Here is a 57,671-nt window from a genome sequence, read left to right as displayed (position 1 = left end):
TGATCGCCAGCGTGATGACCAACCTGATCGCGATCGCCGCGATCATCGGGGTCGCGTTCGCACTCGGCTTCGACCCGTCGGCGAGCTTCGCCCAGTGGCTCGGCGTCATCGGTCTCGTCGTACTGCTCGGGATCGCGACCGGCTGGCTGACCGTTGCCCTCGGCCTCTTCGCGAAGACTCCGGAGACCGCGGGCCTCGCCTCGGTGCCGCTGGTGATGCTGCCGTTCTTCAGCAGCGCGATCGTGCCGGCCGACAAGATGGGTCCCGGCGTGAAGCAGTTCGCGCAGTACCAGCCGTTCACGCCGATCATCGAGAGCCTGCGCGGCCTGCTGAACGGCGCGCCGGAGACCGGCGACCTGATCGCCGCGTTCGCCTGGTGCCTCGGGATCGCCGTGGTCGGGTACTTCTGGGCGACCTCGACGTTCAAGAAGCGAGCGTGACCTCGACGAGCTCTCGCCAGCTCGCCTGCCGGCCCTCTTCCGTCGCCTCGGTGAACTTCGCGTCACCGAGGCGGCGGCGCGTTTCCTGCTCGACCTTGGCGACATCGGGGTTGGACCGGTCCGGCAGTCCCCGTACGACGGCACTCGCGGCGAGCAGCCGCGCGGCGTGCTCGTCCTGATCGGTGCGCAAGGCCAGATCCGCGATCCCGATGAGCATCTGGGCGATCCCGGGGGCGTGCCCGCTTTCGCTCGCTGCCTGGAACGCCGCGCTGCGGTGCTGCCAGGCCTGGTCGAGATCCGCGGCCAGGTAGCCGAGCATGTCCTGGATCGTCACGCGCAGGTTCGGCCGCTCCGCCTCGTGGCCCAGCAGGGTCGTCGCGAGGTCGAGCTGCCGGCGTGCCTCCTCGGCGTCGCCGCTCCAGCGCGCGAGCTCCGCCTTGCACAACGCCAGCTCGACCAGCGCCTCCGGCCAGGCGACGCGTTCTGCCTGCCGCAGCGATTCCGCCATCGCGGTGGCACTCGCCTCGTGGTCGTCCGCGAGCCAGTACAGCTGCGCCTGCCGCGACCGCATCCGTACGACGTCCTCGGTGGCCCCGACCTCCTCGGCGACCGCGATCGCCTGCTCGTAGTACTCGCAGGCGTCGGCGAACTCACCACGTACGGCGACCCGGTCCGCGAGCTCGGTCAACGCGAACGACATCCCCCAGCGCTCGCCGATCGCCCGGAACTCCTCGACCGCCGTCGCGACCGCGCGATCCGCGTCCGGGTCGCCGTCGCCGAGCATGATCCGCATCTTCCCGGTCTGCAAACGCGCAAGCGCCCGTACCCAGGGATCTTCGTCGGTGAGCAACGGCTCGAAGGCGGACACGAACGAGTCCGGTCCGCGCAGCAGCCCCTCCAGCGCGGTCGACATGGTCACCGCGGGGTGCGGGCTCTTGACCCGCTGGCTGATGTCCGCGGCCTTGCGGATCCAGTCCTCCGCGTTGAACTGGTCGCGGCCACGCCCAGAGGTCATGAAGGTGGCGACGAACGCGTACACCACGGCGCGGCTCTCGTCGGGCACCTCGCCCGGCAGGTCCGGGGCAGCCATCAGGAACTCGCTGCCCTCGACCTTGTGCCCGGCGAACCACCAGTACCACCCGGCGGCCGCGGCCAGCCGCATCGCCCCCACCGCGTCACGGGCTGCCAGTGCGGCCCGCATCGCCGCCGCGATGTTGTCATGTTCGCCTTCCACGATCGCCAGCCATTCGAGCTGCTCGGCGCGCCGCAGGTGCGGGTCGGCGGTCTCGACCAGCTCGGTGAAGTAGGCGAGATGGGTACGGCGGGTCTGGTCGGTCTCGCCCGCCTCCTCGAGACGCTGCTGCGCGTACTCCTTGATCGTGCCGAGCAGCCGGTACCGCGGCGCGCCCTCGTCCTTCGTGACCACCAGCGACTTCTCGGTCAACGCGGTCAGCAGGTCGAGCACCTCCCACGACTCGACCTCCCCACCTACACAGACCTGCTCGGCCGCCTCCAGGCTCGCGCCGCCCGCGAAGACCGACAGCCTGCGCAGGGCAGCCCGCTCGGCGTCGGACAGCAGCTCCCAGCTCCAGTCGACCACTGCGCGCAGCGTGCGGTGGCGGGGGAGCGCCGTACGACTGCCGCCCGTCAAGAGGCGGAAACGGTCGTCGAGACGGTTCGCGAGCTGCTCCAGCGACATCGTGCGCAGCCTGGCGGCGGCCAGCTCGATCGCCAGCGGCATACCGTCCAGGGCACGGCAGATTCGGGCCATCGTCTCGGGGTCCAAGGCGAGGTCCGCGCGGACGGCCCGTGCCCGGTCCTGCAGCAGACGGACGGCCGGCGAAGCGTCGATCTCGCTGTCGTCGGTGGGGAGCGCCAGTGGTGCGACCGGCCACAACGCCTCGCCGGTGATACCGAGCGGTTCCCGGCTGGTCGCCAGGATCCGCAGCCGCGGGCACTCGCCGAGCACCCGGTGAGCGAACGTCGCCGCGGACTCGATCACATGCTCGCAGTTGTCCAGGATCAGCAGCATCGCCCGCTCGCGGACCGCGGCGATCACGCGGTCCGTCGGGTCCGCGTCCGGTACGTCGCCGAGCAGTGCGTCCCGCAGGGCGAGCGCGCCGAGCGTGGCCTGCGCCACATCACCGTCGGCGCCGATCGCCGCGAGCTCGACCATCCAGGCGCCGTCGGGGAGGTCTTTTAGAACAGTCCGCGCAGTCTCGGTCGCGAGCCGGGTCTTACCCGATCCGCCCGGTCCGATCAGCGTGGTCAGGCGGTGCCCGGCGATCAGGTCGCGGACTCCTGCGATGTCGGCGTCCTTGCCGACGTACGTCGTGAGTTCTTCGCGGAGGTTCGTGTTCCGCTTCTCGTCCCGGCGTACCAGTTCGCCGCGGAGGAGGGCGACGTGCAGGGCGGACAGCTCCGGTGAGGGGTCGACGCCGAGCTCGTCGGCGAGGGTTTCGCGGGTGCGCTCGTACACGCGGAGTGCCTCGGTGTCGCGGCCGGAGGCGACCAAGGCGCGCATCAGGGCGGCGACGAGGCGTTCGCGCACCGGGTGGGCGGCGACCAGGTCGGTCAGCTCGGTGACGAGGTCCGCGCCGTGACCGAGGGTGATCTCGGCGTCGTACCGGTCCTCCATCGCGGTCAGGCGGAGCCCGTCGAGCCGGGTCACGGCCGCGTCGAACGCGCCGCTCTCGGTCAGCCCGACGTCCTGCATCGCCGGGCCACGCCACAGCCCGAGCGCCTCACGCAGCAGCCGGACACCTTGCGGGTCATGGTCGGTGCGGGCACGGGTGAGGAGGCGTTCGAACCGTACGGCGTCCACCGCGTCGGGATCGATCTGCAGCCGATACCCGTCCGTGTGCCCCTCGACCGAGCCGTCCGGGAGTACCTTGCGCAGCCGCGACACCAACCGCTGCAAGGCGTTCGCGGCGTCGGTCGGTGGCTGCTCACCCCAGATCCAGTCCACCAACGTGGCCTTGGGAACCACCCGCCCGGCGTCCAGCGCAAGCACAACCAACAGCCCACGCAACCGCGCCCCCGGCACGTCGACAAGCCCCCCATCGCCCGCCCGCACCTCGAACGGCCCCAGCATCCCAATCTGCACCCAGCAGATCTTGCCATGGCAGCAGTGCTCAGCCGGCGACTTCCTCCACGCAGGCGATCACCAGGTCCGGACGGTCGATGTGCATGTAGTGCCCCGAGTCCGGCACCACCTGGTGCCGCCCATCGCATTCGGTAGCCAGCTGCTCCTGCACCGCTATGACCTGGGGAGTGAACTCGGGCGGTCTGCCTTTGGTGGCGGTGAGGAGTACGACGGGGATCTCGGGCCAGACAGCCTGCCTACGGCGGGCGGTCAGGTCGTCGACGTGGTCGAGGATCATCGGGAGCTCGTCGAGGTAGGTGAACAGCTGTGCGTCGGTCTCCAGGTACGACAGACACGCGTCGGTGAGAAGTTGCGTGAGGTGCTGGTCCGCGCCGACGCTACGGGCGACGTCGGCGGCGAGATCGTGCCCGAATGCCAGGACATCTTCGGTCCGGGGGTCATCAGCTGCCGGGCGGGTACGGTCCGCACTGGCCTCTGGAGGGGCGTCGGTCCAGAAGGTTTCGTGCGACGGATCGAGAAGGACCAGCCCGGTGACCAGATCAGGCCGCGTCCAGGTGGCGAACTGTGCGAGCAGCCCACCCCAGCTGTGCCCAACGACCACCGACGGTCCGGTTTCTTCGAGTACGGCGATCAAGTCGTCGACCTGACCGTCTAGGCTGAGCGGAGCAGGATCGCTGGCACCGTAGCTGGCCCGGTCGTACGCGATCACGCGATGCTCCGAGACAAGCCCCTTGAACACCGCCGCGAAGCCGGCGACCGGCGACATCGCCCCCGCCTCGAGCACCACCGGCGTACCGCTTCCGCCCTGGACCCACTGCAACAGCCGGCCGCCCCGATCGAGCGCGCACCGGGAAACACCCCCACCGGTGAGCGCGTCGAACGCGACAACCACACGATCACGCGCCTGCGAGCCGTTCAGCATCTGCCGAGGCTAGCAAGGCAAAAGAGCCCTAGCTCAGAGCCCTCTTCACGAGCGCGACGATCTGCTTCTCGACTGCCGGCGTCAGCTTCGTGATGGCGTACGACGTCGGCCACATGTCGCCGTCGTCGAGGTTGGCGGAGTCCTGGAAACCGAACGTGGAATAGCGGTACTTGAACTTGGCCGCGTCCTGGAAGAAGCAGACGATCTTGCCGTTCTTCGCCCAGCCGGGCATGCCGTACCAGAGCTTCGGGGTCAGGTCCGGCGCGATCTGCGGGATCAGCTCGTTCAGCCGCTCGGCGATCTCGCGGTCGGCGTCCGCCATCGTCGCGATCTTCGCCGCCTGCGCCTCGGCCGGGTCCTCTTTGCTCTTCAGCTCCTTCGCGTGCTCCTTCATCGCGTCCCGCTCAGCGTCGGTGAACCCGTCGTACGACTTCTTCTTCGTGGTGGCCATTGGAGTGTCCCTCTCTGGTTGTCGTCTCCGAACACCCCAAACACTAGAAGCCGCCGAACCCCCGCGCTTCTTGAAAACTGATCAGATCCGTCAGGCGTGCTCGGCGGTGGACTTGATGTTGGCGAGGGTGGTCCGGATCCCTCGCCGTTGTTTGGCGGGCAGCCGGAGGACGGCGTACATCGCCTTCACGGTCCACGCGCCTTTCGCCGGTGGCAAAACCTCCATGTGATGGGTGAGCCGGGTGCCGTCCAGCTCCGGGATGACGGTGTACGACCAGAACACCCGGCCGCCTTCGCCGCGATTGGCCTCTTTCATCGGTGGGAACGAGACCCAGCCGAAAGCGTGGTCCGGATCCCACGTGGTCACCTCGGACGGCGCGTCGAACTTCTGCGGCCCGAACTTCTCGTGCGCGATCCACCGCGCTCCGACGTGCAGCGTGTCATCGAAGTCGATGACCTTGGTGATGCTCTTCGGTCCGGCGTACTCCGGATGCCGCCGGACGTCGGTGACAAGCTCCCAGACGGCGTCCGGCGTGGCGTCGACGTGGACGGTCTCCTCGATCTCTACCAGTGCTTCCATGGTCTCAGCGTTTTCGGTAGGTGGCGGTGTAGGTGGTGTTCACCGCTGGTGCGGTGATCGTGTGGTTCTGTGGGCCTCCGTCCGACCAGGACGTGAAGTTGTACGTGAACTTGTTGAACTGCTGCGGGGACGGAGCGCTGACCGAGTTCGCCGAGCCGACCACGACGGTGACCGAGAAGGGGGTCGAGCGTGGTGCCTCGTTCACGACCATGTTGGTCAGGGTGAGTCCGCCCGGGTTGGTCCGGAACGTCAGTACGACGGTCCGCGGGTCCAGCCGGACCGAAGCCGTCGAGGACAGACCTGCGGAATCGGTCGCGGTCAACGCCAGTTCGAGCCAGCACGGATAAGCGTGGTCCGGTGTTGCGAACGTGCCCGAAGAGCCGCTCAAGGTCTGCAACTCGTGCGCGTGGCAGTCGGACGGCGTGATGCAGTGATGCAGGATCAGCTTCCAGCTCAGCGCGGACGCGGGCAACGACCCGTCCTGTGCGTCGGTCGCGTGGCCGGCGAAGGCGATCTGGTCACCGACCTTCCAGGTCAGGCTCGCTGCGGGCGAGTCGATCACCGCCGTCGGTGCCGTGTTCCCGGCCGTGACCGTGACCGACGTCGTGTCCGTCGCCCCCTGGTTGTCCGTCACCCGCAGGCTCGGGTGATAGGTCCCCGCCGTGCTGTAGGTGCGTGTCGCCGTTGCGCCGGTCGCGTCGCCGAACGTGCCGTCACCGTTGAGGTCCCACGAATAACTGAGCGGACCGCCCTCAGGATCGGAGGACGCGGTGCCGTCGAAGTTCACCGTCAGCGGGACGGCGCCACTGGACGGGGTTGCCGTGAAGGCCGCGGTCGGCGGCTGGTTCGCGGCGGTGAAGGTGATGCGGTGTACGGCGCCACTCTCCATGTCGACGTAGAACAGGTCGCCACCCGGACCGATCTTCAGGTCGACCGGATGGCTGGCGGCGCCACCTGTCGAGTCGACACCGGCGAACGACCGCAGTCGAGCCGGATCAGGTAGTCCGTTCGTACCGGGCAGCATCGCCCAGATCTCGTTCCGCGAGTGGTCGGCGAAGAACAGCGCGCCGTTGTACTCGGACGGATACGACCCACCCTGGTAGAAGGCGATCCCGGTGATCGACGAACCGCCGGTGTGGCAGCCGGTGTAGTTCACCACGCAGGCGCTGTGGTTGTAGGCGTAGTACGGCGCGACGACCGAGCCGGGCGTCGAGTACAGCGACGAGCACGACGACAACCCGGCACCCTGGTACCCGCCCTGGGCCGCCGCTCCCTCGTAGCACGGCCATCCGAAGTTGCTGGCTGTCGTCGGGGACACCACTCGGTTGATCTCTTCCCACGTGTTCCACCCGACGTCGCCGATCCACAGCTCGTCGGTCCCCGGACGTTGCGTCATCCGGAACGGATTACGTGTGCCGTAGGCAACGATCCGCCGGGCGTTCGGATCCGCCGAGGAGAAGAACGGGTTGCCGGGTACGCCGGCGCCCGTGCTGGGATCGAGGCGGAGGATCGCACCGTCCAGCGAGGCCGGACCGCTGGGACGGCGGACGCTCTGACTGCGCAGCGCACCACCTTGCGCGTTCGGCGGCGTCAGAGCGGTGCCGACCGACCCCGGAGGATCTCCGCAGGGGTTGGCCTGGTCGCCGGCGTAGCTCGCGCCGTACTGGCCGTAGTCGACGTTGTTGAAGCTGGCGCCGTCGCCCCCACTGACGTAGAGGTATCCGTCGCGCCCGAAGAGCAGCGTGCCGACCGAGTGGCTGGGGAACTGCTGGCACCAGTCGTTGATCAGTACCTGCTCGGATCCGGTCATGACGTTGCCGCTGATCTGCAGCCGGGACAACCGGGCCGACACTAGACAGCCGTCCGTGGTCGGGCCGGGTGGTGTCGGGCAGGCGTCGTTCCACCGCGGGGCGGTTCCGCCGATGGCCGCGTCGTACGCGTAGAGCACGTAGATGTACGGGTCGGCAGGGAAGTTGGGTGGCAGGGCGAGGCCTAGGAGGCCGCGGTCCCAGTAGTCGTCGACCCGGAGCGACAGGTCGGCGACGGTGACCGGACTGGTGTCCGTGAGGCTCTGGAAGATCTTGATCACGCCGTTCTTCTGACCGACGACGATCCGCCCGTCCGGCGCGAACTGCAGCACCGTCGGGTTCGTCAGTCCACTCAGGACGACCGAGTCACGGAACCCGGTGGGCAGCGTCTCCGCCCGGGCCGCGCCTTGACTGAGTACTGCGGCGACCAGGAGCATCGCGGCCGCCATGCTGATCCGTCCGCGCCCGCGCGCGGTCCTGCCGAGACCCCACATCTCGTCCCCCACTTCCCAGCGCCTCAGACCCCTCCGCGCGCTTCTGTGGTTCAGAATGCGCCGATCCGCGGCAGCCGTCGAGTGGGTAGCTGCCCGCAGTCGGCCGAGCTCAACAGGTAGCCGACACTGGTGGCGTGAACCGATTGGACGACCTTGCTGCCGAAGGCGAGCCGGAGAAGGAGTTCAACCCGGGCATCGCTGCCCGCTTCCCCCGCAAGACCGCCGCCGGCGGCGCACTCATCCGCGACCGCGCCGGCCGGATCCTCTTCCTCGAACCCACCTACAAACCGACCCTCGACATCCCGGGTGGCATCGTCGAGGCCGACGAATCGCCGTACGAGGCGTGCTGCCGCGAGGTGCAGGAGGAGATCGGCCTCGACCTGAAGATCGGCCGCCTACTGGTCGTCGACTGGATCCCCGCCCACGGCCCGTGGGCCGACTCCCTGGCCTTCATCTTCGACGGCGGCATCCTGGACGATCCCGCCCTCACCCTCGACCCCACCGAAGCCCGAGCCCACCACTACCTCACCCTCACCGACGCAACCCCCCGCCTCCGCCCGTCCATGGCCCGCCGCCTGGCCCTCGCCCAACAGGCGTTGACCACCGGAACCCCGACCTACGCCGACTTCGGCCGCCCTGTCTGAGGGAACGGCGGATCTGCAGGCCATCACAATGCAGCCGCTCCCGCCACGGCGAGCGTGACGGGAGCGGTGGAGAGGCGATTGTGATGGGCTGGCGGTCCGGGCCTAACCAGCGGTGGCGAGCATCGTCGGACGATAAAGCGTCAGGCCCGCCTCATCCACGACGGCGACCCGGATCGCCGCGGGCGTGGAGTCCTGGTGCGGTACGGCGAAGACGGCGGTCGCGCGGCGGCCGTCGTACCTGGCGGCGTAGCTCACGAACCGCCATTCCTCGTCGTCCCAGTAGTCGTGGATGTCGGAACGCAGCAACCCGTCGACCGCGCGGTACGCCGGGCTGAGCAGGACTCGTCGCTGTGTCGCGACGAGCGGTGTGTCGTCGGACGCCGTACCTGCGTACGGGTGGCTGAGCCGGATCCGGAACCGCCGCAACGGCAGCAGCCAGTACCGGTCGAGCTCGGCAGACAGCATCGCGAATGCCACCGCCTCGACGACGAGCACGAGCACACCCGCACCCGCCGACCACCACCCGGTCGACGCCGTGGTCGCCAGTCCAGCAGTTGCCAGCAGCAACAAGGCGCGCGCGATCGCCCGGTTGCCAACTGGTTTGGCTGACTTCCCGGCACACCCGCAGGACGCCTCGGGTACGACGACCTTCGAGTAGACGAGGAAGCCGGTGAAGCCTGCGGACAGTGCGACTGCGGCGAATGCCTCGATCGCCCAAGAAGGTGGTAGGAGAAGGGCCAGAGCGATGAGGACTTCGACTACGGCTACGGCTTGGTAGGCGGGCTTTGCGCGTGAATCGCCCACCAGGCGGGGGAGGGCGGTGCGGTCCGCCTGCTGTGGGTCGGCGAACTTGCCGTACGACGACCAGAGCAGGAGCAACCCGATCAAGAGCGGCTGAGCAGCCGCCAAGGTACCCATGTCAGTTCGACGTGTAGATGGTCGCGATGTCGATCTCGTTCGTCCCCGGCCGCCAGGCGCCGATCACCTGGGCGTGCCGGCCGACCTTGAGCATCGACAGGTCCGAGACGGCGGGCGTGCCGTTGTACACGGCCGCCGTGGTCCCGGACTGCACGTGCCCGACGACCTTCTGGCCGTGGTGGTCGAGCTGTACGCCGTTGCGCCCGATCGCCGTGATCGCGACGGTCAGGTTGACGATGTTGACCCAGATCGCCTCGGCGGCCAGGATGCCGTCCGGCAGCAGTACGCCGCGTGCGTACAGGCCGTCGCCGATCCGGGCCTGGTCGATCGTGGTCGGGCGGAGCTTCCAGACACTCGTCACGCCGGTCAGCTGGATCCGGTGCAACCGGCCGTCGGATCCCTGTACCTGCAGGAGATCCTGGTTGCGGCCCATGATCAGACCTTCGGCGAAGTTCGGGTCCGGCTGACCAGGGTCGGCGAACTGCTGGTTGGCGGCGAATGCCGTCTCCGGGGCGAGTGAGCCCATCGCGGTTGTGGCGACCAGTCCGGTCGCACCGAGGGCGGCGCGGCTGAGCAGCGAGCGGCGGTCCATCGTGGAAGTCATCTCGGTCTCCTCTCAGGCCACGTCGATCGACACGGGGGACAAGCCGCTGCTCAGGCTGAGGCCGAGCGCGCTGAACGCGGCCGGCGTGAAGTCGATGACCCGGTTCGAGGCGCAGTTCCCGCCGCAGCAGGAGCGTTCGCCGCAGAACAGGTCGGTCTGCGGGCCGCAGTCGGCGATCGACGTGACGATCCGCTTTCCGGTACACAGGCTGGTCGTGGCGTGCCGGAAGCCGCAGGTACGCCGGGACATCCCGGTGATCCCGCAGCTGTCCGGGCGAGTGATGGCGTAGCAAGCGTCCGAGGTGTTCGGCCACGCATGCTGCATGCTTCCCGAGTTGCACGTCCCGCAGGCGCCGTGCCCGGCGCTTCCACAGGGTCCCCATGCGTTCCCACAACAGAACCATGAGGCTTCGGCGGTAATTCCGGCCATGACACATTCCTCCAGGTCTAGGGGCGGTAAGACCTACAAGAACTCTTTGTACTCCGATCCGGCGGAATCTCCCAGAGGTAATCGAAGAAATGGAAACTTTTTGCCTAGCGCTCGGTGCTGAGTACCTGGCCGCGCAGCAGGAACCACGCGACGACCGCGGTGATCAGCAGGACGGCAGCGCCGACGCCGGCGGCGATGGATACCCCGTGCGCGAAGGAGTCTCGTGCCGCGTCGAGCAACTGCGCGGCAGCCTCCGGCGGAAGTTGTGCAGCGGCCTCGACCGCCCCACCCAACGACTCGTGGGCTGCGGCGGGCGTGCCCGCGGGACCGGTGAAGTCGCGGTAGACGCCGGTGACGATCGACCCGAGCAGCGCAATCCCAAGCGCCGCGCCGAGCTCGTACGCCGTTTCGGACACCGCACTCGCCGCACCCGATTCCTCCTTCGGTACGGCGGCCAGGATGACGTCGGCGGTGACCGTGAACGAGAACCCCGCACCCGCCCCGACCACGAGCAACGCCGCACCGAGCAACGGATACCCGGTGTCCTGGCTGATCGTCGTGAGAGCGGCGAGCGCCAGACCGATCGCGGCGAGGCCACCGGCCACAACAGCGCGCACCGAGAACCGTCGCGCCACCCTCCCGGCGAGCAGACCGGCGACGATCGCACCGATCGCGGCCGGCAACTCCGCGAGCCCGGCCTCGATCGGCCGCCGCCCCTGCACCAGTTGCAGATACTGCGACAGGAAGAAGATCAATCCCGACAGCCCGAGGATCGTGAGCAGATCGGCCAGTACGGCGCTGCTGAACCCGCGACTGCGGAACAATCGCAGGTCCAGCAACGGGATCGGGAGCCGGCGCTGACGACGTACGAAACCGTAGAGGGCGATCGCGCCGACGACGCCCGAGGCCAGCGGGATCCAGTCGAACCCGTGGGCCGCGAACTCCTTGATCGCATAGACGATTCCGATCATCCCGACCATCGACAGCACGACACTGATCAGGTCCCAGGGACCCGGCTGCGGGTTCCGGGACTCCGGGAGCAGGCGAGCGCCGACGACGACCAGCACCGCCATCACCGGCAGGTTGATCAGGAAGACCGAACCCCACCAGAAGTTCTCCAGCAGTACGCCGCCGACGATCGGGCCGATCGCCATTCCCGCCGATGCCGCGGCGCCCCAGATCCCGATCGCGACACTGCGCTCCCGCGGGTCGTGGAACAGGTTGCGGATCAGGGCGAGCGTGGCCGGCATCAGCGTCGCGCCCGCGACCCCGAGCAGTGCTCGCGCCACGATCATCAGCTCGGCCGAGTTCGCGTACGCGTTCAGCACCGAGATCGCGCCGAACGCCGTCGCGCCGATCAGCAGGATGCGCTTGCGGCCGATCCGGTCGCCGAGGCTGCCCATCGACACGAGCAGCCCGGCGAGCACGAACGAGTACGCGTCGCCGATCCACAGCAGTTGGGTGCCCGACGGCTTCAGGTCCTCGGAGAGGAAGGGGGTCGCGAGGCCGAGCACCGTCGCGTCGACCGCCACGAGCAGAACGGCCAGCACGAGTACGCCGAGCGCGAGCCAGCGCCTCGGCCGGGTGATCGCCTGCTGCTTCATTTCTGTGTCCGGAGTGCGCCACCGAGCAGCAACTCGGTGACGTTCGAACTCAAGTCCTTGGGGGCCACCCGCCCTTCGCAGACGGCCCAGGCTGCGGAGACCAGCAGCCCGTAGAGCGCTTCGGTCAGCCATACCGGGCTGAGGTCGATCCGGAACTCGCCCGCTTCCTGACCGCGCCGGAATAGCGCGACCAGACGCGCGTCGAGCCGGGCCCAGCCCGCGTTCTGCTCGTCGCCCTCGAACAACTGGTTCTCGGAGTACAGGAACGCGAGCTGTCGGGCGACCGGCTCGAGCTCCTGCACCAGGCGCCGTACGGCGTCGGCCGCCGGACCGTCGTCGATCACTGCTCGCGCGACGGCGGCCTCGCACTCGGCGATGCCGAGCTCCTCGAGCGCCCGGACCAGCGCGTCCCGCCCGGCGAACTGCCGGTTCAGCGTGGCGCGACTGATCCCCGCGGCCCGGGCCACCTCGTCCATGGTCGCCGAGGACTTCCGCATCAGCAGACTCGCGGCGGCCCGCAGTACTTGCTCCCGATCAACAGCCATGAGACGAGGGTACCTCAAATGAGACATCAGTGTCTCAGAGTGATCTCTAGCATTGGAGTCTGTATGCGGTATACGATCATCGTGAGCGTGGCGGGTGTGACCTGGTGAACGGTGAGATCGATCGGGACCCTATACACTTGCGGCGTTTGTGGAGGGGAGTATCCCGCCACGGCAGCGTCGTCATCACGGGAGGCCTGGACGGCCGAACCGGTGCTGCCGGCCCGCACTGATCCAGCACGAGATCAGCCGGGTGGGAGAGACCTCCGGACCAAGCCAGCTGTACGCCGACGTCCGGAGGTTCGTCATGGTCTCTGTCATGCCCCCTGCGGTCTGGGTGCTGACGATCGCCGGGTTGCTCGCGATCGTCGCGTTCGACCTGATCGTGATCGCGCGCCGCAACCACACCGTGACGATCAAGGACGCGACCCGCTGGGTGTTGTTCTACGTCGGCCTGGCCGGACTCTTCGCGCTCGGGCTGTTCCTGTTCAGTCCCGGACAGTCGGGCAGTGAGTTCGTCGCCGGCTACATCACCGAGTACAGCCTGAGCGTCGACAACCTGTTCGTGTTCGTGATCATCATGGCGCGGTTCGCCGTACCGAGCCTGGCGCAGGACAAGGTGCTGTACATCGGCATCGTGGTCTCGATGCTGCTCCGGGCGGTCTTCGTCCTGGCCGGCGCGGCGGCGATCTCGGCCGCGAGCTGGGTGTTCTACATCTTCGGCGCCTTCCTGGTCTACACCGCGGTCCGGCTGGCGCTCGAGGGCGAGAACGACGAGTCCGACTTCCAGGAGAACGTCGTGATCCGCGGGATGCGCCGGATCCTGCCGCTGCAGCACGACTACGACGGCGCGAAACTGGTCACCAAGACCGACGGCCGCCGGATGCTCACCCCGCTGGTGATCGTGATCTCCGCGATCGGGATGGCGAACGTGATCTTCGCGCTCGACTCGATCCCGGCGATCTTCGGGCTCACCCAGGACGCGTACATCGTGCTGACCGCGAACGCGTTCGCGCTGATGGGCCTGCGGCAGCTGTACTTCCTGATCGGCGGCCTCCTGGAGCGGGTCGTCTACCTGAACGTCGGCCTGTCGGTGATCCTCGCGTTCATCGGCGTGAAGCTGATCATCGAGGCGCTGCACGGGTCGCACATCGACGACATCGGCGCGATCCACCTGCCGCACATCGGCATCCTCACCTCGCTCGGCTTCATCGTCGGCACCCTGTTCGTCACCACGGTCGCCAGCCTGGTCAAGACGTCGCGGGACAACCGCCGCGAAGCGATCCGCATCAGGATCGACGAGTGATCTACGGCCGGTCAGACGGCCTGCTTCTCGGTCGTACTGCGGGCATCCTTGAGCCGCAGGTACAACGCCGGGATCGGTAGCCAGATCAGCGCGGACGCGAGCAGTGCGCCGCGCAACGACGTACGGCCGAGGGCGCCGAGCGGCGGGCCGCCGACGACCTGACCGATCGCGTTCGCCTGCGACACCATCGAGAGCACGGTCGCCCGGGAACGGGAGTCGACATGCCGGTTCAGCCAGCCGGAGTGGATCGGGATCGAGACGGTGTCGGCGATCTGGCGCAACCAGAGCGCCGTGAGCGCGAGCCAGAAGTTCCCGGCGAACGCGAACAGGAACATGCCGAGGACGTCCAGCGCGGCGAGTGTTGCGAGGATGCCGGTCGGGTGCGAGGCCTGCAGGCGCTCGGCGGAGAAGCGGTTCAGCAGCAATGACGCGGCCAGTGAGAGAGCGGTGCCGGCCAGGGCCAGTGCGGTGAACCAGAGTGCCGGGTCCGACGTACCGAACACGGTCGGGAAGCTGAAGGTCAGGAGCCGCACCGACCACAGCCGGTCGAAGGCCTCGCTGGACAGGCCCGCGATCAGGCTGATGACCACCAGCGTCCGTACGACGGGACGCCGCCGGGCGACCGTCAGACCGTGCTTGAACGTGTCTGCCAGCTGCCGGAACGTCTCGCGCTCCTCGCGCGGCGTGCGATGGAAGTTCTGCTCACGCATGAACAGTGCGAGCAACACGCCGAGCAGCATCGTCCCGGCGCCGGAGATCACCATCGGCAGCGGCAGGCTGATCAGTCCGAGACCTCCGGCGGTGACCGTGCCGGCGATCTTCGCAGCCAGCTCGAACTGTTGCGTGCGGACGAACACTCCGCCGACTCGCTCGGTGCCGATTTCGTCGGTGATCCAGGCCCGGTCGGCGCCGGACGTGAACGTGTACCCGACGCCCCACAGCACCTGCGCGGCGAGGATCGCCAGGAACGCGGGCACCAGGCCCTGGAGCAGCAGACCGGCGCCGATCAGCACGAAGCCGATCACGATCGAGAGCCGGCGGCTGTACAGGTCGGCGACGATGCCGGTGGGGATCTCGAAGAGGAAACAGGTGAGCTCGAGCGTGGTCCCGACCAGGACCATCTGCAGGGGGTCGAGTCCGGCGTCGCGGACGTAGTACACGAGGTTGAGCGTGAACGACAGCGCGGCCAGGAAGGACCAGGCGGCGTTGTAGACGTAGTACGTCCGGGTGGGGTCGGCAGAGCGGTAGGAAGACATCTCGGGTGGCTCCTGAAAGCGTGTTCCTGAAATGGGCGTGCGGGCAGGACGAAGCGGCGACCGGCTGGGTCAAACGCTTGCGTTGCGCACGGACGGCGACGGGGGCCGCGGTGGTGCGCTTTCAGGAACGAGTACGCATGGCGACACGGTAGGGGAGACGCGGCGCGTCCGCCTTCGAATTAGCCGACCCCGGCTGGTGATCAGGAGTACTATCTGTAGTGCCTGGCCCGGCCGTTCCCCCGTGATGGTCGGGTCAGGTTTTTCCCTGGCCGACGGCCCTCAGCGACCTCGTCCACGGCGACCTGCCAGGATGCGGGAATGGTCGCATTGGGTGATGTGACGGCAGCATTGGGAATCGAGCCGGCGCGACTGGAGCCGACCCGGCCCGGTGACGAGGAATCGGTTCGTAACGGCAACTGGCATCTGTGGACCAGCGACGGCGAGCATCACATCCTTCGCCGGTACCACTTGCTGAGGACTGCAGAGGACCTTGCCTACGAGACCCAGGTGCTCGATCATCTGACCGCGCGCGGCTGGTGCGTTCCCGCGCGGATCGCCGGCCCGATCCAGTACGACGATCGGCTCTGGGCAGCCACCCGCTTCGTACCTGGAACGCCGCACCAGGACGAGACCGTGGCGCAGCAGACCGAGCGCGGCGAGGTGCTCGCCCGGTTGCACGCGGACCTGAGCGAGCTCGACCTCGGCTCGCGGCCCGGGTTCTTCCAGGCCGCGGACCTGGACGCGATGGGGGAGTTCCAGGGCTGGGACCGCGGCGTCGAGCTGCTTCGCGAGCAGCGGCCTGATCTTGCCGACAGGGCTGCGCGCGCGATGGACGGCGCCAAGGAACTGGTGCGGGAGTACGGCCTGCTGGGACTGCCGCAGACGATCGTGCACGGCGACTCCGCGAGCTGGAATCTGCACTTCGACGACGACGGTCGTCTCGCCGGGGTGATCGACTTCGACCTGTGTCATCTGGACAGCCGGGTCTGGGAGCTCGTGATCGCCAGGGTGCAGCCGGACATGCTGGCCGGCTACCAGCGAGCCGCCGCCGAACCGCTCACCGAGCATGAGCTCGCTGCGATCGAGCCGTTGCGGGTCGTGTTCCGGGTGTTGATGGTGATGGCCGAGCTCTGGAACGGCCGGCAGGAGGGCCGTTTCGACGAGGTGACGATCGCTCGGCAGCTCGCCGCGGCCAGGTCTTGACATTGGCCGTCGACGGCAGGTTGACTGCTATATAGTTAACAGAAGAAATAAATTGCGGATCGGTCCGGTGTCGGTGGCTCAGAGCGACCCCGGGTGTGATCGACGTCTGCCCGGATCCGGTGGCTCGCCACCGGATCATTCGGCGTTCTGCGACCGGTGGTTGCTGGGGGCAACGCCGGAAAACCCTTGTCTGCAAGGGATTTGAGCCCCACGGTCACCATCCGGCATCGACTCGGGTGGCAAGTCTTCCGCAGTGGTGGGGTTGTGTGTCATCCTCCGGGATAGCGAAACCCGAGATCCTATCGGATATCGGTTCCACTCCAGCGCGTGAGGGAAAGGATGCGGAGTGAGCGCAACCTTCGAGGTGAAACCGGCACCGGCGGTACCGGCGCCGCCGGCCGCGGCGACCGCCCGGAAACCACCGCGAACGAGTCGCCGGACCCAGGCCCGGCGCAGTCTGCGGCGGCACTGGCAGCTCTACCTGCTGGTCGTCGTACCGCTCGCGTACTTCGTGATCTTCAAGTACGTCCCGATCGCGAACGCCGTGATCGCGTTCAAGAACTACAGCCCGATCAAGGGCCCGTGGGGCAGTGACTGGGTCGGCTTCCGCAACTTCGAGCTGTTCTTCCAGAACCCGGTGTTCTGGACCCTGGTGAAGAACACCTTCCTGCTGTCGGTCTACACGGTGCTCGCCAGCTTCCCGATCCCGATCATCCTGGCGATCGCGCTGAACGAGATCCGCAACGGCCGGTTCAAGAAGCTCGTGCAGCTGGTCACGTACGCGCCGTACTTCATCTCCACCGTGGTCGTGGTCTCGATGACGATCCTGGTGCTGTCGCCACGACTCGGATTCGTCAACGACGCGATCGGGCTGTTCGGCGTACCGTCCGTGGACTTCCTCGGCAATCCGGACTACTTCCGGCACATCTACGTCTGGTCGGACGTGTGGCAGACCACCGGCTACTCCGCGGTGATCTACCTGGCCGCGCTGTCCGGGATCGATCCGGCGCTGCACGAGTCGGCGCGGATCGACGGCGCCAGCCGGCTGCAGCGGATCCGGCACGTCGACCTGCCGGGGATCATGCCGACCGCGGTGATCATCCTGGTGCTGGGCGTCGGCAACATCATGTCGATCGGGTTCGAGAAGGCGTTCCTGCTGCAGAACCCGTTGAACACCGCGCAGTCCGAGATCATCGCCACCTACGTCTACAAGACCGGTCTGCTGAACGCGGACTTCAGCATGGCGACCGCCATCGGGCTCTTCAACTCGGTGATCAACCTGTTCCTGCTGCTCGGCGTGAACTTCGCCGCCAAGCGCATCACCGGAAACGGACTCTGGTCATGAGCATCACTCTTCAAGGCTTCCGGCGTACGTCGGTCAAACGGTCGGAGCGCACCACGATCGAGGAGACGCGCACCGACAAGATCTTCCTGCTCGGCGTGCGGATCATGCTGTGGATCGCGCTGATCCTGGTCGCCGTACCGCTCATCTACATCGTCGCGAACTCGTTCAGCAGCCCGTCGGCGGTGAGTGCCGGCCGGGTGCTGCTGTGGCCGATCGAGCCGAGCCTGCGGGCGTACAAGGAGGCCTTCAGCGATCCGCTGATCATGAAGGGCTACCTGAACTCGTTCATCTACGCGATCGGCGGGACCCTGATCAGCGTCACGCTGACGATCGCGATCGCGTACCCGTTGTCCCGCCGGACGTTCTTCGGCCGGAACGTGATCATGAGCGTGCTGATCTTCACCATGCTGTTCTCCGGCGGCCTGATCCCGACGTACCTGGTGGTCCAGGACCTCGGGATGCTGAACACCCGGTGGGCGATGGTGATCCCGAGCGCGATCGGTGTCTGGCAGGTGATCATCGCGCGGACGTTCTTCCGCAGCACGATCCCGGACGAGCTGTACGAGGCGGCCACCATCGACGGGGCGAGCGATCTGCGCTTCCTGTGGTCGATCGTGCTGCCGCTGTCCAAGCCGGTGATCGCGGTGATCGCGCTGATGTACGCGATCTTCCAGTGGAACAGCTACTTCGACGCACTGATCTACCTCAAGGACCCCGGCCTGTACCCGCTGCAGATCGTCCTGCGGAACGTTCTGATCCTGAACACGCTCACCGGGTCCACCACCACGACGAGTCTGGCCCAGCAGCTCGAACAGCAACAGCTGGCCAACGTCCTCAAGTACGCGCTCATCGTCATCTCGAGTCTGCCCGTACTGATCATCTACCCGTTCGTCGCCCGCCACTTCACCAAGGGCGTGATGGTCGGCGCGGTCAAGGGCTGAAGGGCCCATTCAGAAAGGAACACCGCAATGCGCTCATCCGTGAGCAAGGTCGTCGCGCTGGCAGCCGCCGGCGCGCTCGCCCTGGCAGCCTGCAGCTCGGACAAGTCGTCCAAGGGTGCGGCGAACGAGACGTCGGCGGACGGCAAGGTCGTCATCGACACGTTCACGCCGTCCGACCAGAGCACCAACATGGACACCAACGCGGTGACCAAGATCATCAGCGACAAGTTCAAGATCCAGTTCCGCTGGCAGACCACGACGTACGACGCCGGGCCGGCCAAGGAGAAGCGGCAGATCTCGCTGGCCAGCGGCGACTACCCGGACCTGTTCTTCCTGATCCCGTGGATCGACGCGTTCACCCAGGCGGAGGTGCTGAAGCTCGGCCAGCAGGGCATCGCCGTACCGCTCGAGGACCTGATCAAGGAGAACGCGCCGAACATCCAGAAGGCGCTGGACTCCAACAAGGAGTACAAGGAGATGTCGACCGCGCCCGACGGTCACATCTACGCGTTGCCGCAGTGGGCGGACTGCTTCCACTGCACGTACCCGGACAAGCTGTGGATCAACAGCACCTGGCTGAAGAAGCTCGGCCTGCAGGTGCCGAAGACCACCGACGACCTGCGCAAGGTGCTCGAGGCGTTCAAGACCAAGGACCCGAACGGCAATGGCAAGGCCGACGAGATCCCGATGACGAGCGACCCGCAGGACAGCAGCCTGATCGCGTACCTGATGAACGCGTTCGCCTACGACCCGGTCGGCGCGAACAACGGCGTCCGGTCGCTGATCACCCTGAATGGCGACAAGGTCGTCACGCCGGTGACCTCGGACCAATGGAAGGAGGGCCTGAAGTACATCCGCGGCCTCTACAAGGACGGTCTGATCGACCAGGCCGCGTTCACCCAGAACGCGCAGGCGCTGCAGGCCCAGGGCAACAACCCGAAGGCCGTCGTACTCGGCTCTGTGCCGGTGCTGTGGCCGGGCATCTTCGTCCAGCTGGACTCGAAGGACGGCCGGGACAAGCAGTACGACGCCGTACCGCCGCTGACCGGCCCTGAGGGCAAGAGCTACACGGGATACAACCACCCGACGTCGACCGGCTACACGTTCATGCTGACCAACAAGGCCAGCAAGGAGGCCCAGGTCGCGGCGATCAAGATGCTCGACTGGATCTACAGCGACGAGGGCCAGATGATCACCAACATGGGCCCGGAGGGTGTCGGCTGGACCAAGCCCGGCCCTGGTGACATCGCGCTCGACGCCAGCACCAAGGCGCTGTACAAACCGAAGCAGGACGCGCCGAAGAACATCAGCTGGGGCGCGCTCGGTCAGTACAACAACACGCTGGCCTACCGGAACGCGCAGGTCGTGCCGAAGGACATCTACACCGGCGCCGGCCTGGAACGACGGCTGTGGGAAGCCACCAAGCTGTACGAGGGCCACGAGGACAAGGCGCAGTGGTTCCCGCAGACCTCGGTCTGGCCGGACCCGAGCCTGAGCGGTGAGCTCGCGACGCTGCAGACCAACCTGAACACCTACGTGAACCAGAACCAGCTGGCCTTCATCACCGGTTCGAAGAACATCGACACCGACTGGGACGCGTACGTGAAGGGGCTCGAGAGCACCGGCATGCCGCGGTACCTGGAGATCAACCAGCAGGCCTACGACAAGTACAAGTCCGGAAGCAAGTAGTTGTCCCATCAACTGTGGTTCCACGCCCCTGCGTCGGACTGGTTCGAGGCGTTGCCGCTGGGCAACGGGCATCTCGGCGCGAAGGTGTACGGCCGGGTCGCCGACGAGCGGATCGCGCTCAACCTCGACGACGTCTGGTCCGGTGACGGTCCGCGCACGCTGACCGTCCCGGACGGGCCGGCGGTGCTGGCCGACGTACGCCGGTTGTTGCTGGAGGACGGTGATCAGCTGGCGGCCACCGAGCGGACCCGGGCGTTGCAGGGTCCGCTGGTGGAGTCGTACCAGCCGCTCGCCGATCTGGTGATCCGGTCGAGCGGTACGGCGACGCAGTACCGGCGCACGCTCGACCTGAGCACCGGCGTCGTGGGCGTGGACTACACAGTGGACGGCACCCGGTTCCGGCGCGAGACCTTCGTGTCCGCGCCGGACCAGGTGCTGGCGTGGACGATCACGGCCGACCAGCCGGGTGCGATCTCGCTGGATCTGAGCCTGGAGAGTCAGCATCCGATCGCGGTGGAAGTTGCTGATGGCACCTATGGTGTGGTCGGGCGGGCGCCGTCGGATCTGACGATCGAGTACCGGGAGAGCCCGGATCCGATCCGGTACGAGGACGGGCGCGGGATCGGGTTCGGTGTCGCGCTGCGCGCCTTCGCCGACGGAGGGCCGGTGACGGCAACGCACGACGGTATCGCGGTGCGTGGGGCGACGCGGGTGACCGTCGTACTGGCGGCAGCGAGTACGTTCGCCGGCTGGCAGGTGCCGCCGGGACGGGATCCCTTGACGGCTTTGAGTGCTGCGTCTGCGATGCTGGATTCGGTTGCCGTGGACAAGCTTCGGGAGCGGCACGTCGAGGACCATGCGTCCTTGTACGACCGGGCGTCGCTGGAGCTCGGCGTTCCTGTCGAGCTGCCGACCGACGAGCGGATCAAGGCGGTCGCTGCCGGGGGCAACGATCCGGATCTGGTCGCGCTGGCGTTCAACCTCGGCCGGTACCTGTTGATCGCGTCCTCCCGCCCTGGGACGCAGGCGGCCAACCTGCAGGGCATCTGGAACCAGGACCGGCGGCCGATGTGGGCCAGTGACTGGACCAACAACATCAACACCCAGATGAACTACTGGCTCGCCGACCTGACCGGGTTGAGCGAGTGCTTCGACCCGTTGACCGACCTGATCGAAGGTCTGGCCTCGTCGGGTGCGGAGACCGCGAGGATCCTGTACGACGCACCCGGCTGGGTCTCGCACCACAACGCGGACATCTGGCGGGCGACCTGGCCCGTCGGCGACGGCGGGGACGATCCGGTGTGGTCGATGTGCGCGACCTGTGGGGTCTGGCTGACGGCGCATCTCATGGAGCACTACCGGTTCTCATTGGATGTGGACTTCCTGCGAGAGCGGGCGTACCCGTTGATCGCGGGTGCCGCCGAGTTCGTACTGGCGATGCTCGTCGACGATGGTGAGCATCTGCAGTTCATTCCGTCGACCGCGCCGGAGCATCATTTCGTGCTGCCGTCCGGTGGGAAGGCATCGGTCGACCTCACGTCGACGTACGACATCTGGCTGATCCGCGAGTTGTTCGCGAACCTGGCCGATGCGGAGGGTGTGCTGGGACTGCAATCCTCGCTCGCCGCGCGGGCGACTGCTGCTCGGGATCGGTTGCCCGGGATCCGGGTGACACCGGACGGACGGCTGCACGAGTGGCCGACCGACTGGCAGCCATCGGAGGCACAGCATCGTCATCAGTCGCACCTCTACGGTCTGTATCCGGGCGCGGAAATCGACCCGGCACGTACGCCGGAATGGGCCGCGGCCGCTCGTGCTTCGTTGGAGTTGCGTACTGCGGGTGCGGTGAACGGCGGCTGGACTGCTGCGTGGCTGGTGGCGCTGTGGGCGCGGCTGTTCGAGCCGTCTCGTGCCGCAGCGGTGATCCACGACTACTTGAGTCGGCTGGTGTCGGACAACCTGCTGCACCGCGACGGCGACATTTTCCAGATCGACGCCAACTTCGGCCTGACCGGCTGCATCCCTGAGCTCCTCCTGCAGAGCCACACCGACGTCATCCGGCTGCTGCCCGCATTGCCGGCGGAGTGGCCCGACGGTTCGTTCCACGGCCTCCGCGCTCGCGGCGGCCTGTCGTTCGACGTCGCCTGGCGAGACGGGATCCTGACCGAGGCTGTCGTACGGGCGTCTGTCGCCGGGACGTATCGCATCGCGTTGCCGGACGGGGAACGGGCCGTCGAGCTGGCCGCCGGCCAACAGCTGGACCTGGTTAGGGGTGCCTAACCAAACTTGTTGTAGTCTCAACGTCCGTGAAGAAACTGATCGGGATCGTTGCGTCGGCAGCCGTACTGGTGCTCGCCGGGTGCGGCGGCGGGGACACCAAGAGTGCGGACGCCGGCGTCGGTGACAAGGAAGTGGCGACCGGCGGACGGTTGTTCAAGACCGCCGACGCGGAGACCGCCAAACTCGGCTCGGACGCCGCGCCGGGAGCGTTCCCGCGGACGGTGAAGCACGCGCTGGGCGAGACCAAGCTCGAGCAGAAGCCGACGCGGGTCGTGGTGCTGGACAGCGGCGAGCTGGACGACGTGCTGGCGCTGGGCATCACCCCGGTCGGGATGGCGACGACGGCGGGACAGAGCGGCGTACCGTCGTACCTCGCCGGCAAGGCGCAGGGGATCAAGACCGTCGGCGGGATCAGCGAGCTGAACCTCGAGGCGATCGCGGCGCTGAAGCCGGACCTGATCCTGGGCAGCAAATTGCGGGCCAAGGACCTTTACGACAAGCTCAGCGCGATCGCGCCGACGGTGTTCAGCATCCGGCCCGGGTTCCCGTGGAAGGAGAACTTCCTGCTGGTCGCGGACTCGGTCGGCGAGGAGGACAAGGCGACCGCGCTGCTGAACGACTACCAGAAGCGCGCCGACGAGGTGAAGTCGAAGGTGGAGGGTACGCGGACGATCTCGCTGGTCCGGTTCCGTCCCGGACAGATCCGGCTGTACGGCAACCTGTCGTTCATCGGCGTCATCCTGAAGGACATCGGCCTGCCGCGGCCGAAGATCCAGGACGTGCAGGACCTTGCCGTCGAAGTCTCCCAGGAGAACATCGGCCAGGCCGCCGGTGACTGGATCTTCTACTCCAGCTACGGCAAGCCCGACAGCACCGACGAGACGAAGGTTGTCAACGGCAACCTCTGGAAGTCACTGCCGGCCGTCAAGGCCGGCAAGTCGGCGCGCGTCGACGACGAGGTGTGGTTCCTCGGCCTCGGCCCGCTCGGCGCGATGGACGTCCTCACCGACCTGGAGAAGCTGCTCGGTCCGAAGGGCTAACAGGTGCTGTGGTGGGCGGGGAGCGCCAACAGCTGACAGGTGCTGCTGTGGGTTGAAGCGCTGACAGGTGCTTGTGCTGGTTGGTAAGTCCGGCTGAGCACCTGTCCGCGGGTGGAGCATGCTGCGGTGAGTGTGAGTGCTGACAGGTGCCGTGGTGTGTGGGGAGCGCGAGCAGCTGCCAGGTGCTGTGACGGCCTGCCACGCGGCGCGATGAACGTTCTGAGCTGCCCGGAGGAGTTGTTCGGGCTCGACGGCTAGTTCGTCACCTGGTAGTGCAGGTGGACGAAACCGCTGGCGAAGCGGCGCTCGGCTGCGAGTTCCAGACGGGCGGTGAGACCGTCCGGGAGGGCTCGCGTGCCGCCGCCGACGACGACCGGGACGAGGAAGAGGTGGATCTCGTCGACCAGGCCGGCCAGGAGTGCCTGGCCGCCGAGGTTCGCGCCGCCGATCGAGATGGCGGTCGGCGAGGATTGTTTGAGCTGGGCCACGCCGTCAGGGGTGAACTCGCGTTCCAGGCGGGTGCGGGCGGTGGTGACCGCCGGCAGGCTGCGCGAGTAGACGATCTTGTCGGCGGCTCGCCAGATCTCGGCGTACTCCCGGCTCACCGGTGCCGGGTCGTCGGCGGTCTCCCAGTACGACATCGTGGCGTACATCCGGCCGCCGTACAGGTAGGTGCCGATCGGACGCTCGAGGTTGTTGACGTAGGCGTGGACCTCCTCGTCCGGGGCGGCCCAGTCGAAGGAGCCGTCGGCGTCGGCGATGTACCCGTCGAGCGAGGCGATGGCTGAGTAGACGAGTGGTGCCATGGAGCTCATCCTTCCGTGACCGGCAGCAGGTTGCGTTCGGCGAAGACCTTCTTGGCGACCGTGATCGCGTTGATCGCGCGCGGGAAGCCGGCGTACCCGGCGGTGTGGATGAAGGTCTCGACGATCTCGGCCGGGGTGAGACCGACGTTGAGCGAGGTCTTGATGTGCACCTCGAGTTCGGGTTCGCATCCGCCGAGCGCGGCCAGGATCCCGAGGGTGACGAGCTGGCGTTGCTGGGGAACCAGCGCCGGCCGGGAGTAGAGGTCGCCGAAGCCGAACGCCACGATGTGATGCGCGAGCGCCGGGGCAATGTCTCCGAGGCTGTCCATCACCGCAGGCGCGCCACCACCGTCGATACCGCTCAGAACCTCCAGCCCACGCTGGTATCGCGCCTGCTCTTCCGCACTGCCGATGTCAGGAGCCGTCATGTGTCGACGGTAACCGGCGATCAGTCCTCGACGCGGCCGCGGTCGGTGACATGGATGTGCGGGGCGCGTTGGGCGATGGCGGTTACCAGGTCGTCGTACGGGAGGGAGCGGGCGAGAATCTCCTGGGTGCCGGGCCACGGGCAGGAAGGGCCCCAGGCCTTGGTGCTGCGGGGGAGTGCGTCCTCGTCGATGAGTATGACGACCAGTCGCGGCTCCCATGTCTCCTCACTCTCCTGGCGTTCGAGCCGGCAGACGCCGCGGACCTCGTCCCACGGGATCGTGCGCGGCTGCTCACCACCGAGGTAGATGCCGGTGTCGTCCACAGTCAGCAGTACGTCGTCGGCGTCCTCTTCGCGACGCTCCTCCAGCGCGGTGATCGCACCGACCAAGAGCAGGATCGGCAGCCCGACCGCGAAGATCAGCGGCGTACCGCCCCAGCCCAGCCACACCGCCTCGAGCGGTTCCCGGATGGACGCGCCACGGATCGCCTGCACCACGACGATCGCGAGCGTCAGCGCCACCATCAGGCCGAACACCGCGGTGCCGAGGGCGAGCGCGGTCCTCGTCGTACCGAGCCCGTGGCGCTTGACGACGAACGGCTCGGTGATCTGCGCTGACGGCATACGGGCATTGTGCGGTGCGGTCAGCCGAAGGCACCAGGGGTGTCATGGATTCCTCGTCATTCCGGTGCCGGGCGATCGTCCCTACGGATGAAATCGCCGTACTTGACGGTGTACCGACTTTGGTCCGGCCCTGGCGTCCGCAACAATCGCTGCATGCCGGACCGCCAGACAGCAGTCACGACTCGCAAACCGCCGCCGCGCACCAGCGCGCGGCGGAGGAAGATGGATGGCATGTGGCGGCGCGGCCGGGTGATCGCAGTGCTGGCGGTCCTGTCGGCGCTGCCGCTGGTGTTCCACCGCCACGTGCCGAACTCGATCGGCAATCTGGGCAGTCTGCTCGACACCTTCCTGCCCTGGGTCGGCCTCGCCGTACCGGTCCTCGGTGTCGCCGCTCTGGTACGGCGGTCCGCGACGGCCGGTGTCGCGCTGCTGGTCCCCGCGCTCGTGTGGGGCCTGATGTTCGGCGACCTGCTCGTCCCGGGCAAGGGCGGCGGGGGAGCGTACGACCTGCGCGTGCTGACGCACAACGTCGACGCCGCCAACCCGGACCCGGAGAAGACCGCGCAGGACCTGATCGCGGCCGACGCCGACGTGATGGCGCTCGAGGAGATCACCTCGTCCGACCTGAAGGTCTACAAGGCCGCGTTCGCCAAGCTGTACCCGTACCAGGTGTCCCGCGACACCGTCGCCCTCTGGTCGAAGTACCCGGTCGTCGAGACGAACTCCGTCGACGTCGGCTTCAAGTGGACGCGGGCGCTCCGCGCGGAGGTCAGCACGCCGGAGGGCAAGGTCGCCGTGTACGTCGCGCACCTGGCCTCGGTCCGCGTCGGCACCAGCGGCTTCACGTCGGACCAGCGCAACGACACGATCAAGGCCCTCGGCCGGCAGATCGCCGACGAGAAGCTCGCGGGCGTGGTCGTGATGGGCGACTTCAACGGTACGGCGAACGATCGCAGTCTCGCCCCGTTGACGGCCGGCCTCCGCTCGGCGCAGGGCGCGGCCGGCACCGGCTTCGGGTTCACCTGGCCGGCGAAGTTCCCGATGGCGCGGATCGACCACATCCTGGTCCGCGGTGTCACGCCGACCAAGGCCTGGGTGATGAGCTCGACCGGCAGCGACCACCGCCCGGTCGTCGCCGAGCTACGGATCTGACGCGATCCCTTTGCGATAGGCGTACCGCACCGCCTCGGCGCGGTGCCGGGCGCCGATCTTCGCGAACGTGTTGTTGATGTGCGTCTTCACGGTCGCCTCGCTGATGAACAGCTTCCCGGCGATCTCCGGGTTGCTCAGGCCCTGCGCGATCAACCGCAGTACCTCGGTCTCCCTGGCGGTCAGCCCGTCGGTCGCCTGGTCTGTTGGTGTGAGCCCGGCGATCAAACGCTTCGAGACCTCGGGGTCGAAGGTGGACTGGCCGGCGGCGGTCGACCGGAGCGCGGCGCCGATCTCGGCGCGGCCGGCATCCTTGGTGAGGTAGCCGCGCGCCCCGGCGCGGAGCGCGTTCGCGATCGAGGCGTCGTCGGCGTACGTGGTCAGCACGAGTACGGCGACGTCCGGGAAGTCGGCCGTGATCCGTGCGGTCGCCTGCGTCCCGTCCAGCACCGGCATCCGCAGATCCATCAGCACCACGTCCACGTTGCCCCGGGCAACCAGGTCGACGGCTTCGACACCGTTCGCGGCGGCGCCGGCCACCTCGACGCCGTCGATCAGCCCGAGCAAGGCGACCAGTCCTTCGCGCACGACCTGCTGGTCGTCCGCCACGACCACTCGGATTGCGTCAGTCAATCTCAGCCACCACCAACCAGTCGTCGCCGTCCGCACCTGCGGTCAAGGTCCCACCCACCAGAGCCAGCCGCTCTCGCATCCCGGCGAGCCCGTACCCCTCACCAGTCGTCACACCCTTGTTCCGAACGGACAGCCGTACGCCGTCGAGCCGCATCTCCACTGTCTGACCAGGTGCATGTTTGGCCGCATTGGTCAGCGCCTCACGAGCAGCACCGAGCAGTGCGACCGTGACAGCGGAGTCCAGCTTCCTCGGACCACCAGTGACAGTGAGCCGTACGGCGGTTCCGTGGTCCTTCTCGTGCTGCTCCGCGAGTGCAGCGAGGGCTTGAGGAAGCTCTGGCACCTCATCTGCTCGCAGTGCAGCTACAGCGTTCCGCGCCTCCGTCAGCCCTTGTACGGCGAGCCGGCGCGAACGACGTACCCGCTCCAACGCACCGGCCGTGTCACCACGCTCATCCAGCAGCGCCTCGGCTACCTCGAGCTGGACGCTCAGTGCACCCAGCGAGTGCGCCAGTACGTCGTGCAGGTCTCTAGCGATCCGCCCGCGCTCCTCCAGCGCGGCTGCGCGGGCCTGCTCGCTCTGCGCCAGCCGGGTCTGCTCCAGCAACTGCTCGGTCTGCCGCGCCTGCACCTCGTACTGGCGCCGGTTCAGCCCGAAGGCGGTCAGTGCAGCGGTCCAGAGCAGCTGGGAGAAGTACCAGGTGTCAGGCTGCTCGAACCACCACGCCGACCCGGCGTACGCCGCCGCGACACCGATGCCGACAGCAACGATCGGCCGGTTGCCGCGGCGTCCGAAGTCGATCACGGCGACGTCGGTGATCGCGACCAGCACCAGGACCAGGGCGTTCGACTGCGGGTAGCCCGCGATGAGCGCGTTGCTGACCGCGACGGTGGCTAGCAGTGCTAGCGAGACGTACGGGCGAGCCGTCATCAGCACCGAGCCGACCACGAAGAGGACGAAGGTCACACCGAGCACGACCCAGACCCACACCGCTGCGGGGCGCGCGGTGGCCAGAACGGCGACTGCGACACCCGTGGTGAGCACTCGGCCGACCCAGCCGCTCTCGCCGTGCGGACGGGGCGGCAGCAGCGCCTTCAGCTTCACTGGTTGGTGTACTCCTCGGCCATCTGGCTCGCCTTGCTCTGGATGATCAGCGACTGGGTCAACAGGTTCGCACCCATCGAGACCATCAGCGCGCCGCCGCCGGCGACCGTGGCGCCGAGCAGGTGGCCGAGTCCCGCGAGCCCGAGCCGGACGACCAGGTAGGCCACCATGATGCCGAGTCCGGGCATCCCGAGCCGGAAGAACACCTTCCCGGCGCGCCGCTCGACCTGGGCGACCCGGCCCGAGCCGACCCCGGCCACGAGTGCGACCGCGGTGCCGACGACGAGCAGTACGACGTCCACGACGCCGAGGCCGGTGTGCCCGTCGTACAGCTGGTAGACCCCGACCCCCATCAGCACGACCGGGCCGCGCCACACGTCGGTGTCGGAGTTCTCCAGCTCGGACCAGGACAGCCGGCGGGCGAGCACCGCCACCACGACGGCGATCACGACGAGTGCGTTGGGCAATGTTCCGAAGCTCATGTCACGGACGGTAGGTCTGCCCGGTCTTACCAGAGGACCGACCAGGGGTGGAGATCCGGGTGGAGACCGGTCGTCCGCCGGGTCGCCACCCGCTTGGTTGAAAGTAGGAGTAACGTTCCTGACCGGTAACAACACGATCTGTCATACGGCGGTCCGGAGGCCCGATGCTTGCCCAACAATCCATCCTCAGACTGGATGCCACGGCGATCGACTACATCATCATCGCCCTGTACTTCGTCTTCGTGCTCGGCATCGGGTACCTGGCCCGACGCGCGGTGTCGAGCAGCCTGGACTTCTTCCTGTCCGGCCGGTCGCTGCCGGCCTGGGTCACCGGCCTGGCGTTCATCTCGGCCAACCTGGGCGCGATCGAGATCATGGGCATGTCGGCGAACGGCGCGCAGTACGGCATGCCGACCGTGCACTACTTCTGGATCGGCGCGATCCCGGCGATGCTGTTCCTCGGCGTCGTGATGATGCCGTTCTACTACGGCTCGAAGGTCCGCAGCGTGCCGGAGTTCATGCTGCGCCGGTTCGGGAAGCCCGCGCACCTGGTGAACGCGATCAGCTTCGCCCTGGCGCAGGTGCTGATCGCGGGCGTGAACCTGTTCCTGCTGGCGACCATCGTGAACGTGCTGCTCGGCTGGCCGATCTGGGTGTCGGTGATCGTCGCCGCCCTGATCGTGCTCAGCTACATCACGCTCGGCGGGCTGTCGGCGGCGATCTACAACGAGGTGCTGCAGTTCTTCGTGATCGTCGCCGCGCTGCTGCCGCTGACCCTGGTCGGCCTGCACAAGGTCGGCGGCTGGCAGGGCCTGGTCGACAAGGTGACCGCGTCGCCGGGTGGCTCGGAGCAGATGTCGGCCTGGCCGGGCAACGCGCTGAGCGGGTTCGGCAACAGCTTCCTGTCGGTGATCGGCATCGTGTTCGGCCTCGGCTTCGTGCTCTCGTTCGGCTACTGGACGACGAACTTCGTCGAGGTGCAGCGGGCGATGGCGTCGAGGAACATGTCGGCGGCCCGCCGGACGCCGATCATCGGGTCGTTCCCGAAGATGTTCGTGCCGTTCATCGTGATCATCCCCGGCATCATCGCCGCGGTCGTCGTGCCGGAGCTCGCCCAGTTCAAGGCCACCGGCAGCGGTGAGGTCGACTACAACGACGCGCTCCTGCTGCTGATGCGCGACCTGCTGCCGAACGGCATGCTCGGCCTGGCGATCACCGGTCTGCTGGCGTCGTTCATGGCCGGTATGGCGGCCAACCTGAGCTCGTTCAACACCGTGATGTCGTACGACATCATCGAGCGCTACCTGATCAAGGACCGGCCGGACGACTTCTACCTGCGGACCGGCCGCTGGGTGACCGTGGCGGGCACACTGATCGCGATCGGCACGGCCGCGATCGCGTCCGGCTACAGCAACCTGATGGACTACCTGCAGCAGCTGTTCTCGTTCTTCAACGCGCCGCTGTTCGCCACGTTCATCCTCGGTATGTTCTGGAAGCGGATGACCGCGGCGGCCGGCTGGATCGGCCTGGTCAGCGGTACGGCGACGGCGATCCTGGTCTTCGTCCTGTCCGAGAACGGCGTCATCAACCTGCCGGGTCAGGGCGCCAGCTTCGTCGGTGCAGGCGCGGCCTTCGTGGTCGACATCCTGATCAGCGTGCTGGTCAGCACGATGACCAGGCCCAAGGAGGAGTCCGAGCTGGTCGGCCTGGTGTACTCGCTGACACCGAAGGAGCAGCGCACCGAGGTCGTGCTCCGCGGTGACCACGGCTGGTACCGCAGGCCGGTCCTGCTGGCCGGCATCTCGCTGGCGATGACCATCGTCCTGAACATCGTCTTCGGCTGAGCTTCGGGGAAGGGAGCACTGTGATGGCAGAGAAGAAGAAGGCCGGCGCCTTCGACATCCGGATCGTGATCGCGACCCTGGTCGGGATCTACGGCGTGGTGCTGACGATCCTCGGCATCGTCGAGAAGCAGGCCGAGATCGACAAGGCCGCCGGGATCAACATCAACCTCTGGGGCGGCCTCGGGATGCTGGTGTTCACCGCCCTGTTCGTGCTGTGGGCCCGGTTGCGGCCGATCGCCGTACCGGTCGACGCGAAACCGGCCGACGAGTAGCGATGTCCGTTTGACGAACATCGGCGTCCGGTCGGGTCCTCCCGTCCGGGCGCCGGCGTTCGTAGTCTCGAAGTACCCGATCAGGAGGAACTTCGAGATGACGATCACCTCAAGCGGCGCGGGCCTCTCGACACTGGCCCAGCAGTACGCCGACGACGGCTTCGTGCTGGTGAAAGGCCTGCTCAGCAAGGAAGAAGCGGCGTACTACCGGCAGCGAAGCCATGACCTGCTGGCGCAGCTGAACCGCCACGACGACCCCACCTGGAAGTCCGCGATGGGCCTCGCCGACGGCGCGACCCGGCTGCAGCACCTGCACGACGCGCAGTTCTACGACGCGGAGTTCGCGAAGCTGCTGGTGGACCCGCGGTTCACCGACGTGGCCGCCGCGGTGATGGGCGTGGACAACGTGCAGCTCCACCACACCAAGCTGTTCGTGAAGCCGCCGGAGAACGGCTCGCCGTTCCCGCTGCACCAGGACTACCCGTTCTTCCCGCACACGTACCACCGGGTCGGGGCGGCGATCTTCCACTTCGACAACGCACCCGTCGAGAAGGGCTGTGTGCGGGTCATCCCGGGCAGTCACAAGGAAGGCCCGCGGGAGCACAACCCGGAGGGCTCGTTCCACCTCACCGAGCCGGCGTTCGAGGTCGCGACGCCGCAGCCGGCCGAGGCGGGCGACGTACTGTTCTTCACCTACTTGACCGTGCACGGGTCCGGTGTGAACACGAGTGACGAGGCGCGGACCACCTGGCTGATCCAGTACCGCGACCCGGCGGACCCGCCGACGGTCAAGACGCACGACCACTCGCTCGGTCAGGGCATGATGCTGCGAGGAGTCGACCCGACCGGCAGGAGCGCTGTTTGAGCCTGGACTCCGTCGCCACGGCGGATCGTTTCGTCGACCTCGCGGGACTGCTGGAGTCCTGCGAGGTCGACGGCTTCCGCGCGGACTTCCTCAGCTGGGGTCACTACCGGCCGGAGTACTGGCGCAACTACTGGCACAGCCACTCGTTCCACGAGGTCTGCCTGGCATACTCCGGCGAGGGCCGCTTCAACTCCGGCTCCGTGCAGTACGACGTGACACCCGGCTCTGTGTTCCTCGCCCGCCCGGGCGACATCCACGAGATCGAGTCCAGCCGCACCGCACCTTTGGGAATCGCGTTCTGGGGCTTCACCTTCCGCCCCGCCGGCGTGCCTGGGGCGGCCGGCGCCTCCGGCCCGTCCGATGCGTCTGGGTGGTGGTCCGGCCTAACCCGATCGGACGGTCCGGTGATGTCGAGCCGGGCCGGCTCTCTCCCGGCACTCATCACCGCACTCGCCGCGGAGGCGGCGGCGCCGGTGGCCGGCTATTCCACTGCGCTCTCCGCGCTGGGCGCGACTCTGGTGATGGAGACGGCTCGTGCCTTCGCCCTGGACGACGACCTGGCCGTAGAACCCGTCCGTCGCGACCGGGGTCCGTTGGTCGTCGAGGCGATGCAGCGCCACCTGCGAGACAACCTGTCCCGCCCCATCACCGTTCGCGACGTCGCAGCCGCCGCTCACCTCTCCGAGCGCCACGCCGAACGCCTCTTCACCCAGCAGACCGGTGCCTCGATCATGTCGACCCTGCGCCGCCTGCGCCTCGAGTTGGCCGCCCAGCTCCTCCTGGACCACACCTTGTCCGTCACCGAGATAGCGAAAGCCTGCGGCTACTCCGACGTACGTCCGTTCTCCACGGCCTTCAAACGCAAGTACGGCCGCACCCCGGGAGACCACCGCCGCGCGGGCGGAACCGAGTTCATGTAACCGGCTGCGGTCACAGAACGTAGTCAAACGACGTCTGGACAGCGCGCTGTGTGATTGCTCCAATGCAGTCAGGTATTCCGCCGTACCCCTGGAGGGGATCCATGAGGAATCGACTCAGCCGCATCATCGGCGTCTGTGCGCTGGCACTGGGACTTGCTGCATCTTCTTTGGTGCCCGCGAGCGCCATCACCGGCGGTCAACCCGACGGCAACGCGCATCCGAACGTCGGTGTGATTCTGTTCTACCAACCGGACGGACGCTTCCGGTGCACGGCCACACTCGTCTCGCCGACTGTCCTGGTCACCGCGGCCCACTGCACGCTGGGCACCCTCGGCAAGACCCTGGTGACGTTCGACTCGGTGATCGCCCAGCAGCCGCCGTCGCCGTTCCCGGTCGCCGCTGACCCGGCGAAGGGCTACACGCAGGCGGAGCTCGAAAAGGCCGGTTACAAGTCCGGTACGGCGTACGCGCATCCGAAGTACTCCGACTTCACCGACCTGGCCAACTGGAACGACGTCGGCGTGATCGTGCTCGACCGCCCGGTCACGAACATCGCTCCGGCCAAGATCGCGCCCACCAACTACCTGAACGCCTACCAGCAGCCGAGGCTGAACAGCACGATCTTCCGCTCCGTCGGCTACGGCACTGAGGTCCGTAAGGCCGACTCGGGTCCGCAGAAGCCGACCCCGATGTCCTACCCGTTGCTGCGTCGCTGGGCCGACGAGCCCGGTCAGAAGCTCACCCCGCAGATCCTGCAGGTGAACGGCAACGAGCACGACAACCGCGGCACCGGCGGCACCTGCTTCGGTGACTCTGGCGGTCCGACGTTCCACGGTGGCTACCAGGTGACCGTGACCAGCTACGGCTACACGCAGAACTGTCGCTACCTCGACGGGCTGCAGCGGATCGACATCAAGGTCGTCCAGGACTGGCTCAAGACGTTCGGCGTACCGATCGGCTGACAACGCCCGGTGCCGCGGCGTCTCGGTACGTCGCGGCACCGGTGCTATTCTGTGCGTATGCGAGTGAGCCTGCTCCTTAGTTAGCCGTACTGGCATCCAGGCGCCGAAGCGCCGGTCAGTACGGCATCCCCTCCTGCGTGAGGGGCTTTTTTATGTCCAGGGGTGCCTTCTGGCACATTTAGGCTCAACAACAGACGAAGTATGGAGTAGGACCGTGAGCGAGCAGGTGGACGACACCCCCATCGACCGGGGTGGCTACGACTTCAACGCCATGCAGGCGAAGTGGCGTCCGGTGTGGGAGAAACTGGACCCGTTCAAGGCCAAGGACGACGGCTCGGCCGAGCGTCGCTACGCGCTCACGATGTTCTCGTACCCCTCCGGCGACCTGCACATGGGCCACGCCGAGGTGTTCGCGCTGCACGACGTTCTGGCGCGCTACTGGTTCCAGCAGGGGTACGACGTGCTGAACCCGATCGGCTGGGACTCGTTCGGTCTGCCGGCGGAGAACGCCGCGATCAAGCGCAACGAGCACCCCGCGACGTACACCTACGGCAACATCGAGACGCAGGCCGAGTCGATCCGGCGCTACGCGCTGAGCTTCGACTGGTCGCGCCGGCTGCACACGTCCGACCCGGAGTACTACCGCTGGACGCAATGGCTGTTCCTGCGGATGTACGAGCGCGGTCTGGCGTACCGCAAGGCCTCGTTCGTCAACTGGTGCCCGAACGACCAGACCGTGCTGGCCAACGAGCAGGTCGTGCAGGGACGGTGCGAGCGTTGTGGCTGGGAGGTCACCAAGCGGGAGCTGACCCAGTGGTACTTCAAGACCACTGACTACGCCCAGCGGCTGCTGGACGACATGGAGCTGCTGCAGTGGCCGGAAGAGATCCTGCTGATGCAGCGCAACTGGATCGGCCGCTCCGAGGGCGCCTTCGCGGACTTCCAGGTGGAGGGCCGCGACGAGCCGATCAAGGTGTTCACGACCCGGCCGGACACGCTGTTCGGCGCCACCTTCATGGTCGTCGCTCCGGACGCGAAGCTGGCTGCCGAGCTGGTCACGCCGGAGCAGCAGACCGCCTTCGACGAGTACCTGACCAAGGTCAAGGCGACCACCGAGATCGAACGGCAGAGCACCGAGCGCGAGAAGACCGGTGTCTTCCTGGGCGCGTACGCGATCAACCCGGTGACCGGCCGGCGGATCCCGATCTGGGCGGCCGACTACGTGCTGGCCGATTACGGCACCGGCGCGATCATGGCGGTCCCCGGCCAGGACACGCGGGACTGGGAGTTCGCGGAGAAGTTCGACCTGCCGATCGTCCGCACCGTGCAGCCTCCTGCCGACTTCGACGGGAAGGCCTTCACCGGTGAGGGCGCCGCGATCAACAGCGCCAACGACGAGATCAGCCTGGACGGTCTGGAGATCGCCGACGCCAAGTCGCGGATCATCGACTGGCTGGAGAGCAAGGGCCTGGGCGAGCGGACGATCAACTACCGCCTGCGCGACTGGCTGCTGAGCCGCCAGCGCTACTGGGGCTGCCCGATCCCGATCATCCACTGCCCGTCCTGCGGTGAGGTCCCGGTTCCCGACGACCAGCTGCCGATGGAGCTGCCCGACCTGCGCGGCGCGGACCTGCAGCCGAAGGGCGTGTCGCCGCTGGCGGCAGCCCGCGAGTGGGTCGAGGTCGACTGTCCGAAGTGCGGTGGCAGGGCCGAGCGCGACACCGACACGATGGACACGTTCGTCGACTCGTCCTGGTACTTCCTGCGCTACCTGTCGCCGGAGTACACCGACGGTCCGTTCGACCAGGCCGCCGCCGAGCGGTGGATGTCGGTGTACCAGTACGTCGGCGGCAAGGAGCACGCCGTACTGCATCTCCTGTACGCGCGGTTCTTCGTCAAGGCGCTGCACGACATGGGCCTGCTGAAGGTCGTGGAGCCGTTCACCCGGCTGCTGAACCAGGGCCAGGTGATCAACCAGGGCAAGTCGATGAGCAAGTCGCTGGGCAACGGCGTGAACCTGGGCGACCAGATCGACGAGTTCGGTGTCGACGCGGTCCGGCTGACGATGGTGTTCGCCGGTCCGCCGGCCGACGACATCGACTGGGCCGACATGTCCCCGGGCGGTTCGCTGAAGTTCCTGCAGCGGGCCTGGCGGCTGGCCGGAGCGGTCGAGGCGCCGGTCGGCTCGGACCCCTCGACCGGTGACGTCGAGCTGCGCAAGCTGACGCACCGGACGGTGGCGGACGCGGCCGAGCTGATCGACTCGCACCGGTTCAACGTCATGGTCGCCCGGGTCATGGAGCTGGTGAACGCGACCCGGAAGGCGATCGACTCCGGTCCCGGTGCGGCGGACCCGGCAGTGCGCGAGGCGGTCGAGGCAGTGGCGATCGTGCTGAGCCTGGTCGCGCCGTACACGGCCGAGGAGATGTGGGAGGAGCTGGGCCACCAGCCGACCGTCGCCAAGGCCGGCTGGCCGAAGGTCGACCCGGCACTGCTGGTGCAGGACTCGGTCACCTGCGTGGTGCAGGTCGCCGGCAAGGTGAAGGACCGGCTGGAGGTCGCGCCGGACATCTCCGACGCCGACCTGGAGCAGCTGGCGCTGGCGTCCGAGGCGATCCAGAAGGCACTGGACGGCCGCGGCACCCGCAAGGTGATCGTGCGGGCGCCCAAGCTGGTCAACATCGTCCCCGCCTGAGTCTGGAGCCTGATGGATTCGGTTCTCCTGGATATTCACACCGGTGCTCGTGAGGTCGTCCTCGACCTCACGAGCCGGTGCGAACAGTTCGTCTCCGGTCGCGGTGACGGCCTGCTGCACGTGTTCGTGCCGCACGCGACCGCCGGTGTCGCGATCCTGGAGACCGGCGCCGGCAGCGACCTCGATCTGCTGGCCGTGCTCGAGGACCTGCTGCCGCGGGACTTCGAGTGGCAGCACCGGCACGGATCGCCCGGACACGGGCGCGACCACGTGCTGCCGGCGCTGATTCCGCCGTACGCGACCGTGCCGGTGCTGAAGGGCCGGCTGACGCTCGGGACCTGGCAATCGATCTGTCTGGTCGACACGAATCGCGACAATCCCGACCGGCGGGTCCGGCTGTCGTTCCTGGCCGGTTAGTGGACTACCTGGTAACAAGTATTTCCGGGATTTTGGTGACTTATCGTGATGTTGCCGATTGCGTTACGTTTGCGAAACACGACTCCGCTTGAATTGTCGCCATGGCTGCCCTTGACACGCTGCGCGACGTCACCACCGAGCTCCTGGTTCGCGCCACCCGTGGCATTTCCGACGGCAGCCTGCTGAATGCCGACTCCGGCCGCGCGGATACCCGCGCCCGGATCGACGACTGGGCCGGCGTCCTTTCTCTGTACGCCGCCGACAATGAATCCCGCCCGGTTCGCGCAACTGCTTGAAACGTGCATTTCTGATTTCGCAGGCTTTCCTGTTCTGTTGCTCCGGTCAACCAATTGTGTGACCCAGGCCGCATCCCGCACGCCGGGAAGCCCCGGCAAGAACACGTCCGTCACGCTATGTTGTGACAGGAACGTGAGGCCTTCAGAGGGGTGACGGGCTGTGTCGGACACGGATGGCCGGGCGGACGGTCGGCGAGGATTCGCCGATCTGCTGCTCGACCTGAGGGTCCAGGCCGGCCTCTCCCAGGAGGAGCTGGCCGACCGGGCCGGGCTGAGTGTCCGGTCGATCCGCGAGATGGAGGCCGGCCGGGTCGCGCGCCCGCGCAAGGACTCCGTCCGCCTGCTCGCCTCCGCGCTCGGTCTGCGGCCCGACGACACCGGTCACTTCCTCGCCGCTGCGGGGCACGGCTCGGTGCGTCCCGTCGTACGGGCGGTGGCGCCGTCGCCGCCGGTCGTCTCGGTCGCGGACGCCGTACCGACAGGTCTGCGCTGGCGTGGCACACGGCCGATCCCGGACGGCCTCGTCGGTCGTGAGCAGGATCTGTTCGAGCTCGAGTCGCTGCTGCGCCAGAACCGGCTCGTTACGCTCGTCGGTCCAGGCGGGGTCGGCAAGACCGAGCTGGCGCTCGCGGCGGCCGACCGGTTCTCCGGCGCCGACACGACCGTCGTGGTCGTCGACCTCACCACCGTCCAGCGCGATGCCGCCGTACCGTCGGCGATCCTGGACGCCTTCGGCACAGCCCCCGGTACGTCGGACCTCGACGACGTACTGTCCGGACGCCGGCCCGGCGACCTAGTCATCGTCGAGGACAACGCCGAGCACGTCCTCGACGGTGTCGCGACGGTCGCCAACCGGATGGTCCGCAGCTTCCCGGGCATCGGTGTGCTGGTCACGTCCCGGATCCCGCTCGGCCTGCCCGACGAGGTGGTCCGTCGGGTGCAGGTGCTCGGCGTACCGGCGAACGACGAGGACTTCGAGGCGATCGCTGCGTCGCCGGCGGTCGAGATGTTCTGCCGCCGCGTCGCGCGGGTGCGGCCTGGCTTCGCACTGGCCCCTTCGAATGCCCCGACGGTGGCGCGGCTGGTCAGGCGACTGGACGGTCTGCCGCTCGCGCTGGAACTCGCGGCCGCGCGGGCCGGGTCGCTGTCGGTGGAGGCGATTCTCGCTGCGCTCGACGACCGGTTCCGGTTGCTGTCCGGGCCGCGACGGTTCGGTGCGCCGCATCAGCGGACGCTGGCCGACACGATCGCGTGGAGCGTCGACGCACTCTCGGACCCGGCGCGGCAGCTGCTGTACCGGGCCTCGGTGCTCGGTTCGCCGTTCACGCTCGAGGCTGTCGCGGGTGTCTGTACGGGCACTCCGATCGACGAGAGCGACGTACCGATGCTGCTCGCCGAGCTGGTGGAGAAGTCGCTGCTGCAGCCGGTGCACGAGTTCGAGCAGTTGTACGGCGCGCGGTACAAGCTGCTGGAGACGATCCGGGAGCACGCGTACGCCGGGCTGTCGTCACAGGGCGACGACCTCACCGAGTTCCGCAACCGGGCGGTCGAGTGGTGTACGAGGTACGTCTCGGGGCTCGAGGGCGCCTGGTCGTCGCCGGACCGCGATCGGCGGTACCGGGCGGCACATGCGAACTCGGCGCTGTTCGAGGTTGCGCTGGAACGGGCGGGCGAACTGGGGGAGTGGGACACCGCGGCGCGGATCGTGCTCGGGTTCCGGATCGCGTGGCAGTACCAGGCGAGTGTCGCCGAGAGCGGGATCCGGTGGGCGACGTTGTGCGCCGAGAACGTGTCCGACAAGGAGACGAGCGGGAGGCTGCTGGCCATTGCAGGCCGGCTGTCCAGTCTGACCGGTGACATCCGTGGTGCCCGTCGGCACTACGAGGAGGCGCGTACGCGGATCCCGGGTGAGACAGAGATGGGCCTGGTCGCCCGCGGCGGCTGGGTGTCGTCCGGATCGCACCTGCTCGATACACAGAGCCTGGCCGAGATCCCGGCGCTGGTAGATGACGCTCGCAAGCACGGCGACGTACAGCGGTCTGCCACTGTGCAGGCGACCTGTGGGCTGGCGCTGCTGCGGTGGGGTCGTTTGGTGGAGGCCAAGGAGCTCCTGCTTGCGTGGGAGGCCGCACTGGTCAATCCGGGCGTCTACCCGGACGAGATCGCGTACATGGCGCTCAGCCGAGTCGACCTCGAGCTGGGGAACCTGTCCGGCGCCCGTCACTGGGCACAGCTCGCCCGTGACAGCCAGGCGTCTGACGACCCGGAGCGCACCAAGGTCGCCGGGTGCCTCGCGATGGTGGAGTACCACGACGGCCGGTACGACGAGGCGCGGGCCCTGCTCGACCAGGCCGACGCCGACATCCGCGGCCATCGCGGGTACTTCGACTACCTGGTGATGCTCTACCGGTCCCGGTTGGCTCGTGCCGCCGGTGAGGCCGAGCAGGCGCGTGTGACGATCCTGGACGCACTGAACCGGCTGCTGCTCGAAGGGCGGGTCGTCTACCTGCTCGAAGTACTGCCGGAAGCCGTGGCGGTGCTGCACGCGCTGGGGCGCTCGGAGGCGGGAGACGCTGTGTGCGGCCAGCTGCTGGCGTGGCAGCAGTCGATGGACCCGCCGATGCTGCCGACCGCGTGGGCGGTCCTGCAGGAGTCCTGCGAGAGCGCCTCGGTCGCGGACGGGTGGCCGGAGCCGGACCCGTCGGCCGCCGTACAGCGGCTGGCCAACGACGTACTCGCAGCGCTTTCTTCACCGCTTCTCTGACGCGGATCTGCTGAAGCTGCCGGGTAACTGCCGGTTGTTCTGCCTCGTCCTGACATGGCTGCCGGACCAAGAATTACAGCCGTAGGGCAGGTTCCACGAAGCAGAGACCGACACCGGGAACGGGCAGCGAAAGGGCGTGAACCATGAAGAGGCCATGGCGAACCGCTCAACTGCCGCACCCGGCGAAGGCGACGCGGAGGGCCTCCGGTGGCTGGTTGGTGGGGGCGCCGACCGGCGGCCGAGAGCTCCGGAGTGCTGTGGAGTGCGGATCTGTCCTGCCTGTACCGGGCGCGGTGCACCGTCAGGGCACTGCTTCCGGGGCGGGGTCCCAGCACAGGGTCAGGCACACGAGACAGGGGACGAGTGTCGCGATCCGGCTGGTGCGGGCAACCGGTGGGTTTGGTCACCCACCGGCGGGCCGGCCGCTGGGACCTCCCGGGACCTCGACGAGCTCGCGGTCAGGCCGGTTCGCACGGAACCGGATACGGGGAGTAGCTCGCCGAGGCCCCACCAACTTCGGCTGACAACCAGGGGGAGTCAGCAGGACGAGCCGGGCTGGTGACGCACAGGGGACGTCAGTAGCCCGGCACAACCAAAGCGAGGTGAAGGTCCCGGGAGGGGTGGCCTTCACCTCGCTGGTGTGTCCAGCACAGCCGACTTGTCGAACGCGTAGCCGACCATCCACGAGGGCTGGAGGCGGCAGTAGACGATGTCGTCGCCCCAGCTCGACGGCGAGCTGCCGTAGTGGTTGGTGAGGTGCGCCTCGATCTCGGCGAAGTCCGGGTGATCCGCGGTCAGGAACTCGACGTTCCCGTGGCTGAACACCCCGATCCGTTCGCCGTCGACGTACGAGATGCTCGCCGCGGGACGCTTCTTCAGGTGCCGCGCCTTCGCCGCCGACGCCGACGTCGTGAACACCCACCGCGCGTGCAGGAAGTGCCCGTCCACGGCGCTGATCCGCGGCTCACCACGCGCGGTCACGGTGGCCAGGTTCAGCGTGCACATCCCGGTCAGAACCTGCACCAGCTCCCCGGCATCCAGCCGCCGCGGCCCCTTGATGATGTTGCGCAGATGCTCCGTAGACCGCTCGTACGCCGCGTCGAGAAGCTCCTGCAACTGTGTGACTTCGGTCGCTGTCTCCTTCATCTTGTCGAGTTTGGCACTGCGCCAGGACGTTAACTGTCCGGTAACCTCGCTGCATGGCAGCCCGCGTGCAGGTCGTCACCGACTCCACGGCCGGTCTGTCCACGCACGAGCTGCTCCGCCACCCGCTGACCGTCGTACCGCTCCAGGTCGTGATCGGCGGGACGTCGTACGACGACGGCGCCACATCGGCGGACGCGGTCGCGGAGGCGCTGAAGACGTTCACGCCGGTCTCGACCAGCCGACCGGCGCCGCAGACCTTTGCCGACACGTACGCCGCGTGCGCCGCGGACGGCGCCGAGGCGATCGTCTCGATCCATCTGTCCGGCGACATGTCCGGCACGTTCGAGGCCGCGATGATCGGCGCCAAGGAGTCCACGATCCCGGTCCATGTGGTCGATTCCCGCTCGCTCGGCATGGGCCTCGGGTTCCCGGTCCTCGCCGCGGCCGCCGCGGCCGCCGCCGGAGAGGACGCCATCGCGGTCGAAGCCGCCGCTCGCGCCCGGATGAAGTCCATCTCGTCGTACTTCTACGTTGACACCCTCGAATACCTCCGCCGCGGCGGCCGCATCGGCGCCGCCCAGGCACTCCTCGGTACGGCGCTTGCGGTCAAGCCACTGCTCACCATCAGCGGCGGCCGGATCGTCCCCCTCGAAAAGGTCCGCACCTCCAGCCGAGCCATCGCCCGCCTCGCCGACATCGCCGTCCAACGCGCCGGCGACACCCCCGTCCAGATCGCCGTCCACCACCTCGCCAACCTGGAAAAAGCCCAAACCCTGGCCGACAACCTAGCCACCCGCCTCCCCCAGGCCGACGAAATAGTCCTCCGAGAAGTAGGCGCCGTAATAGGAGCCCACGTAGGCCCCGGCCTCCTAGCCGTAGTAGTAAGCCCCCACTAACCGCCGCCCCCGGCCGCCCGCCTGCCCCACCCGATGGCCTGGTCCGCGGCCTCGCCACGCCGCCGTCGACCGCCGTCGCCCACGTTCCTCGAGTCGTGGATTTCGGCGTGTCGACGGCCGCCAGACGCAGCCTCGATCCACGACTCGACATTTCCCGTGGCCAACCAAACGCCACGACTCGGCGCGATCCCGGACACGGCAGCGTTTCGCGCGACGGCCGAACCGACCCTTCGAGGCCGCCCCGAGCGCAGTCAGCAGAGCCGGGGTTATCCCCTCGTGTGCAGGGTTCTCCCGTCGTCCATCAGTAGAGAACCCACCACACGAGGGGATAACCCGTCGGCCGCTCGACGGGTGGAGGCCGACCATTGGGGCGACGGTGGGGGCGACGGTGGGGGCGACGGTGGGGCGACGGTGGGACGACGGTGGTGGCGACGGCCGGGGCGATGGTGGGGGGTGGGGACAGGTGCTGGTGACTGGGGACACGCAATAGCAGCTGCCCGACCCACGGCTGCCTGTCGCACGACCCCAGATCGACCGATCACGACCCACACATCGGACAGAAGCGCCGCTACGTCCTGTTCATGGCCCCACCGGGTGTCTCGAGTCCCACGGGCCAACCAACGCTGCCGCGCCCGGCTGGCCGGCCACCGCCCTCAGCCGGCCCGCGATCCTTTGTTCCCGGCGCGAGCCGGAGGTTTCTCCACAGCTTTCAAGTCGCGGTTTCACGGTCGCCCCGGACTCGTACCTTCTTTGGGCGTGAAGGTCTTCCGCCGCACCCCACCCCTCGACCCGGCCGCCCGGGCCCGAGCCCTCGCCCGCCTAACCCCCCGCCCCCCACACCCAACCGCCACCCACCTTCACACCCCGTACGCCGACCACATCCCAGCCGACCAACCCGCCGCCGAGCAAACCCCCGCCGGCAAGCCTGCCGCCGCAACCGAGCGGACCGCCGGCGGTTGGACCCCCGCCGGGAACACTGCCGCCGCAGCCGGGCGGACCGCTGGGGGTTGGATCCCCGCCGACCGAGCCCCCACCGACCGAATCGCCGCCGAGCGAATCCCAACCGCGCAGATCTCCGCCGCGCAGACCTCCATTGTGCAGACCTCCGCCGGGCAGACGGCGGCTCAGTGGACCGCTCGCATCGGCGACCCGGGTGGTGCGCCCGCCACAGCGGATCGCGGCATACACCCCAATAGCAGGCAACCGAGCGACAGGAACCGTCCAGACGAATATCCGGAGGAGCGTGATGAGGTGCGAGGCGGATGGACCCCCGAACAACCCCGACCCGATCGACTACGCGACGCCCGCTGGACCCTCACCCCACGCCACATCGCCGTCCTGGCCTTGGTGCTCGCCCTCGGCCTGACCTGGGCCGCCTGGACCTTCCTCCGAGCCCGCCCCGAACCCCTCCCCGACACCCGCCCAACCACCACAACCACAGGCTCGGCAGTAAGCCAGCCAGCCAACCAACCCGGCCCTGCCGCATCACAAACCCAGCCAGCCGCCAACCAAACCGCCAACCCCAACCAGACACCAGGCGCCAACCAAAGACCAGGCGCCAACCAAACCGCGGGCATCAACCAGACGCCCGGCACCGGAACCTCGTCCGGTCAACCACCCGTCGTGGTCCACGTCGCAGGAAAGGTCCGCCGCCCCGGCCTCATCCGCGCTCCAGCAGGCTCCCGCGTAGCCGACGTACTCACCCTCGCCGGTGGCCCACTCCGCGGCGTAGACCTCACCACCCTCAACCTCGCCCGCCAGGTAACCGACGGCGAACAAATCATCGTCGGCGCCACCACCCAACCCCCACCCCCGAACCAACCATCGCCAACTGCAGGCTCAAGCCCGTCCTCAGCCCCCAACGCCCCCGTCAACCTCAACACCGCCAACCTCGCCCAACTCGACGCCCTCCCCGGAGTAGGCCCCGTCCTAGCCCAACGAATCCTCGACTACCGAACCCAGAACGGCCCCTTCACAACCATCGACCAACTCCAGGAGGTCCCCGGCGTAGGCCCCAAGAAATTCGACTCCCTAAAACCCCATGTCCGCACCTAACCCCGCCAACAACCCACCCGCGACCGACCCGCCCGCGACCGACCCGCCCGCGACCGACCCGCCCGCGACCAACCCGCCCGCGACCAACCCACCCGCGACCAACCCACCCAACCACCCACTCGCGCCAACGCCCGCAGCAACCTCCGCGCCAACGCGCACGCCAACTCACGCATCAACGTCCGGACCAACCCGCACGTCGACCTCCGAGGCCGGCCCCACACCAACCCCTGTACCTGTTCGAACGTCAGCGCCCGCAGAGGCTGATCAGTCAATCGCAGACGCTGACGAACCCGCCTCCGCGGAGGCGGGCGAGGGTGAGCGGCTCGATGCGCGGCTGCTCATCCCGGCAGCTGTGGGTTGGCTGGCCGCGGCCGTGCTGGTCGGTCAGGCGCCAATCGTCGGCGGGATTGTCGCCGGCCTCGCGCTGGCACTCGCCGCGACGCTCGGGCTGATCCTCCGACGGCCGAACCCTGGCTGCAGAACTGCAGCATTCCGGCATACCAGTCGCTGGGTGGCTGGTTGGGTGGCTGTGGGTTCGTTGGTTGTTGTGGGTGGGCTGGCGATAGCAGCCGGCCTGCACGCTGCCGTCCTTCGTGCGGGACCCGTGCAGGAACTCGCGACCGGCTCGGCGACGGTCACCGTCCGGCTCAAGATCGACGGGGATCCGTCGCTCCGGCAGAGCACCACCAGTAGACGGCCGCCGTATGTCGTGGTCAGGGCGACCATCGAGGAGATCCGCAGTCGCGCCGGCTCGGAGAACGCGATCCGGGAACGGGTGCGTACGCCGGTGCTGGTTGTGGGGACTGCGAAATGGGAGCACGTCAGGTACGGCCAGCACGTCGACGCGAACGGGAGGCTCGAGCAAGTAGAAGGTGGTGCCGAGGTGGCCGCGATGCTCTCCACCAGGTCGCCGCCGCGGACTGTAGACGAGCCACCGTGGTGGCTGCGTGCGGCTGAGCGGGTCCGAGCAGGACTGCGAGATGCGGTCGCTGGTGAGCCCGAGGACGTTCGCGGGCTCGTCCCCGCACTCGTCATGGGCGACGTCTCGGGCGTGTCAACCGACCTGAACGCAGACTTCCAAACCACGGGCCTGACGCACCTGTCCGCCGTCTCAGGGACCAACCTGACGCTCCTGCTCGCGTTCCTCCTCCCGCTGGCGCGCCTGATCGGTGTGCGAGCGCGCGGGCTGACCGTGGTCGGGTTGTCGACGGTCGTCGTGTTCATCGTCCTCGCCAGACCACAGCCGAGCGTCCTGCGGGCGGCCGCGATGGGACTGATCGCGTTGGCGGCGATGACCAGCGGGGGCGGGCGGCGCCGCGCCGTACGCAGTCTGTCGGTCGCAGTGATCGTGTTGCTGCTACTGGACACGTCGCTCGCCCGTTCGGCCGGGTTCGCGCTGTCGGTGCTCGCGACAGCGGGCATCATCCTGCTCGGACCTGGTTGGCGGGATGCGTTGGCGAAGTGGATGCCTGACTGGCTGGCCGACGCGATCTCGTGCCCGCTTGCCGCGCAGCTCGCCTGTACACCGATTGTCGCGTGGCTGTCGGGCGAAGTGTCATTGATCGCCGTCGCCGCCAACCTGTTGGCGGGTCCAATGGTCGGCCCGGCCACGATTCTCGGGTTCGTCACGGCCGGGGTCGCCCTGGTGAGCAGTCAATTGGCGCAGGTCGTCGGCTGGGCTGCCGGATGGCCGGCGCGCTGGATCATCCTGGTTGCCCGCGAAGGCGCGGACCTCCCGGGCGCCGCCAACGCGTGGCCGGCGACGGTGGTCGGTGTCGCCGTACTGGCAGTGCTCTGCCTGGCGCTCGTACTGGGTCTGCACCGCATCCTCGCTCGCCCGATTGCGATGATCCTCGCGGTGATCCTGCTCGCGGTCGTCGTACTGCGTCCTGTCGGATCGCTCGGATGGCCGCCCGATGACTGGTTGTTCGTCGTGTGTGATGTCGGACAGGGAGACGGTCTGGTGTTGCGGGCGGGTGATCGTACGGCGGTTGTTGTCGACACGGGGCCGGATCCGGCGGTTATGGATCGGTGTCTGAAGGACCTGGACATCAAGTACATCCCGGTTGTCGTGCTGAGCCACTTCCACGCGGATCATGTCGGCGGGTTGGCCGGCGTACTGAACGATCGGCGGGTGGGCGAGATCGAGGTGACGCCGTACTTCTCGCCGCGGGCCGAGCACGACCGCGTGGTGGCTCTCGCGTCGCGGCACGGGGTCGCGGTGCGCGCGGTCGCGTTCCACGAGCAGCGGGTCGTCGGGCAGGTGAGCTGGACGACGTTGTGGCCTGCCAAGGTGCCGGCACTGCCTCCGCCCGGTACGTCGTCGGCGACGTCCACGGATGAGGGATCGCCGGAGAACAATGCCAGCATCGCGATGATGGTCGAGCTCGACGGCCTCCGGATCCTGCTCACCGGCGATCTGGAGCCTGAGTCGCAGCGTGCCGTTGTGGCGACGGGAGTCGACCTGCGGGCGGATGTGTTGAAGGTTCCGCACCATGGGTCGGCACAGCAGGATCCTGGGTTCATCGCCGCGGCGAACGCGCGGTTGGCGCTCATCTCAGCCGGGCGCGACAACGACTACGGACACCCGGCGCCGAGGACCCTGGACCTCCTGTCCCACAACGCGATCCGAACAGCCACGACCAACGTCAGCGGTCCGCTCGTCGTCACCAACACCAACAACCACCTCGCCTTAACCACCCACCCACGGCTGCAGGAGGGAGTTAGAAGGTGACGGCGGAGGTTGGGGTGGTGTTTTCGGGTTGGTCGCCCAGGGACCAGGCGGCTACTCGGGAGACGATGTGGGCTGGGATCTGGTCCGCTACGCCGGGGACGGCGGGTACGTCGTACGTGGCGTGGGCGTCGTGCGGGAGGACGACTCGGTAGCCGCGGGCGAGTGCGGTCTTTGCGGTCGCGTGTACGCACATCTCCGACATGACGCCGCAGATGGCGAGCGAGCGTACGCCGGCCGACACCAGGATCTCCCCGAGCGGTGTCGAGTCGAAGCCGTCGTCGCGTGGCTTGCGGATCACGTGCTCGCGCGGGCCCGGCTTGAGCGGCAGGTACAGCTCCCAGCCGGGCGTGCCGGGCTCGTCGTCAGCGCCGGGTGGACCATCGTTCTGCAGATGTACGACGACTGCGCCGGCGGCCCGGGCCCGGTCCAGCAGGTCGCATGTCCGATCCAGGAGGTCAGCGGCGCCGGGTACTGCGTCGGGGCCGGAGACGAATGCGGTCTGCAGATCGACAAGAACCAAGGCGTCGACGGGCGAGGCCATCGCGACGGGTGAGGTCATGGCCGCCATCCTCGCCGGTTTGCTGCGGGGCCGCACCGGGATTGTCCGGAGGGCGTGGGATGCTGACGGGGTGGCTGCTCGTAAAGGTTCTGCGCCGAAGCTCGGCGATGTGCTGCTCGTGACCGGGACCGAGTCGTTCCTGGCGGACCGGGCCGTGCGGTCGGCGATCGCGGCGGTGTCGAAGAACGCGGCGGACGCCGGTGACAGCGCGGTCGAGGTGACGGATCTCGAGGCGTCGACGCTGGACGTCGGGGTGTTCGCGGAGCTGACCGGGCCGTCGTTGTTCGCGACCGAGCGGGTGCTGGTGCTGCGCGGGCTGGAGAACCTGCCGAGTGAGATGGCGCCGCATCTGATCGAGTACGCCGGGTCGCCGTCGGACGACGTACTCGCCGTGCTGGTGCACTCCGGTGGGCAGAAGGGGAAGGGCGTCCTCGACAAGTTGCGGAAGGCATCGGTCACCGAGGTCGTCGCGACCGCGCCGAAGGCGTGGGAGCTTCCGCAGTTCGTGGCGGGGGAGATCCGGCTGCACGGTGGGACGGTCGACGAAGGGGCGGCGTCGGCGCTGGTGGACGCGGTCGGTCACGACCTGCGGGCGCTGGCCGGTGCGTGTTCGCAGTTGGTGTCGGACTCTGGCGGTCAGGCTGTGACGACTCAGCTGATCGGGCAGTACTTCGGTGGGCGTGCGGAGGTCACGAGCTTCGCGGTGGCGGATGCGGCGATCGCCGGTCGGACGGAGCCGGCGCTGGAGCAGTTGCGGTGGGCGTTGGACTGCGGTGTGGCGCCGGTGCTGGTGACGAGCGCGATGGCGGGCGGGTTGCGGGGGCTGGCGAAGTACTCGAGTGCGCCGAGTGGGATGCGGGAGGCGGACCTGGCGCGCGAGGTCGGCGTACCGCCGTGGAAGCTCAAGCAGCTCAAGCAGCAGTCGCGCAGCTGGACTCCGGGTGGTCTCGCCACCGCGATCAAGGCAGTCGCGCAGGCGGACGCGGACGTCAAGGGCGCCTCGGGCGACGCCGGCTACGCCTTGGAACGCATGGTCCTCACCATCACCCGAGCCCACGGCCGCCGCTGATCCACCCGCGCACGGCCACTGACAAACCCAGTCCATCGCCACGGCCCCCGCTGACCACCTGCACGGCTGCGGACAAACCTGCCCATCGCTACGGCCGGCGCTGACCAGCTGCCCGCGGCCGCTGACAAACCCGACCCATCGCTAGAGCTGGGGGCTGACCAACCGTCTGATCTGGCCCTGGGGACGCAAAAACGATCGGCCGGTCGCGGGGACTGGCCGATCGTTGGCGGGGTGCGTCCGAGGACGCGGCCCTGGTGTTAGAGGGAAGCGGCCTTCTTGAAGAGGGCCGACTTGCGGTTCGCCGCCTGGTTGGCGTGGATGACGCCCTTGCTGACGGCCTTGTCGAGCAGCCGACCAGCCTTGCGGGCGGTCTCGGTGGCCTTCTCGGCCTCGCCGGCCTCGACGGCCTCGTGGAAGCGGCGAACAGCCGTCTTGAGGGTCGACTTCACCGACTTGTTGCGAAGTCGCGCAGCCTCGTTCTGGCGGTTGCGCTTGATCTGGGACTTGATGTTCGCCACGAAGAAGAGCCTCGATCAGGAGTATGCGGTCATTACGGAAGGTGGTGCGGCGCACGGCTGAGCACCACCCGTGAACACGCGACGAGCCAGATTACCAACAAGCCGTCCACTCCTCCAAACCCGCTCCGGCCGGGCAGGAGGTGAATCAGGCTCGCGCGGTCGTTTCGGCGGCGGTTTTCAGCCGGGTCAGGGTGGTGTGGATGCCGTGGGCGTTGCGTGGGGCGCGGTTGCCGAAGACGGGACGGAAGAGGAGCTTGAGGACCGTCGGGCGATGGTCGGTCCAGGACTCGCAGCCGGTCGCGGTCGGGGTGAACTCGTAGTCCCAGCGCGAGATCGGGACCGGGCCGAAGGTGATGTCGAAGGTGAACCGGCGGCCGGGCTGCGCGGTCACCACCTTCCCGAACGTGAACCAGCGGACGACGCCGGCCCGGTTGTGCCCGACGAACCGGGCACCCGGCGCCGGCCCCGCGCCCGACCCGACGGAGGACCCGCCCGAGGACTGACCCGAAGACCAGGTGACGCGGGTGCACTCCGGGCTCCACTCGCGCATCCGGGGCAGATCACTGACCAACCGATACAGTGCGTCAGCGGGCGAATGCACTGTGATGGACTCGGTCAGATCCGGCATCGGGTTTTCCCTTGCTGTCGGCCGTCATCTCCTGTGCACAGCGTGACACTGTCGGCGGCTGACGGCATACTCAGGGCCCCGTGACGCCCGCGCGCCGGGAACGTCCGCGAGCCGAAGGCTCCACCATCGCTCCGTCCAAGCCCTGGAGGAACTGCGTGACCCGCAAACGCCCGGCGATCCTCGTCGCCACCGCACTGATCGCCGCCTGCGCCGGCGTACCCGTGCTGGTGAACGCCGCGAGTGCGAGCCAGCCGGCCCCGAGCACCTCCGCCGATCCGGAGGTCAAGCGCTCCGAGACCGGTTCGTACATCGTCCAGCTCGACGACTCCCCGGTCGCCGAGTACGCCGGCGACATCGCCGGCCTGCCCGCCACCAAGGTGCTGCCGGGCGGCAAGCTGCTGAAGACCGCGGCGCCGGTCGTCGACTACGTGAAGCACCTCGCCGGTGAGCGCGACGAGGTCCTCGCCAAGGTCCCGGGCGTCAAGAAGCTCTACGACTACAGCTACACGTACGCCGGATTCTCCGCCGAGATGTCGTACGACGACGCGGTCAAGCTGGCCAAGTCGTCGGGGGTGAAGAGCGTCGAGCCGAGCGAGATCCAGCACGCCGACACCGTCGACACCCCGCGTTTCCTCGGGCTGTCCGGCAAGGGCGGCGCCTGGCAGCAGGCGGGCGGTATCGACAAGGCCGGCGACGGCGTGATCATCGGCATGATCGACTCCGGGTACGTCCCGGAGCGGGCGAGCTTCGCGCCGATGAAGACCACGAAGCAGTCCGACGCGATCGTCGCGAAGAAGTGGAAGGGCACCTGCCAGGCCGGCGAGGAGGCGCCCGTCACCTGCAACAACAAGGTGATCGGCGCCCGGTACTTCGACAAGGGCATCGGCACCCGCCCGATCCCGGACGAGTTCAAGTCGCCGCGTGACTACGGCGGCCACGGCACCCACACCGCCAGCACCGCGGCCGGCAACTACGGCGTCGACATGACCGTCATGGGCCGCGACTACGGCAAGGGCTCCGGTATGGCGCCGCACGCCCGCCTCGCGATCTACAAGGCGCTGTGGGCGGTCGACGCGACCGGCGGCGGCAGCGGTACGGACGCCGACATCGTGGCCGCGATCGACGCCGCGGTCTCCGACGGCGTCGACGTCATCAACTACTCGATCTCCGGCAGCGGATCGACGTACGTGAACGCCACCGGTCTCGCGTTCCTGCGGGCGGCCAAGGCGGGCGTGTTCGTCGCGACCAGCGCCGGGAACACCGGTCCGGGCGAGGCGACCGTCGGCAAGACGTACCCCTGGGTCACGTCGGTTGCCAACGGCACCCATGACCGCGACATCCAGACCACCGTGACGTTCGGCGACGGCAAGTCCTACACCGGCGCGGGCATCGGTTCCGGTACGCCGCAGACCCCGGTGGTCCTGGCCAAGGACGCCGGCCTGCCCAACGCCGACCCGGCCAACCTCGCGCTCTGCCAGGCGGGCACGCTCGACCCGGCGAAGGCCACCGGCAAGATCGTGGTCTGTGACCGCGGTGGGAACGCCCGCGTCGACAAGAGCCTGCAGGTGAAGAACGCGGGCGGTGTCGGCATGATCCTGCTCAACATCACCCCGGGCACGCTGGACGCCGACCTGCACTCGGTCCCGACCGTCCACCTCGACGACAAGGCGACGCCCGCGGTCAAGGCGTACGTGAGCGGCACCGCGAACCCGACCGCGATCATCGGCCCCGGTACGCCGGTCCGCGTCAACGCGCCGAAGGTGGCCAGCTCCTCCAGCCGCGGTCCGTCCCCGGCCGGCAACGGCGACCTGCTCAAGCCGGACATCATGGCGCCGGGCACGAACGTGCTGGCCGCGACGACCGCGTTCAGCGCGGCCGGTGGCGAGTACGCCTTCATGAGCGGTACGTCGATGTCCACGCCGCACATCGCCGGGATCGCGGCGGTGCTGAAGAGCAAGCACCCGACCTGGTCCCCGATGGCGATCAAGTCGGCGATGATGACGACCGCCACCGACAAGGACACCAGCGGCAAGCCGATCCAGAACGACTCCGGCTCGCCGGCGAACCCGTTCGGGTACGGTGCCGGCCAGGTGCAGCCGAAGCTCGGCATGGACCCGGGCCTGGTCTACGACTCGACGTACACCGACTGGACGAAGTTCGTCTGCGGCTCGGGGCAGGTGCCGAGCACGCACGAGCTGTGCGCGAACGGCAAGATCGACCTCAGCGACCTGAACTACCCGACGATCGCGATCGGTGACCTGGCCGGCAAGCAGACCGTGACCCGGACCGTCACGAACGTCGGCGACGTCCCGGAGGTCTACTTTCCGAAGGTCGAGGGGCTCAAGGGCCTGAAGGTGACCGTGACGCCGCGGATCCTGGTCACGCTCCCGGGCCGCAGCACGACGTACAAGGTCACGATCGAGAACGACGGCGCCCCGCTCGAGCAGTACTCGTTCGGCCGCCTGGTGTGGAAGTCGGTGAGGCATTCGGTCGCGAGCACGCTGGCGATCAAGCCGCTGACGGTGAAGGCGCCGGTCCAGGTCAACGGCACCGGCACCGCCGGTTCGGTGCAGGTCCCGGTCACGGCCGGGTACGCCGGCACGCTCGAGACCACCGCAGTGGGCCTGAACCCGGCCACGGTCGGCGAGGCCGCGCTGAAGAACCCGGGTGGCGTGTCGTTCCCGACGACCGCGCCGAAGGCCAACGACCACGTCGCGAAGTTCACCGTGAACGTCCCGGCAGGTACGACGTACGCCCGGTTCTCCACGTTCGACGCGGACTATCCGGCCGGCACCGACCTGGACGTGTTCGCGTACAAGGCCGGTACGACGACCCTGCTCGGCAGCAGCACCGGTGGCTCCGCCGAGGAAGAGGTGAACCTGTCGCAGCCCGCAGGCGGTCAGGTGGACGTGTACGTCGACCTGTACGCCGGAGCGAACGAGCAACAGGTCAAACTCGACCACTGGGAGCTGCAGAAGCCCGAAGGCAACCTGACCGTCACTCCGGCCAGCCAGCCGGTGACAGTCGCCGGCCAGGCTTCAGTAACTGCCAACTGGACCGGACTGACCGCAGGTACCCGCTACCTCGGCCAGCTCCACTTCACCGACGGCGCCGACGGCTCCGGCTCCACCGTCCTACGCGTAGACAGCTGACACCGCCGTACGCGTAGACGGCTGACGACGACGAGGGCGGCCCGGAGACATCACCGGGCCGTCCTCGTCGGTCTGTTACGGCTCGTGGATCGTCCAGCCGTCCGCCTTCTTGACCAGCAGCGTGCACTCGCCCGACGTGATGTCGCAGCGGAACAGTTGATTGTGGACGAGGCCGCCGGAGCCGACCGTCTCGGTGAGTGTCAGCAGCTGGGTGCCGTTCTCGAAGACCGGCAGCGGCAGGGTGTCCGTCATCCTGTCCTGCAGCTTGAGCTTGGTGACCTGACCGGTGTTGACGTCGATCGCCTCCGCTCGCACGCTGTGGATCATGGTCCGGCCGTCGGGTGACAGCACCGGGTACAGCTGCTCAGGTCCCTCGTCGCAGTACTCCCGCAGTACCTTGAACCCGTCGTCGCGCAGCGCACCGGCCTTGAGGCACCGCTTCCCGCCGGCCTTGGCCGACACGACGATGGTCCCGGCCGCCGCTGGAATCGCCGCGGCGCCGTCGAAGCCCGGGATGGACACCGGTCGCTGCTGACCGGATGCCGGCTGCCACACGACGAGTCCGGCTTTCCCACGGTCCATCCACAGGCCGTCCTGGTTCCAGCCGAGGAGGGCCGGTTGCCCAGTCGCGGCGGGCAATTGTGTTACCTGCTTCCCGGACCGGATGTCGACGACGATCACCTGGCCGCGGGTGTTGGACAGGTAGTGGTACATCGCCACCTGCTTGCGATCCGGCGACAGGACTTGATAGCCGGACCGGTCTGGGCCGAGCGTCCGGAACGCGCCGTTCGGCAGCAGGATGCCAGGCTGGAACTGACCGGTCTTGGGCATCTTCGAGCCCAACCAGCCGCCGCCGGCTCGCCCGAAGAAGTAGCCGTCGACCCCCGTCGGAATACGCACCTTCTGCTTGCCGTCGTGGAGCGAGTTCTCCTCGTACACGGTGTACGGAACCTGGGGAGCGGCTCCGGAGACAGGTGGCGCCGGGCGTCGCGCCGGGTCGGGTCGGTCGCCTCGGGTCATAAGGGATGCCGCCAGTACGACGACCACGACGATCGCTGCGGCGGCCGCGAGAACCGGCCAATGGCGGCGGCGTTCGGGTGGTTCGAGGCCCGGGCCCTGGGCGCTGTCGGGGAAGGTGGCGGCCTGGGTGTGCAGGTAGTCGCGGAGGCGGGTTTCGGTGTCGGTCATCGGAGTTCCTCGAGGCGTTCGGTCAGGACGGCGAGACCGCGCGACGACGTGGCGCGGGCGGAGGACTCGCTGATCCCGAGAATCTGGGCGATCTCGGCGAAGGGGAGATCGAGGTAGTAGCGCAGGACGAGGACCTCGCGCATCCGCCGTGCCAGTCCCTGGAGCGCCTGCTGTACCTGTGTCCGTTCCTCGCTCAGTACGGCGTCGCTCTCGGCGGAGGCGCTCGGCGCCTGGTGCGGTGGGATGTACAGCCGCGCGACCTTGCGTCGTCGTAGTACGGACCGGCTGCGGTTCACCACCGCCGTACGCAGGTAGGCGAGCGCCGCATCGGGCCCCCGCAACGGCCAGCGCCGGTACAGCTCGGCAAAAGCCTCCTGTACGACGTCCTCCGCCGCCTGCCGGTCGTCGACCATCAGCACCGCCAGCCGGACCAGTCCGGGCCAATGCTGCTGGTAAAGCGCCGACACGGCCGCCTGTGCAGGCGCCGGGCGTTCGATGCTCACCATTTGATTCGTCACACCGCTAGAGACGCGCGGCGCTCAGGAACGCTGCGTCCGCTCCCGCACCCAGTCCAGGTGCACCAGAGCACTCTCGCGCTGCCACGTGCGAATCGTCGGCAGCCCAGGTGGCGCCGGCTGAGCCGCACCCCACCACAACCCGCCACCTATCGCCGCGATGAACCCAGTGATGGCCGGGTCGTTTGGCAAGGCCGGCAGCGTGACGGACCCGCGCATGTCGGCGTGCAGGATCACAGTGTCCGCCCAGCGGGGTGCCAGCGCCGGGTGCGCCCAGTCGATGAACACCACGCGGTCCTCGGTCAGGATGATGTTGTCGGCTCGCAGGTCCCAGTGCGCCAGCGCCTTGCCCTCGGCCAGCTCACGAAGCCCTGTCCGCGCCAGCTCCGCGAACTCCTCCACCCGGCCTTCCATCCACGAAGGTACGGCGAGGCCGTCCTCCAGCACCTTGTCCCACCGGCTCAGGAACTCCCTGCTCCGGAGAGCCGCCACAGGTGCGTCCGGCCACGGTGACGGGTCCAGGGCGTCGGTCAGCTCCTCCAGTGCGCCCAGCACCCGGTCGGCGTCGGCCTGCTCCCACGGGTGCGCGGGTAGTCGCCCCTCGACGTCCTCGAAGAGCATCCCGACCCAGTCGCCGTCGTCGTACACGTCGTACAGGACCGGTGCCATCGGGACGGTGCCGATGCCCTGCATCGCGGTGATCTCCTGGCGGAACAGCTCCGGCGTCTTCGGGTTGAGCGCCGTACCGACGGTCTTGACGAAGGCCCGGCGGCCGGAGGCGGTCACCAGGCGGGCCGCGACACCAGGGGAGAAGCCTCCCTGCTGGGTGACCGCCGACACCACCACGGACCCGAGCGAGCGCTCCACCCAGGCCCGCACCGCGGCGGGCAGCTTCTCGAAGGGCAACCGGACCCCAGCAGCATGCGCCATGCGACCACACGGTAGGCGGCCCAGAGGCCGTCCGCCCGTGATTTTCGAATCTGCTGGACCGCCATGGGATGATTGACCGGATATACCCTTCGAGACCAGAACTGGATCCCCTCCGTGCCCGTTGGCCCCACGAAAGTGCCGCAGCCGGGTCGCACCGACCCGTCGCTGATCCGGAACTTCTGCATCATCGCCCATATCGACCACGGCAAGTCGACGCTGGCCGATCGGATGCTGCAGATCACCGGGGTGGTCGACGACCGCTCGATGCGGGCCCAGTACCTGGACCGGATGGACATCGAGCGCGAGCGCGGCATCACGATCAAGTCGCAGGCGGTCCGGCTCCCGTTCGCCCCGAAGCCGGACACCCCGGGTGGCCTGCTCGCGCCGGACGGTACGACGTACATCCTGAACATGATCGACACGCCGGGCCACGTGGACTTCACGTACGAGGTCTCGCGGTCGCTCGAGGCGTGTGAAGGCGCCGTTCTGCTGGTGGACGCCGCGCAGGGGATCGAGGCCCAGACCCTGGCGAACCTGTACCTCGCGCTGAACGCCGACCTGCACATCATCCCGGTGCTGAACAAGATCGACCTGCCGAGCGCGCAGCCGGAGAAGTACGCCGCCGAGCTCGCCCACATCATCGGATGCGACCCGTCCGACGTGCTCAAGGTGTCCGCGAAGACCGGTGAGGGCGTCGAGGATCTCCTCAGCGAGATCGTCGCGCAGGTGGAGCCGCCGAAGGGCGTGAAGGACGCGCCGCCGCGGGCGCTGATCTTCGACTCGGTCTACGACACGTACCGCGGCGTGGTCACCTACGTCCGGGTGGTCGACGGCGAGCTGACGCACCGGGACCGGATCAAGATGATGTCGACCGGCGCGGTGCACGAGATGCTCGAGGTCGGGGTGATCTCCCCGGAGCCGATGAAGACGCCGAGTATCGGCGTAGGTGAGGTCGGCTACCTGATCACCGGGGTGAAGGACGTCCGTCAGTCCCGGGTCGGTGACACCGTCACCGCGGCCGTCCACGGCGCGACCGAGCCGCTCGGCGGCTACAAGCACCCGCAGCCGATGGTGTACTCCGGGCTGTTCCCGATCGACGGCGACGACTACCCGACGCTGCGCGACGCGCTGGAGCGGCTGCAGTTGAACGACGCGGCCCTGCAGTACGAGCCTGAGACGTCGGGGGCGCTCGGGTTCGGCTTCCGGTGCGGCTTCCTCGGGCTGCTGCACATGGAGATCGTCCGCGAGCGGCTCGAGCGCGAGTTCGACCTGGCGCTGATCTCGACCGCGCCGAACGTGGTCTACCGGGTGGAGATGGAGGACGGCAAGGAGTTCGTCGTCACCAACCCGAGCGAGTTCCCCGAGGGCAAGATCGCCGACATCTACGAGCCGGTGGTGAAGGCGACGATCCTGAGCCCCAAGGACTACATCGGCGTGATCATGGAGCTGTGCCAGACCAAGCGGGGCAACCTGGGCGGCATGGAGTACCTGTCCGAGGACCGGGTCGAGCTGCGCTACACGCTGCCGCTGGCCGAGATCGTCTTCGACTTCTTCGACCAGCTGAAGTCCAAGACCAAGGGCTACGCGTCCCTCGACTACGAACCGACCGGCGAGCAGGCGGCGGCGCTGGTCAAGGTCGACATCCTGCTGCAGGGCGAGACGGTCGACGCGTTCTCGGCGATCGTGCACCGCGACAACGCGTACTCGTACGGCGTCGCGCTGGCCGGCAAGCTGAAGGAACTGATCCCCAGGCAGCAGTTCGAGGTGCCGATCCAGGCCGCGATCGGGTCCCGGATCATCGCCCGCGAGTCGATCCGCGCGATGCGCAAGGACGTGCTCGCCAAGTGCTACGGCGGTGACATCACCCGGAAGCGCAAGCTGCTCGAGAAGCAGAAGGAAGGCAAGAAGCGGATGAAGATGGTCGGCCGCGTCGAGGTCCCCCAAGAGGCCTTCATCGCCGCCCTCCGTACGTCGGAATCCGCCGAGAAAGCCGGCAAGAAGTAGGTGCCGGTCCAGATACCTGAAGGCCTGCTCGTTGTCGCGTCGCGCGGGCAGGACTGGTCGGACTGGCTGGATCGGCTGCCGCGGTTGCTGCGGGATCTCCTCGACGAGTGGGAGTTGCGCGTCGACGGTACGGCGGCGTACGGGAACTGCGCGATCGTCGTACCGGTGCTTGCCGACGGGCAGCGGGCCGTGCTGAAGGTGCAGTTCCCGCACTGGGAGGCGGAGACCGAGCACCTCGCGCTGCGGGCCTGGGCCGGCAACGGCGCCGTACGACTGCTGCGCGCGGACCCTCGCCGGTTCGCGCTGCTGCTCGAACGCCTGGAACCGCGGGACCTGACGACGATCGACGCGCTGGACGCCTGCGAGATCGTTGGCGGGACCTACAAGCGCCTGCATGTGCCCGCGGGACCGCAGT

At 68.1% G+C, this 57,671-nt stretch carries 51 protein-coding genes (2 of these 51 cut by a window edge); 27 read left to right on the top strand and 24 right to left on the bottom strand.

The annotated features are described in order from the left end of the window. A protein-coding gene (locus EV647_RS07515; RefSeq protein WP_134000364.1) for an ABC transporter permease crosses the window boundary here: on the top strand, positions 1 to 440 show its 3' portion. Its footprint begins 304 nt before the window's first position; the window shows 440 of its 744 coding nt (coding positions 305–744); its start codon lies beyond the left edge, outside the window; the stop codon is at positions 438 to 440. Here the strand turns inward: EV647_RS07515 and EV647_RS07510 are convergent. The 5 genes from EV647_RS07510 to EV647_RS07490 form a co-directional block, all read right to left on the bottom strand. Continuing rightward, positions 424 to 3,546: a BTAD domain-containing putative transcriptional regulator gene (locus EV647_RS07510; RefSeq protein ID WP_134000362.1), complete on the bottom strand. Its 3,123-nt coding sequence runs from the start codon at positions 3,544 to 3,546 to the stop codon at positions 424 to 426. The two genes, EV647_RS07515 and EV647_RS07510, sit on opposite strands and share 17 nt — an antisense overlap. Before the next feature lie 28 nt (positions 3,547 to 3,574). Then, on the bottom strand, positions 3,575 to 4,468 hold the full coding sequence (locus EV647_RS07505; RefSeq protein ID WP_134000360.1) for an alpha/beta fold hydrolase: 894 nt from the start codon (positions 4,466 to 4,468) through the stop codon (positions 3,575 to 3,577). A gap of 28 nt (positions 4,469 to 4,496) precedes the next feature. Further along, positions 4,497 to 4,919: an iron chaperone gene (locus EV647_RS07500; protein WP_134000358.1), complete on the bottom strand. Its 423-nt coding sequence runs from the start codon at positions 4,917 to 4,919 to the stop codon at positions 4,497 to 4,499. Positions 4,920 to 5,009: 90 nt separating this feature from the next. Next, the gene (locus tag EV647_RS07495) at positions 5,010 to 5,498 is read right to left on the bottom strand and encodes an SRPBCC family protein (RefSeq protein ID WP_134000355.1); all 489 of its coding nucleotides are present in this window, start codon (positions 5,496 to 5,498) and stop codon (positions 5,010 to 5,012) included. Positions 5,499 to 5,502: 4 nt separating this feature from the next. After that, positions 5,503 to 7,812, bottom strand: coding sequence for a PQQ-dependent sugar dehydrogenase (locus EV647_RS07490; RefSeq protein ID WP_202876061.1), 2,310 nt, complete (start codon positions 7,810 to 7,812; stop codon positions 5,503 to 5,505). Between the two features lie 122 nt (positions 7,813 to 7,934). On the opposite strand from EV647_RS07490, the gene EV647_RS07485 reads away from it, so the two are divergent. Further along, the gene (locus tag EV647_RS07485; protein WP_134000352.1) at positions 7,935 to 8,444 is read left to right on the top strand and encodes an NUDIX hydrolase; all 510 of its coding nucleotides are present in this window, start codon (positions 7,935 to 7,937) and stop codon (positions 8,442 to 8,444) included. Positions 8,445 to 8,546: 102 nt separating this feature from the next. Here EV647_RS07485 and EV647_RS07480 read toward each other — a convergent pair whose 3' ends face one another. From EV647_RS07480 to EV647_RS07460, 5 genes are all read right to left on the bottom strand, one after another. Next, positions 8,547 to 9,362, bottom strand: a complete 816-nt coding sequence (locus EV647_RS07480; protein ID WP_134000349.1) for a MauE/DoxX family redox-associated membrane protein — start codon at positions 9,360 to 9,362, stop codon at positions 8,547 to 8,549. Position 9,363: 1 nt separating this feature from the next. Further along, positions 9,364 to 9,966, bottom strand: coding sequence for a cell wall protein (locus EV647_RS07475; protein ID WP_134000346.1), 603 nt, complete (start codon positions 9,964 to 9,966; stop codon positions 9,364 to 9,366). 12 nt (positions 9,967 to 9,978) lie between these two features. Further along, complete coding sequence (locus tag EV647_RS07470; protein WP_238175202.1) at positions 9,979 to 10,290, bottom strand: hypothetical protein; 312 nt, start codon at positions 10,288 to 10,290, stop codon at positions 9,979 to 9,981. Between the two features lie 209 nt (positions 10,291 to 10,499). Next, a complete protein-coding gene (locus EV647_RS07465) occupies positions 10,500 to 11,999 on the bottom strand; it encodes an MFS transporter (protein ID WP_134000339.1) in 1,500 nt (499 codons plus the stop codon). Beyond that, entirely contained in the window at positions 11,996 to 12,544 is a 549-nt protein-coding gene (locus EV647_RS07460) for a TetR/AcrR family transcriptional regulator (protein WP_202876060.1), read from the bottom strand. The genes EV647_RS07465 and EV647_RS07460 overlap by 4 nt, the downstream gene beginning before the upstream one ends. Before the next feature lie 316 nt (positions 12,545 to 12,860). On the opposite strand from EV647_RS07460, the gene EV647_RS07455 reads away from it, so the two are divergent. Further along, positions 12,861 to 13,847 (top strand): TerC/Alx family metal homeostasis membrane protein, encoded by a 987-nt coding sequence (locus tag EV647_RS07455; protein ID WP_134000333.1) that lies wholly within the window; start codon positions 12,861 to 12,863, stop codon positions 13,845 to 13,847. An 11-nt stretch (positions 13,848 to 13,858) separates the two neighbouring features. Here EV647_RS07455 and EV647_RS07450 read toward each other — a convergent pair whose 3' ends face one another. After that, positions 13,859 to 15,103: an MFS transporter gene (locus EV647_RS07450; protein ID WP_134000330.1), complete on the bottom strand. Its 1,245-nt coding sequence runs from the start codon at positions 15,101 to 15,103 to the stop codon at positions 13,859 to 13,861. A 318-nt stretch (positions 15,104 to 15,421) separates the two neighbouring features. Between EV647_RS07450 and EV647_RS07445 the strand changes: the two genes are divergently transcribed. The 6 genes from EV647_RS07445 (at position 15,422) to EV647_RS07420 (ending at position 23,601) form a co-directional block, all read left to right on the top strand. Continuing rightward, the gene (locus EV647_RS07445) at positions 15,422 to 16,306 is read left to right on the top strand and encodes a phosphotransferase enzyme family protein (RefSeq protein ID WP_134000327.1); all 885 of its coding nucleotides are present in this window, start codon (positions 15,422 to 15,424) and stop codon (positions 16,304 to 16,306) included. 346 nt (positions 16,307 to 16,652) lie between these two features. Then, positions 16,653 to 17,651, top strand: a complete 999-nt coding sequence (locus EV647_RS07440; protein ID WP_202870860.1) for a sugar ABC transporter permease — start codon at positions 16,653 to 16,655, stop codon at positions 17,649 to 17,651. Then, positions 17,648 to 18,592 carry a carbohydrate ABC transporter permease gene (locus EV647_RS07435; RefSeq protein WP_134000324.1) on the top strand — a complete coding sequence of 315 codons (945 nt, stop codon included), beginning with the start codon at positions 17,648 to 17,650 and terminating at the stop codon, positions 18,590 to 18,592. The genes EV647_RS07440 and EV647_RS07435 overlap by 4 nt, the downstream gene beginning before the upstream one ends. Positions 18,593 to 18,619: 27 nt before the next feature. After that, a complete protein-coding gene (locus EV647_RS07430; RefSeq protein WP_134000321.1) occupies positions 18,620 to 20,281 on the top strand; it encodes an extracellular solute-binding protein in 1,662 nt (553 codons plus the stop codon). Beyond that, the gene (locus EV647_RS07425) at positions 20,282 to 22,561 is read left to right on the top strand and encodes a glycoside hydrolase N-terminal domain-containing protein (RefSeq protein WP_134000318.1); all 2,280 of its coding nucleotides are present in this window, start codon (positions 20,282 to 20,284) and stop codon (positions 22,559 to 22,561) included. A gap of 26 nt (positions 22,562 to 22,587) precedes the next feature. Further along, entirely contained in the window at positions 22,588 to 23,601 is a 1,014-nt protein-coding gene (locus EV647_RS07420) for an ABC transporter substrate-binding protein (RefSeq protein WP_134000315.1), read from the top strand. A gap of 254 nt (positions 23,602 to 23,855) precedes the next feature. Here the strand turns inward: EV647_RS07420 and EV647_RS07415 are convergent, their stop codons facing one another. From EV647_RS07415 to EV647_RS07405, 3 genes are read right to left on the bottom strand one after another with little or no spacing between them, the layout of a single operon-like run. Further along, positions 23,856 to 24,407: a dihydrofolate reductase family protein gene (locus EV647_RS07415; protein ID WP_134000312.1), complete on the bottom strand. Its 552-nt coding sequence runs from the start codon at positions 24,405 to 24,407 to the stop codon at positions 23,856 to 23,858. 5 nt (positions 24,408 to 24,412) lie between these two features. Further along, entirely contained in the window at positions 24,413 to 24,835 is a 423-nt protein-coding gene (locus tag EV647_RS07410; protein WP_130380971.1) for a carboxymuconolactone decarboxylase family protein, read from the bottom strand. Between the two features lie 20 nt (positions 24,836 to 24,855). Next, complete coding sequence (locus EV647_RS07405; protein WP_134000309.1) at positions 24,856 to 25,458, bottom strand: hypothetical protein; 603 nt, start codon at positions 25,456 to 25,458, stop codon at positions 24,856 to 24,858. Positions 25,459 to 25,680: 222 nt separating this feature from the next. Here EV647_RS07405 and EV647_RS07400 point away from each other — a divergent pair, with 222 nt between their 5' ends. Then, positions 25,681 to 26,610, top strand: coding sequence for an endonuclease/exonuclease/phosphatase family protein (locus EV647_RS07400; protein WP_370342800.1), 930 nt, complete (start codon positions 25,681 to 25,683; stop codon positions 26,608 to 26,610). On the opposite strand, the gene EV647_RS07395 is transcribed toward EV647_RS07400, so the two are convergent. The 3 genes from EV647_RS07395 to EV647_RS07385 are packed head-to-tail and all read right to left on the bottom strand — an operon-like array spanning position 26,599 to position 28,827. Further along, positions 26,599 to 27,240 carry a response regulator transcription factor gene (locus tag EV647_RS07395; RefSeq protein ID WP_133781090.1) on the bottom strand — a complete coding sequence of 214 codons (642 nt, stop codon included), beginning with the start codon at positions 27,238 to 27,240 and terminating at the stop codon, positions 26,599 to 26,601. The genes EV647_RS07400 and EV647_RS07395 overlap by 12 nt on opposite strands. Then, positions 27,233 to 28,345 (bottom strand): sensor histidine kinase, encoded by a 1,113-nt coding sequence (locus EV647_RS07390; protein ID WP_134000303.1) that lies wholly within the window; start codon positions 28,343 to 28,345, stop codon positions 27,233 to 27,235. The genes EV647_RS07395 and EV647_RS07390 overlap by 8 nt, the downstream gene beginning before the upstream one ends. After that, positions 28,342 to 28,827: a hypothetical protein gene (locus tag EV647_RS07385; RefSeq protein WP_134000300.1), complete on the bottom strand. Its 486-nt coding sequence runs from the start codon at positions 28,825 to 28,827 to the stop codon at positions 28,342 to 28,344. Before EV647_RS07385 ends, EV647_RS07390 begins: the two co-directional genes overlap by 4 nt. Positions 28,828 to 28,991: 164 nt before the next feature. On the opposite strand from EV647_RS07385, the gene EV647_RS07380 reads away from it, so the two are divergent. From EV647_RS07380 to EV647_RS07340, 9 genes are all read left to right on the top strand, one after another. Next, positions 28,992 to 30,671: a sodium:solute symporter family protein gene (locus tag EV647_RS07380; RefSeq protein WP_134000297.1), complete on the top strand. Its 1,680-nt coding sequence runs from the start codon at positions 28,992 to 28,994 to the stop codon at positions 30,669 to 30,671. A 23-nt stretch (positions 30,672 to 30,694) separates the two neighbouring features. After that, on the top strand, positions 30,695 to 30,943 hold the full coding sequence (locus tag EV647_RS07375) for a hypothetical protein (RefSeq protein ID WP_134000294.1): 249 nt from the start codon (positions 30,695 to 30,697) through the stop codon (positions 30,941 to 30,943). Between the two features lie 97 nt (positions 30,944 to 31,040). Beyond that, on the top strand, positions 31,041 to 31,808 hold the full coding sequence (locus EV647_RS07370) for a phytanoyl-CoA dioxygenase family protein (protein ID WP_134000291.1): 768 nt from the start codon (positions 31,041 to 31,043) through the stop codon (positions 31,806 to 31,808). Beyond that, positions 31,805 to 32,728, top strand: a complete 924-nt coding sequence (locus EV647_RS07365; protein ID WP_134000288.1) for an AraC family transcriptional regulator — start codon at positions 31,805 to 31,807, stop codon at positions 32,726 to 32,728. Before EV647_RS07370 ends, EV647_RS07365 begins: the two co-directional genes overlap by 4 nt. A gap of 101 nt (positions 32,729 to 32,829) precedes the next feature. Beyond that, entirely contained in the window at positions 32,830 to 33,690 is an 861-nt protein-coding gene (locus tag EV647_RS07360; RefSeq protein WP_134000285.1) for a trypsin-like serine protease, read from the top strand. Between the two features lie 214 nt (positions 33,691 to 33,904). Continuing rightward, on the top strand, positions 33,905 to 36,385 hold the full coding sequence (leuS, locus tag EV647_RS07355; protein WP_202870859.1) for a leucine--tRNA ligase: 2,481 nt from the start codon (positions 33,905 to 33,907) through the stop codon (positions 36,383 to 36,385). Positions 36,386 to 36,397: 12 nt separating this feature from the next. Continuing rightward, positions 36,398 to 36,802: a YjbQ family protein gene (locus EV647_RS07350; protein WP_133781104.1), complete on the top strand. Its 405-nt coding sequence runs from the start codon at positions 36,398 to 36,400 to the stop codon at positions 36,800 to 36,802. A 101-nt stretch (positions 36,803 to 36,903) separates the two neighbouring features. Further along, entirely contained in the window at positions 36,904 to 37,098 is a 195-nt protein-coding gene (locus EV647_RS07345) for a hypothetical protein (protein WP_134000282.1), read from the top strand. A 160-nt stretch (positions 37,099 to 37,258) separates the two neighbouring features. After that, positions 37,259 to 39,862 (top strand): helix-turn-helix domain-containing protein, encoded by a 2,604-nt coding sequence (locus EV647_RS07340; RefSeq protein ID WP_134000279.1) that lies wholly within the window; start codon positions 37,259 to 37,261, stop codon positions 39,860 to 39,862. A gap of 627 nt (positions 39,863 to 40,489) precedes the next feature. Here EV647_RS07340 and EV647_RS07335 read toward each other — a convergent pair. Continuing rightward, positions 40,490 to 41,008, bottom strand: coding sequence for a pyridoxamine 5'-phosphate oxidase family protein (locus EV647_RS07335; RefSeq protein WP_134000276.1), 519 nt, complete (start codon positions 41,006 to 41,008; stop codon positions 40,490 to 40,492). A 53-nt stretch (positions 41,009 to 41,061) separates the two neighbouring features. Here EV647_RS07335 and EV647_RS07330 point away from each other — a divergent pair, with 53 nt between their 5' ends. From EV647_RS07330 to EV647_RS07315, 4 genes are all read left to right on the top strand, one after another. Continuing rightward, entirely contained in the window at positions 41,062 to 41,904 is an 843-nt protein-coding gene (locus tag EV647_RS07330; protein ID WP_134000273.1) for a DegV family protein, read from the top strand. A gap of 581 nt (positions 41,905 to 42,485) precedes the next feature. Further along, positions 42,486 to 43,100 (top strand): pentapeptide repeat-containing protein, encoded by a 615-nt coding sequence (locus tag EV647_RS43645; RefSeq protein ID WP_370342507.1) that lies wholly within the window; start codon positions 42,486 to 42,488, stop codon positions 43,098 to 43,100. Continuing rightward, positions 43,000 to 43,959: a helix-hairpin-helix domain-containing protein gene (locus tag EV647_RS43640; RefSeq protein ID WP_370342505.1), complete on the top strand. Its 960-nt coding sequence runs from the start codon at positions 43,000 to 43,002 to the stop codon at positions 43,957 to 43,959. Before EV647_RS43645 ends, EV647_RS43640 begins: the two co-directional genes overlap by 101 nt. A gap of 352 nt (positions 43,960 to 44,311) precedes the next feature. Beyond that, entirely contained in the window at positions 44,312 to 46,693 is a 2,382-nt protein-coding gene (locus EV647_RS07315) for a ComEC/Rec2 family competence protein (RefSeq protein WP_238177070.1), read from the top strand. Here EV647_RS07315 and EV647_RS07310 read toward each other — a convergent pair. Further along, on the bottom strand, positions 46,683 to 47,252 hold the full coding sequence (locus EV647_RS07310; RefSeq protein WP_134000264.1) for a cysteine hydrolase family protein: 570 nt from the start codon (positions 47,250 to 47,252) through the stop codon (positions 46,683 to 46,685). The two genes, EV647_RS07315 and EV647_RS07310, sit on opposite strands and share 11 nt — an antisense overlap. Here EV647_RS07310 and holA point away from each other — a divergent pair. Further along, complete coding sequence (gene holA, locus EV647_RS07305; protein WP_238177069.1) at positions 47,251 to 48,321, top strand: DNA polymerase III subunit delta; 1,071 nt, start codon at positions 47,251 to 47,253, stop codon at positions 48,319 to 48,321. The two genes, EV647_RS07310 and holA, sit on opposite strands and share 2 nt — an antisense overlap. Before the next feature lie 257 nt (positions 48,322 to 48,578). On the opposite strand, the gene rpsT is transcribed toward holA, so the two are convergent. Together rpsT and EV647_RS07295 are read right to left on the bottom strand one after the other, a co-directional pair. Beyond that, positions 48,579 to 48,839 carry a 30S ribosomal protein S20 gene (gene rpsT / locus EV647_RS07300; RefSeq protein WP_134000261.1) on the bottom strand — a complete coding sequence of 87 codons (261 nt, stop codon included), beginning with the start codon at positions 48,837 to 48,839 and terminating at the stop codon, positions 48,579 to 48,581. A gap of 145 nt (positions 48,840 to 48,984) precedes the next feature. Next, entirely contained in the window at positions 48,985 to 49,467 is a 483-nt protein-coding gene (locus tag EV647_RS07295) for an SRPBCC family protein (RefSeq protein WP_134000258.1), read from the bottom strand. A 155-nt stretch (positions 49,468 to 49,622) separates the two neighbouring features. Between EV647_RS07295 and EV647_RS07290 the strand changes: the two genes are divergently transcribed. Continuing rightward, positions 49,623 to 52,619: a S8 family serine peptidase gene (locus EV647_RS07290; RefSeq protein WP_134000255.1), complete on the top strand. Its 2,997-nt coding sequence runs from the start codon at positions 49,623 to 49,625 to the stop codon at positions 52,617 to 52,619. 75 nt (positions 52,620 to 52,694) lie between these two features. On the opposite strand, the gene EV647_RS07285 is transcribed toward EV647_RS07290, so the two are convergent. From EV647_RS07285 to EV647_RS07275, 3 genes are read right to left on the bottom strand one after another with little or no spacing between them, the layout of a single operon-like run. Continuing rightward, on the bottom strand, positions 52,695 to 53,807 hold the full coding sequence (locus tag EV647_RS07285; protein ID WP_134000252.1) for a hypothetical protein: 1,113 nt from the start codon (positions 53,805 to 53,807) through the stop codon (positions 52,695 to 52,697). Beyond that, positions 53,804 to 54,313, bottom strand: a complete 510-nt coding sequence (locus tag EV647_RS07280; RefSeq protein ID WP_134000249.1) for a SigE family RNA polymerase sigma factor — start codon at positions 54,311 to 54,313, stop codon at positions 53,804 to 53,806. The genes EV647_RS07285 and EV647_RS07280 overlap by 4 nt, the downstream gene beginning before the upstream one ends. 33 nt (positions 54,314 to 54,346) lie before the next feature. After that, entirely contained in the window at positions 54,347 to 55,252 is a 906-nt protein-coding gene (locus tag EV647_RS07275) for a phosphotransferase family protein (RefSeq protein WP_134000246.1), read from the bottom strand. Positions 55,253 to 55,366: 114 nt separating this feature from the next. Between EV647_RS07275 and lepA the strand changes: the two genes are divergently transcribed. Next, positions 55,367 to 57,256: a translation elongation factor 4 gene (gene lepA / locus EV647_RS07270; RefSeq protein WP_202876059.1), complete on the top strand. Its 1,890-nt coding sequence runs from the start codon at positions 55,367 to 55,369 to the stop codon at positions 57,254 to 57,256. After that, positions 57,257 to 57,671: the start of an aminoglycoside phosphotransferase family protein gene (locus EV647_RS07265; RefSeq protein ID WP_134000243.1), read on the top strand. The gene runs 494 nt beyond the window's last position; 415 of the gene's 909 nt are visible here — the first part of the coding sequence; its start codon is at positions 57,257 to 57,259; its stop codon lies beyond the right edge, outside the window.

This window comes from Kribbella sp. VKM Ac-2566 (genome assembly GCF_004366005.1).
Lineage (GTDB): Bacteria > Actinomycetota > Actinomycetes > Propionibacteriales > Kribbellaceae > Kribbella > Kribbella pratensis.
This window is presented reverse-complemented; position numbering and strand designations above follow the sequence as displayed.

Bases quoted from the DNA above. Each gene is read 5' to 3' on its own strand.
- EV647_RS07505 (WP_134000360.1), bottom strand. From the start codon at position 4,468: ATGCTGAACGGCTCGCAGGCGCGTGATCGTGTGGTTGTCGCGTTCGAC.
- EV647_RS07500 (WP_134000358.1), bottom strand. From the start codon at position 4,919: ATGGCCACCACGAAGAAGAAGTCGTACGACGGGTTCACCGACGCTGAG.
- EV647_RS07495 (WP_134000355.1), bottom strand. From the start codon at position 5,498: ATGGAAGCACTGGTAGAGATCGAGGAGACCGTCCACGTCGACGCCACG.
- EV647_RS07480 (WP_134000349.1), bottom strand. From the start codon at position 9,362: ATGGGTACCTTGGCGGCTGCTCAGCCGCTCTTGATCGGGTTGCTCCTG.
- EV647_RS07475 (WP_134000346.1), bottom strand. From the start codon at position 9,966: ATGACTTCCACGATGGACCGCCGCTCGCTGCTCAGCCGCGCCGCCCTC.
- EV647_RS07470 (WP_238175202.1), bottom strand. From the start codon at position 10,290: ATGCAGCATGCGTGGCCGAACACCTCGGACGCTTGCTACGCCATCACT.
- EV647_RS07465 (WP_134000339.1), bottom strand. From the start codon at position 11,999: ATGAAGCAGCAGGCGATCACCCGGCCGAGGCGCTGGCTCGCGCTCGGC.
- EV647_RS07460 (WP_202876060.1), bottom strand. From the start codon at position 12,544: ATGGCTGTTGATCGGGAGCAAGTACTGCGGGCCGCCGCGAGTCTGCTG.
- EV647_RS07455 (WP_134000333.1), top strand. From the start codon at position 12,861: ATGCCCCCTGCGGTCTGGGTGCTGACGATCGCCGGGTTGCTCGCGATC.
- EV647_RS07450 (WP_134000330.1), bottom strand. From the start codon at position 15,103: ATGTCTTCCTACCGCTCTGCCGACCCCACCCGGACGTACTACGTCTAC.
- EV647_RS07445 (WP_134000327.1), top strand. From the start codon at position 15,422: ATGGTCGCATTGGGTGATGTGACGGCAGCATTGGGAATCGAGCCGGCG.
- EV647_RS07435 (WP_134000324.1), top strand. From the start codon at position 17,648: ATGAGCATCACTCTTCAAGGCTTCCGGCGTACGTCGGTCAAACGGTCG.
- EV647_RS07430 (WP_134000321.1), top strand. From the start codon at position 18,620: ATGCGCTCATCCGTGAGCAAGGTCGTCGCGCTGGCAGCCGCCGGCGCG.
- EV647_RS07415 (WP_134000312.1), bottom strand. From the start codon at position 24,407: ATGGCACCACTCGTCTACTCAGCCATCGCCTCGCTCGACGGGTACATC.
- EV647_RS07410 (WP_130380971.1), bottom strand. From the start codon at position 24,835: ATGACGGCTCCTGACATCGGCAGTGCGGAAGAGCAGGCGCGATACCAG.
- EV647_RS07405 (WP_134000309.1), bottom strand. From the start codon at position 25,458: ATGCCGTCAGCGCAGATCACCGAGCCGTTCGTCGTCAAGCGCCACGGG.
- EV647_RS07400 (WP_370342800.1), top strand. From the start codon at position 25,681: ATGGATGGCATGTGGCGGCGCGGCCGGGTGATCGCAGTGCTGGCGGTC.
- EV647_RS07385 (WP_134000300.1), bottom strand. From the start codon at position 28,827: ATGAGCTTCGGAACATTGCCCAACGCACTCGTCGTGATCGCCGTCGTG.
- EV647_RS07380 (WP_134000297.1), top strand. From the start codon at position 28,992: ATGCTTGCCCAACAATCCATCCTCAGACTGGATGCCACGGCGATCGAC.
- EV647_RS07375 (WP_134000294.1), top strand. From the start codon at position 30,695: ATGGCAGAGAAGAAGAAGGCCGGCGCCTTCGACATCCGGATCGTGATC.
- EV647_RS07370 (WP_134000291.1), top strand. From the start codon at position 31,041: ATGACGATCACCTCAAGCGGCGCGGGCCTCTCGACACTGGCCCAGCAG.
- EV647_RS07360 (WP_134000285.1), top strand. From the start codon at position 32,830: ATGAGGAATCGACTCAGCCGCATCATCGGCGTCTGTGCGCTGGCACTG.
- EV647_RS07350 (WP_133781104.1), top strand. From the start codon at position 36,398: ATGGATTCGGTTCTCCTGGATATTCACACCGGTGCTCGTGAGGTCGTC.
- EV647_RS07345 (WP_134000282.1), top strand. From the start codon at position 36,904: ATGGCTGCCCTTGACACGCTGCGCGACGTCACCACCGAGCTCCTGGTT.
- EV647_RS07335 (WP_134000276.1), bottom strand. From the start codon at position 41,008: ATGAAGGAGACAGCGACCGAAGTCACACAGTTGCAGGAGCTTCTCGAC.
- EV647_RS07330 (WP_134000273.1), top strand. From the start codon at position 41,062: ATGGCAGCCCGCGTGCAGGTCGTCACCGACTCCACGGCCGGTCTGTCC.
- EV647_RS43645 (WP_370342507.1), top strand. From the start codon at position 42,486: ATGGCCCCACCGGGTGTCTCGAGTCCCACGGGCCAACCAACGCTGCCG.
- holA (WP_238177069.1), top strand. From the start codon at position 47,251: ATGGCCGCCATCCTCGCCGGTTTGCTGCGGGGCCGCACCGGGATTGTC.
- EV647_RS07310 (WP_134000264.1), bottom strand. From the start codon at position 47,252: ATGACCTCACCCGTCGCGATGGCCTCGCCCGTCGACGCCTTGGTTCTT.
- EV647_RS07295 (WP_134000258.1), bottom strand. From the start codon at position 49,467: ATGCCGGATCTGACCGAGTCCATCACAGTGCATTCGCCCGCTGACGCA.
- EV647_RS07285 (WP_134000252.1), bottom strand. From the start codon at position 53,807: ATGACCGACACCGAAACCCGCCTCCGCGACTACCTGCACACCCAGGCC.
- EV647_RS07280 (WP_134000249.1), bottom strand. From the start codon at position 54,313: ATGGTGAGCATCGAACGCCCGGCGCCTGCACAGGCGGCCGTGTCGGCG.
- EV647_RS07275 (WP_134000246.1), bottom strand. From the start codon at position 55,252: ATGGCGCATGCTGCTGGGGTCCGGTTGCCCTTCGAGAAGCTGCCCGCC.